The following is a 57,454-nucleotide window of genomic DNA, read 5'->3' as shown; positions in this document are numbered from 1 at the left end:
TGCATACAAGTACAATTTCTTCATCGAAAGCCGGAATTTGATCAAGCGTTGACACATTTACTGGTTCTGCTACAAATGCCCCGTCTAACTGGAACTTAAGAACTTTCTCTATTAATTGTGTACTTACTCCTGATACTAGAGAAATATCCACATTTTTGTGCTTATTATGATAGGAAGAAATGATTTCAGGAAAACCTATTACCGTTTCAACTAATCCAATACATAATGATCCAACAAGATTACGCTCATCTTGAAATGCTTTCTGTATTTCATCCATCAGCCGCATCATTTGTTCTCCATACGTTAAAAGTTTTCGACCTTCTACATTTAATGTCATTCCTCGTCTGTGACGATGAAACAATGGGTGTCCAATTTTTCGTTCAAGAGACCGAATACGTGCTGTTACATTTGGTTGGACATAGCCTAGCTTATCAGCGGCAAGGCTTACACTGCCGTATTCTGCTACAGCCATAAATATGCGTATATCTTCTACTTCCATAAACATTCTCCTTTCCACTTACATTCATTTAGGTATTAATAATAGTGATATCTACAATCATTTATCATTATTTTACAAGATATCAAGCTCTAGATAAAATAATGACATCCGAGTGCTACTGCAACTATTTAGTAGAAATTACGTAAAGTTCTTAAAATGAGGTGACTGAAAGGAGGAAATTTGATTGTTTTATTTACTATTGTTTCTTGCCATCATTTTGGAGGTAATCGCAGTATTTTTTCTTAATCTTACAAATGGATTCACAAACTTTGTTCCTACTGTTTTTGCCATACTATTTTATTGTTCTTCAATTGCTGCTTATATGCTACTCAACGCCAAAGGTGAAGTAGGAGTAGCAAGTGCTTTGTATGCTGGAGGAGCAACCGTACTTGTTGTGGTCACAGGTATTATCTTTTTTGATGAAACTATTTCCTTATCTAAAATTTTAGGTGTTTCTCTTATTATAATTGGTGCAGTTTCTCTTAACATTAAAGAGAGCTCTAAAGAAAGGATGACAGCGTAATGGGATACGTATTTTTAACGATTGGCTTAATTTTAGGCATTGGAGGGCAAATGTGCGTAAAACTATCCAAAGGCTTTAGACAAACTGTTCCCACAATAGGGGCATTTCTACTCTTCATTGCCTGTATTTATTTTATTTCTCTAACGACACACTATTTTGAAATAGGCGTCGTTTTTGCTATATGGGCAGGGCTGACGATTGTTAGTACAACGCTGTTAGGTATTTATATATTTAAGGAATCAAAAAACAAAAGAAAGATTATCTCGGTTACTCTTATTATTACAGGTGTTATTATACTAAAGGCTTTTTAACACCCAAAGATGTTTAAGCGAAGATCTCGTATTCTTATATTGGGCATTTACTATTCAACTAGTATTTAGTAAGGGCTTTCATATTTCCGAAATCCCGGAAGTACATATATTAAACTGATTTGTGTTAGACTGTTAAAAGCGTATGACTTTGAAAAAGAAAGGCCGGAAAAAACATGACACAAACGAATACAGCATTTCGTGATGCACTTACCAAATCACTGCGAGGTGAAAGAGGTCACCTTCCGACGATTAACGCAATAACTGATATTAATATGGAGCTTGCTTCACATAAACAAAAGGAATTACCTTATTCTATTTATCAATTAGTGAAGCATATGAGCTATTGGCAAGACTTTTTACTTGCTCTTGCTAAAGGAGAAAACCCTGAAAGACCAAAAAGTGTAAGTGAAAGCTGGCCTGAACACCCTGCTCCGGTTGATGAGGAAGAATGGAAAACGACAATCCAGCATTTTTGTGATGGAATTGACGAAGCTTGTCACTTAGCGAATACATTAGCCATAGAAGAACCTCTGGATACTTGGCCAAGTGAAACCCCAGGGGGATTACTGCGTAATATTGCTTCTCACAACAGCTATCATCTAGGTGAAATTGTCATTATGAGAAGATTAAACGGAGCATGGCCACCGCCAACGGGAGGCTTTCCTGCTTAATAAAAACCGATTGAAACACAATAATTGGCAGAAACAAAGCCCTAAAAATCGTCGATTAGACACTTTTAGGGCTTTGTTTTAGTTATGTGCTATTACCTTTTGTTTTATCTATAAATCAATTGATTACTGAATTCGATTTTCAGTACTCTAAAAATCTTTGTCTTCGTGCAATTAATTACCTATAAGAATAATATGTCAGACGAAGCAAGTCTTCCTCTGCATTTCTGACAATCGAAAAGTGTTCAACGTTGTAATGACCAAGTAAAGTTTCATTATAATGCTTTATGATTTGTTCAGCACTTAAACCATTACTGTCCGTTGTTGAATGTCCATCACCCACTAATGTCAAACCATCCCATTGATTGTAGCTGTTCTGACTGCAATATCTATACAGTGTTGTGTCTAAATTTATGAGAAATTTAATGAGCAACTTAACGAATGTTCTTTGCTCCTTGGTCTTTTAACTAGTTCCCCTTCACAGTTAGGACAAATATACATCGCACTTTCACTACATTTATCACAGAATGTACATTCATGTGTACAGATATAAGCAACAGAGCTATTATGGAGTTTCTTATTGCACTTTTCGCATGTATTTCTCATTTCTAAAGCCATTAAATCCCTCCTTTTGATATAATTAAATTGTATTGTATAAATTTCTATTTTCACATGTCTATTTTATTGTATTATTAATTAATAGCTTTAATATTGACGGAAAATTCATTATTTTAATTTATAATTTAAAGCGGGGTATGTTTTATGGATGAAATTGATCAAAATATATTACTATATCTACAAGAGAATGCTCGTTTGTCTTTTACACAGTTGGGAAAACTGGTTGGTTTATCTACCCCTGCTGTTAATGAAAGAGTAAAAAAACTTGAAGAAAAAAACATAATAAATGGATATAGAGCAATAATTAACCCTGAAAATTTCAACAAACCTGTAACTGCTTTTATTTTATATAGCAATACAAAATGTAAGCAATTCGTAGAATACTGTAAAGAACACCCTGAAGTTATTGAATGTCATCGTTTGGCAGGCCAATACAACTATCTAGTAAAAGTTTTAACTGATTCCGTTCAATCTCTTGAAACATTTATTGATGAATCTATGGCTTTTGGAGAGCCGTCTACATTGATTAAACTTTCCTCACCAGTTGTCTATAAAGCAATAAAATAGACTGATAATCTATCTCCATTATTCTTTTTTCATTTTGGTTACTTTCTGTCTTTCATTTCTTACTTAGGATAAATTTTAAATGGCTAATAAATGTTAATAAACCATAGATATATTACGTAATTCTCCCGCCTTTTTAACTGACCAGCTAGCAGGACTAGAAGTGCATAGAATTTACAATTGCAGTTACCATACTGTCTATTCTCGGCAGGTATTTTTCTATACATTCATATGTTATAATAGAGAAAGAACATAAATTTAAATTATATGGTCTCTTTGTACCCTGAGTTTCCTTATAATGGAAAGAGGTACTTTTATGAATATACTTGAAATAAAAAAAACGCTTAATACTCTTGTTCAATATGAGGATAGCACTATTACTCATATCATTCCTGAAGTACTGGAATTGTCGTATTGTAAAACATCTAAGATTTTTCAAATCACTACACTTACGGATCAAAAAACCTTAAATTATAACGATTATGATATAGATAACGCTTCTGAAGCTTTATACAAGATCTTAAACTGAAGAAAGCGATTCAATGATTCTTCTATCTTTTATTTAACAAACATGCGATTGCACAATATGTTATTTTAAACAAAAGAAACTCCTGACATATATACAGGAGTTTCTTTTGTTTTTCTAATATATACAAGGTACAAATTTAATTTTAAAAAACCACCTAAAGATTTATATGATATGTATCTTTAAAATTGTAAAAGTTGCTTTGGTTATTTTCATTTTACAGGTTATTTACTAGAAGTAATTCCTAAAAAATGAAGTGCATTTTTTACAGTAGCCATTGTCGGGGTAGAAGCTAAATTAATACCTAGCTGTACGGCAGAGCGAGATAATTCTGGTCTTAACCCTGTTAAGATACATTGCACTCCAAGTAGTGACATAACGCTATTAATTTTAAAAAGATGCTCCGTTACAATTGAATTCAATGTATAAATACCAGAAAAGTCTATAATTAAACAATTTATATTTTGTGTCTGCACTTTTACTGGAACAGCCATTAAAAGTTGGTTTGCTCTTTCCTCATCTATGGCTCCTACTAAGGGAAGTACAGCGATTCCCTCCAAAAGAGGAACAAGGGTTGTAGAGAGTTCATTTATTTGCTTTATTATTTCTTTTTGTCTTGTTTCACTCTCTTTTTTTACCGTAATATCTCTCACATAGGTTTGGATTACTTTTTTATCTCCCAGCAGCAAGGGATGACAATATAATTCAACATTAACAGTTGTGCCGTCCATTCTAAATATGGTTTCCTCAATGAGCTCTGCTGGACGTTCATAAGCAGATTGGATTCTTTTCCTTATTGCTGCTTTAGATGTTTCTTGAAATATATCTAAAGGACTGGCACCTATGATATCTTCCCTTTTTCCTCTAAAAAAATGTTCAGCTGCGTGGTTAACATATATAATCTTATGATTTGAATGAATAATGAGTGGATCTAACGCATATTCAATGACTTCCTGATAATCAATACCCGAAATGTTTTCATTCATAATTTTCACTCCTTAATATGAAGGTTAGACTACTATTTCAAATTTATCAAGGGTTCAATTGCTTGTTTAAAATCTTAAAAAATGATAATAAAGTTTCTTTTGAAGTTATAAATAAGAAATAGTAAGAAAATAGAAGATTAAAAGGTCGTCTGTCCTTTACAGAACAAAAATAAAAACAGCCCTTAAAAATGAATTCAAGGGCCCTCTCTGCATTTATTTAAATCCTACTTTCTTACGAGTTAAATCATGGTGTAAGGCTGTATCAGGAACTATAGGATTAGGATGATTTTTTTCACTTCATTTTTTCACTTCAAACGAGAATTCTTTTTGATGACGAAATATATTAATTCTTCTTTTAGATCATTTACAGAGTTTTGTCTTTTCCTCTTTTGCCCTTTACCCTATTCTCATTTGAATGAATCGTTTGATCTCTATTTCTTTTTCTTCTACTAAGAAAATAGATAATAAAACCTACTAAAACTAATAAAGTAATTAGAAGGATACTTGTAGGAAAGTATAACGTCCCTATATGGATACCAAAAAATTGAATCATTACCCTTTCACCTCCATATGAGAGTAGTAAACGACTCTAGTAATATACTTTTCGTTCAGTATCTTTCCGATTCATAAACCCTTCGTACAGAAGAACAAATATTATATATAAAGCAACATGCTAGTATGATTTACTAATACTTCTCGATCACTTAGTTTCTTCAAAAGTTATTGCAAAGGAAAACCATTACACATCTTTTTTTGCAATAATAATTATACGTTCTTGTTTCATTTCACCGACACATTGTTTAGCTTCTTCTTGGGTTAAACCTAACGAGGCCATTTTAGAATGAAGTTCATCTTCACGAGAAAATAACTTATTAACTGCAGATTCAAAAACTCCTTGTTCAGAACCTCGATATTCTTTTGTATTTGTTGTATTTGTTAAATATTCCGAGCGCTCTTTATTATAAGTCAATAAATAAATTTCACTTTTACTAAACCCGTTAGCAAAAAACTCTTCAATAAACTTATTTGCCTGACCACTATTTTCTGCTACTTTAATTTCCTTCACTATTTTCTCCTCCTCTATCCCCATAGAATATGTCGTTCTACTAATAGGTGTATCCTTCAGCAGCCAATTAAAACCAATTTATTCGGATATGGGATAAAAGACTATATAATATCATCTAAATATTGTATAAAACGGGGTAAATTATCTACTTCTAAGAGAATAAAATATAGACTTCTTTTCCTGTGTAGAAATATCAAAAGAGAACTTTTTATGTAACCTTAAAAAATTCCCCCTCTATTGTCAGAGGGGGAATTTTAGTTAACCTTTCGTTAAATCTAACGCTTTATCTGCCTTTTTTAAATCGTGATTTACTTGTTCTTCTACATCATAGGCGTGATACATTTCATTATCAATCATATATTGAGCAATCTTTTCATGAAGCTCGATGGCTTTATCTAATTGCTTTTTTAATACCTTTCGAACTTCGGGCGTCGCCGTTTCTGTAAGCGCTACCGCATATGTTCGTACACTATTCTTAGCTGATAATAATAAATCAGTCGCAATAGCAAGATCGTCTAACGTTTTAGTAAGAGTACTTTTAGTGGCCATTTTTCTACCCCTCCTATTTATTGAGCTTTCTTTAAGATTTTTTTCAATTCTTTAATCGCTTCAGTAGATGTTTGAACATCTTCTTCAAGAATCTTTTTTAATTCCTCATCGTCTACCAATTCCAACATCGCTGTTCCTTTTGTTACGCATGATGCTTTAAGCGTTAAGATTTCGTGAACTTCTAGCGTTTCGTGCATAGCTAGTCCCTTTGCCATGTTTGCATCCTCCTTGTCATTTTTTTAACTTGTGAATTATATTCCCAAATGATTTCCATTTAAACAAGTATTGATTATTTTTTAAAAATTTTAGAAAAAGAAACAGGAATATTAAAACTAACAAAAATAATCACCTGTTTTTGCAATTGACCTTCCATTGTATTGCAGAATAAATCCCTTTAGGTGTAATATGTAACCCTTCAATGAACCTTAAATTGTAAGTCTTTCTTGCTAGACCTTTTTAATCGTTTAAAATTGGGTAATATATTTTGTAAAAAGGTGTGATTCTATCAACTTTTTACGTATTACTATTAAGGCTGTTATTCTCTCTTTCATTGGTGTTGTATTCAGAGTAATTTACGGTAAAATAATTGGAGAAAAGGATGTTCAAATAGAAAGTCTTATCGGTCTTTTTATTGGTTTTTTTATTGGAATTTTCTTAATTTCCTGCTTTACTGATTATCGTAAAAGGAACAAAAATAATAAATAAAATAATCAGGTTCGTTTACGCAACAGTTCAATTAAAAAGTGCGTTAACCCGGCTTGGATTAACGCACTTGATCGTTACAAAACTCAATTTTCTATAGAATCTAAACATCCTTTTAAATGCTGAAATGAGGATCCATTTGGACGGAAAGAGTAAGGGTTCAGGGTGCGCATTACACTCAATTACCTTCTAGGCTGATGATTTTTCTGATGACTTATTGCCCGGTGCAAACCAACCCAATAGCGCGATACCAACTAAGACTCCATAGAAAATCAGGGTCCAAATGGTGCTATGAGGAAAATGGGGATCTAAGACACCAATATCTTTATGTGCAAAAGTAATAACAGCAAGTTTCACACCTACCCAGGCAACAATGGCGTATGCTGTCGTTTCTAGGGCAGGTCGCTTTTCAAGGAGTTTTACAAACCAGCTTGCTGCAAACTTGATTAAGATAAGGCCTGCAACTCCTCCAAGAACTACAACTGCAAACTGCCCTCCGTCCATCCCACCGATTTCTCCAAACTGTGAATCCGGAAGTCCAAGAGCTATAGCAACCGCAGCTAAAATAGAATCGATGGCAAAAGCTAGGTCAGCTAACGCAATTTTCCCAACTGTCGGCCAGAACCCCTTTCCAGCAGACTCCTTCTCATCATCATCATGAATATTCTCATTATGTTTCCCAAATCGCGCCTGAATGACATGCTTCAAACCTAAATACAGAAGATAAACTGCTCCTACGGCCTGTATCCACCAGACGTTGGCGATAAATGAAATGGCAAAAAGAGCTCCAAACCGAAAAATAAATGCCATAAGAATTCCGTAATTAATCGCTCTTTTTTTCTGATCCTCGGGTAAATGTTTAGCTATAACTGCTAGTACAAGAGCATTATCAGCTGATAATAATCCTTCTAATCCGATTAGAATCAGTAATGCCCACACGTATTCGAGCCAAATAGATTCCATCCATTTTTCTCCTTTCCAAAATGTAAGTTGTTATGCTAAAGGTTTTATTTACAATAGAATAACCATATATCCTAAAGGCAACCCTAAAAGATAGGATTTTCATTATTTTAACACTAACCTTCTATAAAATACTGCTTTAAATACAAATAAAAACCAAATTATTAAATTTTTACGTTTTTTATCATATAACTGCGTTTTTTTACATGATTAATGAAAACTTTGAACCAACATCTCTATAAGTTGGATGGTTAATAGGTAATGGCTATTATTTCAGGCTTGTTTTACAAAGTACTTGCGGCCAATGAAAAGAACGGCTAAAAAATATTGATCAATATTTTTTAGCCGTTCTTTATTTCTTCTTTGTACCATGCAATAAAAAAGGTCAATTAGGACCAATCCCTACCCAAAAAAGATTTACTAGAGCCTTGGCCGTTTTTTCAGGTCCTCCTAATTCAGCTATTAATTCTTTTTTATTCCGTATCATTGTGACCGTTGAAAATGTGTGCGCAAGCAAGCGAGGGCTTGTTGTAACAATTTCCCCGTTGTTTGCAGCTTGTTTGAATACGTTCTCCAATGCCTGATGTATCGCTTTCTCTGCCTCACGAATTTCATGAATATGATCTTCTGTAAGCGAAGAAGCCGCTTCTTGCAATAATGTTTCAAAATCAATATGCGGCCGCTTTAAATGATCCAATGTTACCTCATATAATCTGTGTTTTAACCCATTGGAATTTTGCAATAATTTCTCCGTCTGCTTTGTAATACGCTGGAACATGCTTGATACGGAAACTGTAAACAAAGTTGCCTTATTTTTAAAGTAGTAGTAAACGCTGGCCTTGGTCACATCGCTCGCTTCAGCCACTTGCTCCATTGAAACTTTTTCGTACCCGTATGCCATAAATAAATGAGCAGCTGTTTTCAAAATTTGCTCTCTCGTTATATTATTTTCAGTTGTTATTTTAGGTCTGCCAGGCTTTTTTTTCGGTGTCTGATTCGTATTCATAAGGGCCCTCCTTCTAGTTCAAGAAATTGGCACATTTAAACTAGTTGATTAATTAACCTTCTGGTATATATAATTATTGAAGGTTCTATATATATTGTAATAGAAACAAACAGATTTGGAAATGAGGGAGAATTAATGAAAGAATCACCTTTAGCAACATTCAGTCGATATATGACTGGGAAAGTGAGTCGATGGATTGTAATTGCCGTATGGATTTTGGCAACTGTAGTCCTCACGATTGCTTGGCCTGCTGTGAATAAGACGGAAGTAAACAATGCACCAAACTTAAGTGAGAATTCACCTTCCGTAGAAGCTGAAAATCTTATAAAGAAAGAATTCCCTAATTCATCAGGGGTTCCTGCCTTACTTACATGGCACAAAGAATCAGGTTTGAATAATGATGATCTAAAATCTATTCAGCAAATGGCGGCGGATTTAGAAAAGAAACCATTAGAAGCACAAACGTCTACTCCGCCTTTGCATAAATTACCGTTAGCAGCTCTGCAAAAGATGGTTTCGAAAGACGGAACAACTCTTGTACAGCCTATTTTCTTTGAAGAAAACGTTGAAACGGATGTACTAGAAAAAAACCTAGATACGATTAAAAAACAAGTAAAAGAGAATGTTTCATACGATTCTTTTGCGACGGATATCGATGAAAAAGATAAGCTAAGCACGCGCGTTACAGGACCTGTAGGAATTCAAGTAGATGCAACCAGCCTATTTGAAGGAGCAGACGTTTCCTTACTAATCGCGACAGTTTTATTAGTCTTAATTTTACTTCTTGTCATTTATCGTTCCCCAATTTTAGCGATTATTCCTTTGATCGGTGTAGGTTTTGCCTATGGGGTGCTGAGTCCATTTCTCGGTATTTTAGCAGATAAAGGATGGATTACGGTCGATTCACAGTCCATATCCATTATGACGGTCTTGTTATTTGGAGCCGGAACAGATTATTGTTTATTTTTAATTTCTCATTATCGCGATGAGCTTCGCAAAGTAAAAGATAAGAGACAAGCACTTATTAACGCTTTTAAAGGTGCTTCAGGTGCTATAGCCATGAGTGGCTTTACAGTTGTCATCTCTCTTCTAGCTTTAATCGTAGCAAAATACGGTGCTTACCACCGTTTTGCCATCCCGTTTAGCTTATCTATTCTGGTTATGGGATTAGCGAGTTTGACTCTTATTCCTGCCCTGCTTGCAGTTATGGGAAGAGGTTCTTTTTATCCTTTTGTCCCTCGCACTCCTGAAATGGAAGAGGAATTGGCGAAAAAGAAAGGAAAGCCGGTGCGTAACCGAAAAGCGAAAAACCGTTTCGGGAATTGGATTGGTAATGTGGTTACGACGAAACCATGGACAATCATTGTAGCTTGTCTAGTCTTTTTTGGAGCTTTATCCATTTACTCTAGTCAAATCAAGTACACGTATGATATATTGTCTTCTTTCCCTGAAGATATGCCTTCTCGTGAAGGGTTTGCGGTTATCTCTGACGCATACTCTCCTGGCGAACTGGCGCCAGCACAAGTAGTTATTGATACGGAAGGAAAATCAATAGATCTAGAAAAAGCATTAAAGAAAAATGATCTTATTAGTGCCGTTTCTGCACCTCAAAGCGGTAAAAGTAATAAGAATTTAAAAGTATATGACGTCACGTTTAATATAAATCCATATAGTATAGAAGCAATGGAAGCTATTCCAGACTTAAAAGATGCAGCAGAAAAGGCACTATCGCAGTCAGGAGTTTCCAAAGTGGAATCTAAAGTATGGATTGGCGGTCAAACAGCGACGCAATATGATACGATGACGGTTAGTGATAAAGACAACAGTATCATTGTCCCGCTAATCATTATTTTTATATCGCTGCTGCTATTGGCTTACTTACGTTCTATTGTAGCTATGCTTTACTTGGTTGGAACGGTCATCTTGTCTTACAGTGCAGCTTTAGGGTTAGGCTGGCTCATCATTCACAACATCATGGGGGCAGATGCTATTCAAGGAGCGATTCCTTTATACGCGTTTGTATTCTTAGTGGCGCTTGGTGAGGATTATAATATCTTTATGATCTCAAGCATCTGGCAGAAAAAGAAGCACATGCCGTTAAAGCAAGCCATTAGAGAAGGCGTAAGCGAAACAAGCGGTGTGATCACATCAGCTGGAATTATTTTAGCTGCTACCTTCGCGGTTCTAGCAACACTGCCGATTCAAGTTCTCGTTCAGTTCGGAATTATCACGGCTTTAGGCGTTCTGTTAGATACATTTATTGTGCGACCATTCCTTGTACCTGCGATTACGACGGTTTTAGGAAGGTTTGCTTTTTGGCCAGGTAAAGTTGAAATGGTACCAGAAAAAGAGCAGTAAATATATAATCTCCCATCATAAAAGCGTGGACTGCATTCAGCCCACGCTTTTAACTATCTTCATTTTAGTTCTCTTTTTAATACTTTACCGAGCTGGTTTTTAGGAAGTTTATCAATAAAATAAACTTGGGGAATTTTGTAGCTTGCTAGACAATCTCTACAATATTTTAAGATATCTTCTTTTGTTAAAGAAGAATGAGGATCTTTTACCACATACGCTCTAGGTTTTTCTCCATAAACTGGGTCTTCTACTCCTACTACAGCAGCTTCTATAACCGTATCTATTTGCTCAATTATTTCTTCTACCTGATCAGGATAGATATTATCACCGCCATATACGATAACATCTTTATAGCGTCCCATAATATATAAAAAGCCGTCTTGATCTACCTTTCCAGCGTCCCCCATATAGAACCAGCCATCTCTAAGGACTTTGTCAGTCGCCTCTTGATTATGCCAATAGCCTTTAAAACAATAGGGGCTTTTTATAATAATTTCTCCAACTTCTCCTGCTTTCACTTCTTGTCCTGACTCGGGATCAATAATTTTTACTTCTACACCAGAAAGAGGCTTGCCTGCTGATTCAATTTTTTCATTTCCCATATTTGGTGTCCATACACTGACTGTCCATGCTTCTGTACTTCCATAACCTTGTATCATGCTGATGTCTAATTTTTCATATTCCTTAATAAGATAAGCAGGAACTTTTGCCCCTCCGGCAATAGCAACCTTTAGTGAAGATTTCTTTGCCCCTTCATTTTTCACTGCTTCGAGCATTTGCATGTACATAGAGGGAAACCCTAACATCATAGTGATCTTATGAGTTTCAATCGTTTCCCAGATGATTTCCGGTGTAGGATCTGACAACAAAAATAACCCCATCCCGTTGGAAACAGATTTCAAAATATTATTAATAGAACTCATATGATAAAAAGGATGCGAGGCAAGAAAACGACCATCCTCTTCATAATCGATTCGTTGACTAGATGGTTGTATATAAGAATACACATGACCATGCTCAATCATACAGCTTTTGCGTTGCCAGTTGTTCCAGAAGTAAAAAGAAGCATAGCTATGTCATCTTGAGAGACCTGTATATTGGGATTTAATATAGGATACTCAGAAAAAATTTCATTATATTCTTCAACTGTCTCCACACTATTTTTTCTTCCTACTTGTAAAGTAACAACGCTATTTAATATTTCAGAATCAAAAGGAATAACCTCATGAAATTTTTGGTCATAGAAAATAATTTTAGGTTGTGCACTATCTAAAATATCGATAATTTCATACTTCGTAAGCTGCCAGCCAATAGGAACCGCTACGGCTCCGATTCTTAATGCAGCTAGCAGAATCGTAGGAAATGGATGATTGTTTTGACAGAGAATTGCAATTCGATCCCCTTTTTTAATGTTATGGCTTAACAGGTAATGAGCGAGTTGATTGACACGTTCATTATATTCTTTAAATGTATGGTAAGATGTACTCCAAATTAAAGCCTCTTTTTCAGCAGATTGTGTAGCCCTTTGCTCTAATAGTTCTCCAAGTGTGTACATAATAGCTCTCTCCTTTAATGATAATGACCAGTTTGAATCATATTTAAATGGTGCTTCATTCTAATTATTTTTAAATCCATAAACTACATTACCCATAATTAACGTTAACGAAAACGTTAATTATAGGCGTTTGAAAAATTCATATCTTTTTAGCATGTAAAAAAACGAGCTCTTCATAAACAAGAGCTCGTTTTTTACGTATGTTTTATCTATATATAAGTATTTAAAATCAGCAAAACACGCCTATCTGTTAAAGTGTGATTAACTTTTTTGTCCAAAGCCTTTTTTATTAACAGCATTTCATCTAAAAAGTCCCCCTATCTTTTTTTGCTCTCTTCCGTTTGCGGTTTTACTTTTATTCATAAGCTCCCTGCCACTTTCCATTTTATCCTTCTCTTGACCTGCTAATCACGAGCAAACTCAAGACAGACCTAAACCTAAACAGCACGTACATATTTTGAAGCAAATGACATATTAATAGCTCAAGAGACAGTGTTTACTAATAAAAGCTAGAGGAGATGAGAGTGGGAATGGATAAGTTGAATTCACAATCATCCGCTAATCATTCAAACCCGCAAGTATGGAATTTTGTTTCGGCTCCTAATTTACATCCCATGAAGGTTACCATTAATACTAATAAGCCTGGAACAGCTCCCGGCCTATTATTTGTTGCGCCCTATACGGTATATGGAGCAGCGATGATTGGGCAAACCGGGTCACTAATTATGGAACAGACGGGTAATCCAGTGTGGTTTAGACCGCTTGCTAGTAGGTATATCCAAAACACAGACTTTCGAGTACAAATGTACCGTGGAAACCCTGTTCTTACGATGTGGCAAGGAACAATTTCAGGAACTCAAACTGCAAACCCTAACCTTCCAGTAGGTGAACCTGAGCCTGGTGCTTATTTTCAAATTATCAATCAGCATTATGAGGGCATTAAAAAGTTATTTGCTAAAAAAGGGTTTACCTCTGATTTGCACGAGTTTACAATTACCGAACGGAATACGGCTTTGTTTACAGCGGTAAAACAAATACCCGCAGATTTATCTAAGTATGGAGGGCCATTACATGGGTATTTTAGTAATTACTCTATTCAAGAAGTAGACATTGAGACGGGAGAGCTTCTTTTCTTTTGGGATGTACTTAAACATATTAATCCATCTGATTCGATGGTACCTGCTTCATCCGCAACAAGCTCTAATAATATATGGGATTGTTACCACGTAAATTCAGTCGAAGAAGGTCCAAACAATACACTTTTAGTGAGCATGCGTAGTATGTGGGCTATTTATAATATTGACAAAGAAACGGGAAAGGTGATTTGGCAACTTGGTGGAAAGCAAAGTGATTTTAGGCTTGGACCGAACGCCAAATTTTCTTGGCAGCATGATGCACGCTACAGGTCCGAAAACAGGATAAGCTTGTTTGACAATGCATGCTGTGCTTCTCCTGATTCTCCACCTCAAGGGCAAGCGCGTGGTTTAATTCTTCACTTAGACTATAAACACAAGGTTGCAAATGTAGATCGAACATATTATCATGCTCCCGCTTTATATGTTCCAAGTCAAGGAAATGCGCAAAAGCTTTCCAATGGAAATCAACTCATTGGGTGGGGACAAGAACCATACCTTTCAGAGTTTAGAAACGCTGGAAATTCAACGAGAAATCCTTCATTTAATTTGTTATACGATATGCAATATCCAAATCAAAACCTTTCATATCGAGCATTTAAAAATAAATGGGTAGGTTTACCCCTTTACCCGCCTAGCATAGCGGTAGATTTACTGCGAGACAGTGAAGCTACCGTTTACGCATCCTGGAATGGCTCAACGGAAACGGTCGCTTGGCAGGTACTGGCGGGGCCAACAGCTTTTAAGTTATCAGTAGTAGCATTTAGTACTCCTCGGACTGGATTTGAAACAGATATCCATGTCCAGGCAGTTGGCCCCTATTTTCAAGTAAAAGCATTAGACTCCTGCGGGAACGTGATTGGTACATCACCGACTGCTTACGTTAAAATAAGAAGAAATAGACGAAAGTGAGCATTAATAATCCTCTATTAGATTTTTAAAAATGTTCTTATAGTGCCCCCCTACTCAGAAGGTTTGAGGGGGCATTCACCTTTTACGGAATCAAATAGAAATTATGTGAGCTAGGGATTTTTTTTAAAAAACCCCTACTCTATTAATCTAAAAGGTAAAATTTTTGGTATATGATATTATAACGAATGGTATAAAGAGAAAGACCTGAAGGAATGCTTGATACAGTTGAGTATGAGAGCTTTTTCTCTCGAATTACTTAACTTTTAAAACAATATCTTCTGATTGGTCATTCCATTTAACAGTTAAAATCAAATGTTTAGATTTCATTATACCTTCACTAGCCTCCAGCTTTACTTTCTCTTTAAATTTTCCTTCTTTATCTAATCTTGCATCTCTTACTGCAACTCCATTTTCATTATTTGAAGTGTCTAAATTAATCTTAAAATCCCCTACCGATTCTATCTTATCACCTAGATAATTCAAATTAATTTGAGCTGTTTCTTTACTACTTTCAACGGGATATAACGTAATAGTAGCTGACCAGCTTTGAGTTTCACCTGAAAACTCTAAAGGATCCTCAGCTTTACTTTGACATCCAACTAATGAAACAAAAAAGAAAAGACTAAACAAAGCAATATAAAACTTTCTCATGCTCTTCCTCCATGTAAACACCATAATGTCATTTTTACTACTATATATTTTATTAAAATATATATCTTTAGTTAACATGGCGTAGAATATTATCTAGCAAAGAACATATGTAAGATCTTTTTTAAAAACTGTTCGTAGGTTTTGAAAGCTGCGCTAAATGCGGAACGTTTCTTTTCACTTTCCATTATAATTTTATCCCCTTTTATCTTAAGCGGGTATATTACATACAAGTTTATACAAAATGAATTGTCGTTAATTTAAATAATGAAAGGTTTCCCAGAAATAATTTTGAGAGATTAGTAAAAAAAATTAACCTGTAAAAAAGCTTACAACACCTATCAGCACAAAAGATATGAGAATTGCAGATAAAATGAGCAGAAGTGTAAAGATAGGTTTATACTTTGCTCTGTTTTCTTGATTACTTATCTTATTATGTAAATCATCTAATTTTCTTTCAATTTCATCCAGACGTTTTTCAGTGTTAATATCCATCACCTCCTACCCTTTATACGAATTACTTCTATAAAAGTTTCCTAATTACTGTATTTTAAAGAATATATATGTAAAAGTATTTTTATTTTGTATTTATAGTTAGTTATCGAAATCCCCTTTTCACATAGTAAACTTTCATTTTTTTAAAATTTTCATCTAAATCAAAAGTGAAACGGACTTACTTGTTTAATAATAAACGAAATAATAAATGAAATCGCAATTATTACGGCAAGTTGCTTTGTGGTTTTATAAAAGACTCCACATAAAACAGCGTACATAATGAATTCTTCCATATAACTTACATGGATATAAAATACTCCAACCGCTAAAGAAAGACTTAGCAATAACCCCATAGGCAACGCTGGTAATATCCAAGCTAGACGTAAATTATTTTTAGCCATCCATACAATAGCTGCTAGAAACGGCGACGCTAGTGCGATACTTCCCCACAGTAAAAAATAACTAGTTGGAAAAAATCCAAATAGAAAAGCGGAATATATAATAGCCTGTTAGCATTCCTATAAAGAACATGAATGTATTAAGAGCCCCACTAGTTTTGGTTTTACTATACGCGGCTATAAGGGTAGCAATCAGGACCCAAATACCGGCCCTAGAACACAAATCCCCAAAATACGGCAGAATATTCATCCACCAGCTTCCATTAACACCTGCAACAGTATCTAAATATTTGGCTACTATCCCCAAAGCTGTACCGAAGACTAAATAGATAATAGAAAATGCAAGTTTATTTGTAGACTTAACTACTCCAATAGTAAACTCCCCCTAACCAAAGCAACTCTATTAAATTGTTTTAACTCTTTCGTCCAAAAGCTTTTGTAGCAATCTTTTTGTCATCTAGAAAATTCTCTATCTTTTTCTGTTCCCTTCCATTTACACCTTCATTTCTATTCATAAGTGACTCAATTTCTGTTTCAGAAAAATCTCCTTCGCTCATATGCTCAACCATGTCATCGATGGCTTGATCCAGTTCATCCAAAATTTGATTGGACCCCATAATAAAGCGGCTAATTCTCTCTGACTCTTTTTTATATCCTTCTGGTAGAGTATTGTGCGAGATATATGTGGAAAAATTACGATCATTTTCTTTGACCACATCGTTTAGTTGTTCAAGTTTTTTCGCTTCAGCTTTAGGTAGCTGTTGATCAGAATCCATCATTTCTTCAAATTGATCACTGATATTGGATAAATCCTCGTTAGTATTTAAGTAAGTCTTTATACTTTCTTTCATTTCCTTTTCATCAATTACAGCATTATTTTTCGATGAACTAAATATAGAAGTTGGTAATACAATTTCTTCACCAACTTCTTTTGTACTTTCCCGATAAGAACAAGCACCTAATAAAAAAATCATCATTGAGCTAAAATAAAGTTTCTTCAATTCAAACGCTCCCTTTACCAATGTGTTAATTCCATTAATTCACATAGAAAATTTTAGCATTAAAATTCCCCTTGGGACTATACCTCTAGAGGCGTATATTGCAAAACTACCCTCATCTAATTGAATATAGCAAAAAATGTTAAGAACAACGATTTGTTTGCTGTTATAGTGAACGTAAGGTAGGTGAATGTAAATGAATTATGTAACTTGTATACAGAGAACGCTAGATTACATTGAGGAGAATTTGGAGACACAAATTACTTTAGAAAAGTTAGCAGAAATTGCTTGCTTTTCTCCTTTTCATTATCACCGTGTCTTCCAAGCCATGGTTGGAGAATCGGTGATGGATTATGTGAGGAAACGAAGACTTACACGCGCAGCAGAACGCTTATTTTTCACAGATGAAAAAGTCATTGATATCGCACTTGATGTTGGTTTTCAATATCAAGAATCATTTAACAGAGCGTTCAAAAAATTTTATGATGTTTCACCGAAGCAATACCGTAACGCAAGGAGAATATCTGGACCTCTGCGGGGAAAAGCCTACCTAACTACCACACTTTTGTCAGGAGGAAATAAGATGGAACCAAAACTAGTCACTAAATCTGCTTTTTATGTCATTGGATATGAGCTAAAAACGAAGAACGAGGGTGGCCAGAATAACAAAGACATTCCTGAATTTTGGCAACAGTACATGCAAAATGGATTAGGCTCTAAAATCCCCAATCCCCTAAACGAAAACGCAGAGCTTGGTATTTGCACTGATTTTAATCCTGAAACGGGTGAGTTTGTTTATATAATTGGCATGGAAGTAAAGGAAGGCACTCCAGCTCCTGAAGGAACAGTTTACAGAAGCTTCCCTGAACTAGAATATGCCGTGTTCACTACTCCAAAATCAAATGAAGAATCTTTTACTTCTTCCATTCAGTCCACATGGAACTATGTTTTTACAGAATGGTTTCCAGAATCAGGTTATGAGCACTACGGATCAATGGAGTTTGAACTGTATGATAAAAGATGTTATGGTTCAGAAAATAAAGAGATTGACATCTACATTCCTGTGAAAAAACAGACTGTTAAGGCATAAAAGAGAACTCCCATTTGTTTAAGAGAAAAGTAGTGTAGAAATTCATTTATAATACTGAAGATATTCCTATACAAGAGCCCAATCTCTAAGCAATTAAACTTAAGAGAGGGCTTTTTGTTCTTTTGCATTGGGAATTTTGGAATCAATCAATATGAATATTCCCTTCATTTTTAATTATCGTAATGTACGATACCGGCCATAAAAACATCAGATATACAGAGAAATGTAAGATGCTTTTCTCTCCAATTCCTTCACTCTTAAAACAATGTCTTCTCATCTGTCACTGGATATAAAGTAATACCAGCTAACCCGCTTTGATTTTCATCTAAAAACTCTAAAGAATCCTCAGCTTTATTTTGACGTTCAACTAATGCGACAAAATAGAAAACAAAGTTAGATACATTTCCTATCATTTTATTTTATATATCTTCCTCACGCGCATATTTTTTACATTTTATAGGAATGATAACGTTACTCGTTGTATAACAAATATTCACTCATATAAAAGGTGGTAAAACGTGCGACAAAGATATCTTTTGAAAAGCTCTAATAAAGAAAAGACAACGGATTGTTCAGCAACTCCCTTATATGATGATATAAATAAAAATATAGAGAGACTATTAAACGAATTAGGAAATAGCTCTGATGTATCGTTTCGAATGGTTGAGTCTCCGTATCAAAAAACGTTAAAAGCAGCCGTTATTCACCTTGACGGATTAGCAGATGAAAATATTATAAATGAAAATATCATGACTCCTCTTATTCAGTGGCTTAAGGAAAGTAATCAAGTAGTAACCGTCAAAGAGATAGAAGCACAAATACCCCAGATGTTAACTGTATCTCAATTGACTATAAAAGAGAATTGGCATGAATTTATGTCAGCCGTTTTAACTGGTGATACGGTCATCCTACTGAATGGAAGTTCTAAAATTTTCATTGGCAATACAAAAAAACTTCAGTCCCGCGCAGTAACAGAACCAACCAGCCAAACTGTTGTTAGAGGACCTAAAGATAGTTTTACAGAGAATTTAAGGACTAATACCTCCTTGATAAGAGCTAGAATTCAGGATTCTAATTTACGCTTAGACAGCATGAAAGTTGGAAGCGTAACTCAAACAGATATAGGGATCATGTATATTAAAGGGAATGCAGATGAACGTATTCTAAAGGAAATCAAAGAACGTTTAAAAGAGATTAAGGTAGATGGGGTCCTCGAGTCGAACTATATTGAGGAATTTATCCGGGATGATAGGACGACTATTTTTCCACTTCTATTAAATACGGAACGACCTGATGCCGTTGTAGGAAATTTATTAGAAGGTCGAATTGCTATTATTGTACAAGGAACACCTTTTGTATTAATTGCGCCTGCTATTTTTTCTCAATTTTTTCAGTCTCCCGAAGATTATTATCAAAATTATTATATTGCTTCCTTTTTAAGGATGCTAAGATTTGGTTCTTTTTTTCTTTCTATGTATGCGTCTGCTATCTATTTAGCATTGATTACGCATCATCAGGGACTTATTCCAAACACATTAATGGTCAGTTTAATGGCGCAAAGAGAAAGAGTTCCTTTTCCAGCAATTGTAGAAATGGTAGTGATGGAACTAGCTTTTGAGATGTTGCGAGAAGCAGGAATCCGAATGCCTAGAGCAATCGGACCAGCAGTCTCCATTGTAGGAGCGCTGATTTTAGGACAAGCAGCTGTAGAAGCAGGTTTTGTATCGGCGGCTGTTGTGATCATTGTTGCTATTTCTGCCATCAGCAATTTCACACTGCCATCTACTAGCATTGTCAATGCGGCCCGTGGTTTTCGGTTTATCTTGATTCTAATTTCAGCATTTATTGGCTTATATGGAATTTTGCTTATGACCTTATGTATATGGCTTCATATAAGTAGTCTAAGATCTTTCGGTATCCCCTACTTTTCACCTTTTGCTCCCTTTGATTTTAAAAAGCAAAAGGATACTTTAGTTCGATTCTCTTTACCATCTCTGTTGAAAAAACATCAAAATAAATAGACTTCGTATAAAGATAAATGAGGATAGAAAATGAAAACTTATCTTTCGCTTTTATGGATCGCTGCCATTTGTTTATGCGTTTCAGGATGTTCGAATTACCGAGAATTAAACCAAATAGGAGTTATTATAGGATTGGGAATTGATAAGAATGAAAATTTGGAACAACCTTATAAAGTAACCTATCAGGTCATTAACCCAAGTGGTTTGTCACAAGGCAGTTCGTCGGGAGGACAAGGTCTTCCTGTCATTAACTATACAGTAACGGCCAAAACGTTAGTGGAAGCATTAAAAAAAGCCTCTGTCGTCATCCCAAGAGAACATATTACTTCTCATCTTTCGCTTATCGTTGTAGGTGAAAAGTTAGCAAGAAATGGTCTTAGCTTATTATTTGATGCCTTGGATCGAGGCAAGCAAGCTCGTACAAGTATTCCAGTTTTTATTGCACGTGATGGAACTGCTGAGAAATTACTTGGTGTAATTGAACCTTTCGAGGTTACTCCAGTCAAAAGTATCCTAAGTACAACCCAGAACAATCAAAAAATGTACGGAATAGTTAGTAATATACAAGCATATGAAGTTATTTCTATGCTTTTGAGTGAGGGAAAAGATCTATCTCTTCCTGGAATCACCATTAACAAACCATCTCAGAAGTCAGAAGAAGCAGGCAATTTAGAGAATACCAGCCCAAGTGCTATGCAGGTAAAAGGATTAGCTATGTTTAGAAAAGGGAAATTAGTTCGATGGCTGGATGGCGATGAGGCTCGATCTGTTCAACTTGTTACGTCTAAAGTGAAGAGCACGGCCCTTGTTTTCCCTTGTAATATAAATGCGAATATCACAGTTACGACGACCGGAATAAAAAGTAAAATAAAGACAAAAATCCGCCATGGACAACCTTTTATTCATACAGATTTGAATGTGATGGGAGAAATTACGGAAACATCTTGCCAGAAAGATTTAAGCAACCCTAAGGTATTAAAAGAGTTGGAAAAAGAAGTCCAAAATGAACTGCAAAAGGAAATTACAAAAACTATTAGCATGGCACAAAAAGAAAAGGCAGATATTTTTGGCTTTGGTGATAGCTTATCTCGAACCAACCCTAGTTATTGGCGTCAGCATAAACAGAATTGGGAGAATCTATTTTCAAGTGCGAAGGTATCGATGAATGTGAACGTCAGTATTGTAAATACCGGAATGCGTACAAATCCTTATGAGGTAAATTAGATGAGGAGCTGAAAAAGCGTTGACTAAAATAAAAATCGATGGGTTTCAATTATTTTGTATGATGTTTATCTTTATATTAGGCAGTACGTTACTTTTAGATATAGGAAAGGCTTCTAGGCAAGATGCATGGGTAGTCCCCCTTTTGGCTACTTTTTTTGGATGTTTACTGTATTTAGTCTATATCTCCTTATATAAGAGATACCCTAATATGCCTTTGACTGGCTACCTCATTAAAATCTGGGGTAAATACGTAGGCGGTGCTATCAGCTTTTGCTATATTATCTATTTTGTTTATATTGCTTCAAGAGTACTACGTGATTTTGAAGAATTACTAATTAGTTCTTCTTACTATGTTACATCGATTATTACGCTGGGGATATGTATGACCTTTGTGTTGATTTATAGTATTCACTTAGGAATAGAAGCATTCGCACGAGTTACATGCTTATGTTTTGTTGTTATTTTACTGACTCTTTTTATATTAAATGTTTTGTATGTAGTAGGAGGCTATATCAAGGTGGAAAACCTTCAACCCGTATTAGCAAATGGATGGGGAAACATAGGGAAAGAGTTAGTCCCTCTTGGTATTACTGTTCCTTTCGGGGAATTGATTACCTTCACTATGATTCTTCCTTATTTGAATAAAAAAAGTCAGGCTGCAACAATTGGGTTATCCGCCATTATAACAGGAGGAATTGTCTTAACCATTAATTCGATTATTCTTTTGTGTGTACTCGGACCAGAGACTGTTTTAAGATCCTCTTTCCCGGCTCTTACAGCTGTGAGTTACATTAACATAGCTAGTTTTATTCAAAGGTTGGATACCTTTATTCTTATTCTCATGGTCATTTTAGGTTTTGTTAAAATAACCATCTATTTCTTTTGTGCAGTGATTGGCGCGGCTGATTTGTTTCGAATGAAATCTTCTGTTACAAACATTTATTTAATTGGCGGTGTTATTTTTTTCTCCTCACTGATGATTGCTCCTAGTTACCAAGCTCATATAAATGAAGGACTCAAAATTGTTCCTTATTTATTGCACCTTCCTTTTCATATAGCAATTCCCATCCTATTGCTGATTACAGCATATATAAAACAAAAAATAAAGCCTGCCCTTTCATGACAAGGGAGGCTATTGTTTTTTTAAAACAGGAAAAATGCTAACAGTAAGGAAGATCAAAGCAAATAAAATAACCAAAAAATAATCTTCTCCACGGGCAATTACAAAATATTGTTTTAGGTTATAAAACGATTGAAACATATAGTTTCCCTGAAAAACGTCGATGAATGCAATAAGAACATAAGCCCCCAGCAAAATGCATAAGGATGGAATTATTTTAGCCATTATATCAGCCTCACCTTTTTCTTTTAAATTGCGGTAAATAATATAAAAATATACAAGGCATCCATGAGATTCAATAATATTTATTAAATGATGAAAAATAATTGATTTTCTGCAAAGCAATTTGTTATAAAAATTTAACGCAACAAGAATTGTGGACATTGAACTATTAAGTTTAGCTGAATTAGAGGACTCGGAACCTGTTGACATAAAATCAGTTGACCTTGTCTCTCTCAGTACAGCCCTTGTAACTCAGTTCATACAAATTTATGACCGACCTATTATCCTGCATAAAAATTCCCACTCCATTTTCATCAAGGAAGATGAATTGAAGCCGAAACAAGTAAGCATTATCTTTTTAGATAATGCCATAAAGTATAGTACCGATGTAATTGAGGTCTTTTTGGAAAGTGATCAGTATAAGGGAATTCTCCGAATAAAAGATTATTGCATTGGCATACCAAAAGAAGAACTATCTCATGTTTTTGAAAGGTTTTATCGAGTAGACAAAGCCCGCAAACGGGATTCAGGAGGAAGTGGACTCGGATTAGCTATTGCTAAAAATATTGTGAACCTCCATAAAGGAGAAATTGATATACAAAGCAAAGAACATGCTGGAACAGAGATTAAAGTTACTTTTCCCCTTACGAACTGAGTAAGTCGCTTTTATATAAATTAGCTCATGTACCACTAGTGATGCAGCAACTATCAATATTTAATTTCTAAAAATGCTATCTATTGGATGCATCTAAAACGTAATCCCGAGTTTTTCATGAGAAAAAACACCTCCAAGTGATTGCTCGTTACTCCATACCGGGTTATCAGCTTGAAGGTGTTTTTTTATTTATATAAAATCAGAGCTTGTCCAAATTATTAGCAACTACGTTTTCTTAATCTGCGAACGCTGATACCTTCTAAACTAGTCGTATTTCTATTACCTGAATTATCTTCCCATACCAAAAATCCGCCTTCTGCTCGAATAAACGTACCATTTCCATCAAGCTGTCTTCCAGCAGAAAAAACTTGAATTTTATCTCCTCTTTGGAAATTATCTACTATAGAGCGAGATTGAGATGTACGACGATCTCCACTACTATATCGTTTGCAAAATCTCCTTTGAAACACAGGAGCCTCCTCTAACAGCGATCGTTTTGGTTACTGCAATTTAAAAACAGAATGAATCCCTTTCATCTCGTAACGTGACCTAGGTTCAGTGAGTATAAAATACATATATGATTAAAGTGTTTGATAGATATAATTTAAAAAGTTATATCTTTTAGACACAAAAAAAGAACCCTCTATAAAAAGAGGATTCAAACAGGGTAAGTAAGAAAAAGAAATATACATGCATGTTCCTGGGGGGCACTACGCTTGTATAATCAACTTATACCCGCTACTCACTGATTCAAACAGTTAAAAACATTTCAAATAAAAATTAATCGCTAATCTATTAAATACAATCTCTGAATATATTCAATAGCTTTATCTTTGTACTCTACCTGTTCTCTAATATTAATAATTCGCATAACAAGTGCTCCTCTACCAAGAATAACAACCATCATTTACATAAAGGGTGTTATAAACATGCTTTTTAATAAAAGTGTGTTGCTTCTTCCATTAAAACGTATCCTTAAACCCATTCTTTCCTATGTTCACGAATAAATTTAATGTCATTTTGATAATGTTCAAGATGCCCTTCGTCTATCATTTTTTGGAACGCCCTGTCGCCTTCACTGGCTTTTCTTATAATTGTTTTACATAACCCCGCTAATCGCAGCAATACCACTTCCAAATAACCTTCTTGTAATTCTTCGCCGTAAGATTCAAAAATAATTTCACTCTTTGTTTTCTATGTTGAGCATGCTGCAATGAATTATAATAAATCTTCTCACCTGTTTCAGAAAGATAAAATCTACTTAAGGGGACGCACGTATAGAGAGTATAAGCAATGTCCCAAATTCTTGGCCCGGGCCCAGCAACATCAAAATCAATGATGCCTACTGGTCTTTCGTGCTTGAAAATGATGTTGTATATGGCAAAATCATTATGACATAGTATCTCAAATGGTTTAGGAGTGTTATCTATTGATTTCCAGCTATAATCGAATGAAAAATCACTCACTGAATCATGATAAAGACGGAGCATTTTCCCTATTTCTATTAAAACATCATCAGACCACATATATTTCTTCAAAGGATAATTACCAGCTTCACCTTCAATAAATGATAAGACCTCTCTTCCTTTTTCATCAATGCCTAAAAATTTTGGCGTATAACTAAAACCTTTGTTCTCTAAATGCTTTAATAGCTTATGAAATTTATGGCTATCTGATTTTAGTTCTCGTCGTACAGTTTCTCCCGAGCGATAAACGTTAGAGACATTCCCTCCTGTTAGCACTTCTTCGTCCTCAAAGCTTGACATATAAACATTCCCCCTGAATATATCCTATTTGTCGTCAATAAGTGAAAATGATAAAGCATTCGTCATAAATGAAATACCTGATTTTACTACTGATTCAGAAAAGCCCGTACTTTTTCTTTTATAGCCCATCAACAATCCTTTGGGACTGACTAATAAAGTGGAGAAAATCGGTTATCGTCATGTTACGTTACATTATAAAAAAAGAATCTTCATTCGAAGATCCTTTTAACTGCTTGTTTCATACAAAAATCCGCTAAAAAGTGGAAGACCGCTACTATGTTAAATCAACCAAAGCCTCCATCTGAGTGAATAATTTGTCCGGTAATCCATTCTGATTCTTCACTTGCTAAAAAAATAACTAATTTTGCGGCATCCCGTGGCTCACCAAGTCGACCCATCGGGAACTTTGGCCGTAGCTCTTCTTTTAACTCACTGCTCATCCAGCCAGTGTTAGTTGGTCCAGGATCTACAGCATTAACAGTAATCTTAAGAGGTGCTAATTCAATAGCAACTGATTTAGTAAACGTAGAAACAGCACCTTTTGTTGCAACATAGGCCAAATTCCCAGGCTCAGGTGACTTATCTTGACCTGAAACCATATTAATAATTCGACCGCCATGCTTACCTTCGATTAGACGTGCAAACTCAACAGTCAAAAGACACGTCCCTCTAACATTCACGTTATAATGAGCATCAAGCATATCAGCATCTATAGAACGAAAATCTACGTCCACGGAATGTGTTGCATTATTTACAAGGATTGATGGAGAACCTAGTTTGTTTTGAACTTCACCAAGCAGCTTTCTTGGTGCATCGGGTTGCGATAAATCCAATTCCATTGATTCACACCGCACTCCCAGACTGCAAATCTCTTCTATAAGATGTTTCGACCAGTTAGAATCATCTTCATTAAAATAAGTCATCGAACGATCATACTTTGACCAGTGAGTGAAAAAGATATCTGCCCCTTCTCTAGCTAGCTCCCGACATATTTCAGTACCGATACCCTGCACTCGGCTAGCACCAGTAACAATGGCAATCTTATTCATTAATCGTTTCATAAAGCATCTCCTCATGGAAATGCTGAACAAAGTACTATTAGAGATGTATACTTACTAGTAGCACATGCTTTCAGCAATCCTATCTATGTATTTTATAAAGTCGTACTGCATAAAAATCTGATTAAAGTTTAAAAGGTATTACAATGTCTATATTCGGCACTCATAGACAAAAAATGAGATGCCTTCTCCGTAGCCATCTTTTACTTCATGAACAGTGAGATTGTTAAACCCATTAGAATTAAGGATACTTTCAAATTCTTCTGAGCCATAAAGTCGAAGAGGAAAATCCATTATCTCCACCTTTTTTGTCTTATTTCCTTGAAGTAGCTCATATCTTATCTTAGTATTCAAAGAGCTTGTTCTTTTATCGTAGCAGCTTTTTTTGTAAACGACGATGATTTCCTTATCAAAAGAAACTCTATCCGTTTCAGTCCAACCTACTAGTTCTTCAATTTCGCTTTTTTTCTTCATAATCGTTAAAAGTATTTTCCCGTCTTCTTTTAAAACTGCTCTTATATTTTGAAGACTCTTAACAGCAATATCATCAGCTAACAGTGAAAAAGAGCCAAAAGGTATCATAATAAGATCATACTTTTTACTACTTTTAAAACTTTCGACATCTTGATACCATACATTCGGTTTAATACTTAGTGTTTCAGCTTTTTCTATACACGTTTTAAGCATTTCTTTAGAAATATCAAACCCTTCAATCTTAATTCCGTTTTGCATAAATGGAATAAGCATTCTACCGCTCCCGCACATCGGTTCTAATACTTTCATATTTTGGTCTTTTACAAAAGAAAGATAAAACTCCAGCTCTTTTCTATTTGCAAAAGATTTATCACTCTCGTACACCCTTGTGCAGAGCTGTCCATAGTAATCATTCATTCTTATTTCACCTCACATAAGTATTTTTCCATACATGCATTCAACTTTCCTGCCTTATCAACATGTTACAGACAGCAAAAACTGAATCCCCCTAGTCTTCAACAAGTTTGGACTTACATTTTCAAGAACGTTATATTTTACTTTTTAGTAAAAAGGTAAAGAGATAGGTAGAATAATCGATTTCCTAAATAAAATTCCAAAAGGAAATATCCCTATGTTAGAGAACTGAATAAAGGACTGCTTTTCATTTCTCTAACACTTAAAAGGAGGTACACGAATGAATGAAGAGATAATAAAAATTGATAACGTTGAGATTTGTACAGAAAGTTTTGGAAACCCCAAGAATCCTGCTGTACTTTTAATAATGGGAGCAATGTCTTCGTTAGATTGGTGGGATGAAGACTTCTGTCTTCGCCTCGCTGAACATGAGAGATTTGTTATTCGTTACGACCATCGTGATTTAGGGCGATCTACCACTTATCCACCCGGTACGTCTAACTATACAATAACGGATATGGCTGACGATGCAATTGGTGTTTTAGATGCTTACTCTATAGACAAAGCTCATATTGTTGGAATGTCTTTGGGCGGGATGATAGGACAAATCCTTGCTCTTAGATATCAGGATCGCATAGACTCCCTTACTTTAATTGCATCAAGCGTATTTGGAACGGAGGCGGAAAAATTGCCCCCCATGGATCAGCGGATACTTGATTACCACACGAAGAGCGCTTCCATAGACTGGTCAAATCAAGAGGAGACTGTTCCCTACCTTGCAGGTGGATGGAAAATTTTAAGTGGAACAAAACCTTATGAAGAGAAAAGAATGTATAAGCTAGCAAAAAGAGAAGCTGCCCGCGCCAAACAGCTGCCGAGTAGATTTAACCATGCTTTGCTTCAAGGAGGAGGCCAATATTATGACAGATCGAGTGAAATTACTATACCTACGCTGATTATTCATGGAACAGAAGATCCAGCGCTGCCATACGCACATGGACTTGCTCTTGCAAAAGCTATTTCTCATGCTAAATTAATAGCTCTTGAGGGTACAGGACATGAAGTCCATAGTGAGGACTGGGAACAAATTATCCAATCAATTATAGAGATTAGTTCCTAAAAGTAAAACATGAGATATGAAGACTTCAAAGCGCTTTTTCAAGAAAGCTTTGGGGTCTTTTCATGTTTCAAAGTTCCTTCCTTCTACTTACAGTAGACAAAACGTTTCCTATAGAAAAGGGTGTTTTGTACAAAAGTATCTACACCTTTTCAAAACATCGCATTTACGATACACTGATATTCCGTACAATATCCACATAAGGGTATTTAAGTAATAAAATGGAGGTTTTATGAAATATTTTAAGGTACTTTTTTGTTTAATCTTATTAATCCTTGTAGGCATAACCGGCTGTTCTTCAAAAGAAGAAGTCACAAGCATTAACACTGTTGATGTAAAAGAGCTTAAAGACCACAGTGGAACTTATGTTGGAGATAATTCTAACGTGGTAGCTATCGTAAGGGCATTGCCCGGAGGAGAAACATTTAAAGAAATTGATTTACATAATAAAACACCAAAAATAATGTATGGTACTAAAGAGGGCTCTTTATCAAAAGATGAAATATTAAAATATTGGCTCGACGGTAAGGATACACTAGAGAAAAACTTTCTTTATAATGCTATTTATTTAACGATATTAATACCTAATGCTGAAGGGTACAGTTTTAAAATAGATGATCAGAAATTCTCAGTATCTAGACAAGAAATGAAACAATTCATTTCTAAAAACATTCAAACTTTACCAGATAGCAATGAGTTATTTGATAAAGAAAAAGCACAGCAATTTATAGATAATAATAAAGAGAAGATTAACAAAGCAGTTAAATCGGCAACTATTCGAGAACAATTTTTTAAGAATGTTTCTATTGTAAAAGAATAAGAACAAATAAAGAGCCTTAAATAAGGCTCTTTATTTGTTTTCTATTTGCCTTTGTGCTTGGCTTTTGCCTTTTGTTTCTTTATGGAATACTTTTGTTCCTTCAGCTCTTCACGATATCGTTTAGCTTTCTTTTTTCTACTTTTTTTCTTTTCTTCGTAAGCTTGCTTCATGGCTTCTTGAGCTTTAGTCGAAATACCAACTTTATTTCTTTCTTTTGCTACTTGGCGCTGTAAACGTTTTGGATTTATCTTTTTATTTGGTTTTATTTTTACATCAATACCTGCATGAGCTGATTGATTAATCACCTCTAGCAATCTGTTATAAATAAAGTCCAATATTTCTGTATCTTTTGGTTCTGTTCCAAATACATAACGAAATGCTTTTAACTTACCGCCTTCTACAACTTCAATAATTCCTACCCAAAACTGACCATCGTGGTAAATCGTTAGTGACATAACGATTCCCTCCTCTAAACATACTATGAAATGATGGACATCCCGAGGAGGGGAAGGTTACTGACATTAATACATATCAATGCATCCGGACTACCAACCGAATTGTGTTTTTACATCTCACATACAAATTTTAACATGAAAATATTTATTATAACTACCTTCTTTTATTTTTCACCAAAATTCATTGCCAAAAATAAAAAGCTCGCCATAATAAATATTGGGATTACTGCAAAAGAGATTAAACTAAAATATTTCATCAGCCCTTTTTCTTGTTTTCCAAAAGCTATTATTCCACATGAGAATCCTATCAAGTAAACAATGACATATACATACAAAATGTTAGGGCTATGTATGTGTGTAAAATATTGTCCAACGCCAACAACCATTCCAAGCAAACATAACCACAGTGAATATTGACTAAAACGTTTTTTCAATTTGGTCCTCCACGAACTAGATCTATGTTCATATGGCACCATTTAATTATCAGCTACCATAATGTGCTTAATCACCAGTTGGAAAAAGCTTGGGTGAATCACTCCAAACTCTTTTTTCTATAAAGAAAGAAACCTATTACCGCTCCCAGTATAGCCATAACTACACTAAAACGAATTAGATGAATAATAAAATCAATAAGGTTTAAATAGGTGGTTTCTGTTACACCATCACCGACTGATTCAACTTCTTTATATGGAATCACAAAGAAACCTAATGATCCTCCTAAAATAAGGCCATAGAAAAAACCTTTTTCTATAAATTTCAACAAGAAACTCTTCTCCTTTCAAGGATGCCTATTTTATGAATTTTATTACATATAATCTATATATTAACACAAATTAAAAGAGAGACTAACGTATATAGTCTCCCTTTCTATAAAAGTTTAATAGTTTTTAAACTTTCTATTTGCTTAAACAATCTTTCAAATTATATGAGCTTATTTTATGTACCCTTCATAAATCTTTGGTCAATATGATGTGCTTAGAGATTCTTACTTTCAATCCCCTTATAATTTAACCCAAAGGTATTACAAGCTAATTGAATAAAAGATTGCAAAGGAAGAGACATGAATTTATCTTTATGCCAAAACATTTGTGTGTAAAGAGGTGTATCAACTTTAGTACACACTAATTCTTTTAATATACCTTTCTCAACCTCAGCTTTTACTACTACTTCGGGCAATATGGCAATACCTAAATCTAACATTACACACTGCTTAATAGCTTCCACGCTTGCAAATTCAAATTTAGTTGATGTACAAATACCCGCCTCGCGAAACAAGTTTTCCAATACTACTCGGTATGAACACCCCGACTCAGTATACAAAAGAGTCTCATTTTCAAGCTCTTCTAAGTAGATATCCGTTTTATCAGCTAAAGGATGCTGAGGAGAAGCTATAATTTTTAAGTCTTCTGCAACAAGACATTGTGTATGTAGATTTGCATCATGATGCTGGATAGGCTCCATTGTAAAGGCGATATCAAGAGTACCGTCTAGTAGCTGCGCTCTTGTTTGTGCTTGAGAGTAAATGGGCTTAAAGATCATTTTAACCTTTGGAAATTGATCCTTGAACTCTTTTAATATTGAAGGCAATCTATATGTGCACTGGCTTTCAGAAGATCCAATGATAAGCGTACCCGCGGGCTCCTCCACTCCACTTACAGCGTTTTTTGCTTCCTTAGTCAATTGAATCATTTTATCAGCGTATCTTTTAAATTCTCGACCTGCCTCTGTTAAAATTAAGCGCTTTCCGAGACGTTCAAATAAAGGCGTTTCAAGTTCATTTTCAAGAGCTTTTATTTGAGCGGTAACGCTTGATTGAGCAAAGTTCAAAATTTTAGCTGTATATGTAAAATTTAAATTTTCTGCAGCTGTTTTAAATGTAATCAGTTGTTTTATTTCGATTTTCCTCACCTCTTTATAATCGGATATTTCGATTGATTCAATCGTAATGTTCATCTGTAACGATTGCTAATTTCATTATAAAATATGGTAAATCAAACCACAACATACTAAATATAAAGAGATAAGGGGAAATCATAATGTCTATAAAAAAAGAGAATACAAAGGAATCAATCGTTCTAATGCAAAAAAATACAAGTGACAAAAACTTCAAATACTATTGGAATGAAATTATTCGAGCGCTTATCGTAACCAAATAAGTAAGGCTAATCGATTTTATTTTTGGGATAAGTAAATCCACATACAAGCGTATAAATATAAAAACAATAGCTCGCTAACGCTGACGATATACAGAGTTAGCGAGCTATTAACCTATTTAAACTTATAATTATGTTTATTGGCTTGAATCTAACCTAAACTTTGCAATATCCTTGTCATCTTGGGAGATAATGAGTGTACCCTTTAACGCATTAGCTTGTAGCTTTTTTAGTTTTTCTTCAGTTGGCAAAAGAGGTAATTCATTATTTTTTTCCTTTGCTCCTAAGGTATAACTAAGAGTAAATTTACTTGTTCCTTTAGATGGAATTTCTCCTATACTCATACCAATACCTAACTTATTGTTATCCATATTATAAATATTTGAACCAATTGATTCCTTTACAGCTGATACTAACTCCTTATCTGGTTCTATGCGAATGTTTGTTTTAGCAAAATCAGAGAGAGCCATAATATTATTAGACGTATTTTCCATCGTAAATGTATAGCGTAACTCCGTTGGAACGATACGTTTACTTTTATTCTCTTTATCAGGTACTATCATTTCCCCAACGATTTTTTTATCATCTGTTAACGTTACCTCTGCTTGCTGTAATTTTAAGTACTCAACATTGTTTACATATTCCGTTTTTGAACAAGCGGAAATGATAAACATCAAACAAATAACAAACAAACCAAGATAGAACTTTTTCATATTTCTCCTCTAAACATTTTTTATCCCACAACAATAAACATATGTTATCATATTTTCTATATTTTGTATTTCGCAATTGTCATATGAGCTATTATTAAACGTAAAAACACCAAGGCGCTTTATGCTTTCTTGGTGTCTTTTATTAGTTTTTAAGCGTTTAGTTAAAAAATTAGATTTGGAGAAGGAAGTTAATTTGGAAATGAATGTTGAAGATGAACGTAATGGAGCTTATTATACATTTTTTGTAGGAGGAAAAGATGATACAAAATTTATTTGTTTTTGTATCTAGTAATTTTCTTCTACAAAACGTATCGCTTTGTTTAATTCTGAAGTTCTTAAAACCACTTCTTTATCATTAAAAATAATAAAAAAAGGGCTGCTCTCTACCTTTAAGTCTGGATATTGATTCTTTACTTCTTCCAACGAAGAAAAATATCGAACTTGTTTTAAACCCATTATTTCCTCTGGATGATCGATGTCTTCTCCTACTGCCAAAATAGAATATTCTTCTCCATCTGACAATAACTCCTTAGGTGGAGAATCCGCATATTGTTTCTCCCAAGTTAAACTTGAACATGCTGCACTTAGAATAGCCAAAGATAGAATAAAAGGTAAGTATAACCACTTTTTCATAACACAGCCCCTTCTTTATTCGAAATATATTTCAAAAGAAAAATGATGCAACATCTTTATTTACCATAATGGATTTTATAGACACTTTAGCACCTTTATTGACGAGAATACAAAAACCACGCAGGCATCTCCGTGTTTTCAATTAGCAGCACTTGTTTATGCTTAGGATCACCTTTAATAGCATAAATAAAATCACCATTTTGTGTTTTACTAAAGGCTCTAAAATATTTCTAGTAGTCAACTTAAATAATACTCACCTTTTTTGGGCTACCTTTTTCATTAACTGACTTTTATGATCTTTATCTTTAACTATAATATAATCCTCTGTTCCTTTTACTGAATAGATTTCTGAACCAACTATAAAATAGTTTGATTGATTATTACCTTCGGGCATCGTAGTTGCTTTAGTTTTCTTTTCTATGGTTCCTATTTGGTCTCCTATTTCTTGTGTTTGGTCTAATTTATCTTCTGTTCCGTTATATTCCTTGTTTTCAACTACAACAATGATAGCAGAAGAACTTTCTGTATTCGTTCCTGTACTTTCTTGATTACATGCAGTTAGAACGGTTAAATAAACTACTGACAGAAAACTAAGTGTTCTCTTCATAATAGCCTCCGCAAATCATTTTCCTTATCCTTTAATTAAAATTGACATTAGGCGATATACAAAGTTCAGTGACGTATTATAATGAACAATCCTAAAAGTCCTATTAAACAAACTTTCCAGGCTCCTCCACATAAAAATCCAAATAACCGCAGCTTGAACAAACGTAAGGTATTAACTCACTGTAATTGTGATTGTTATTCAATACGCTGGTTGGTGTTCTATTTACACCCACAGTTCCAGGTGATGATTGAATACGGGCTTTGGTTAGAGCTGAATCACATTTAGAGCACTTTTTGCTGTACATACATATCTCTCCCTCTATTCCATAACATCATTTCTATTTTCTACAGTACATGCTTGTTAGCTTTAAAATTGAAAATTAGCCATATAACTTGAATAATCAATGGGAAAATAAATGCAATCAATAAAACAATAAATGCCAACAATTTTAGCTGGGGTGTTTGAGTAACACCCGCTCCATCAACTTCTCTTGTCCAGACAATAACTGTCCCTGCAACGAAAAGGATGATCCACATCATATTAGCTATCCACCAAGAAATCCATCGGCTTTTCACATCATCACTCCTTCCATTTTTAAGCAGGATCTTTCTTTTTTAATTCCCAGATAAGAGCAATTGGAAATATTATAGTTTCAAAGCCAAACAACATAATAATAAGCCCAATTCCTTTAGCGAGCTGCTTTTCATCCTTAGGTGTAAATATCTTTCCATATCCAGCGATAAAATTAGTACTACCTTTTTTTCATACACGTTTCCCAATATAAATGATTAAACAGCTTACTAGACTTATAAATAATAATTTCAACACCAGACATTACACCTTCTTTACATACTTAAATTTAACATATGTAGTACATTTTACCATAATCATTAAACAAATATTATGTATTAAAGGTGGACTCACAAAATACAACACTGTAAAATATATACATACTAATTTTGGAGGTTTTTGTTTGTTAAACTTATACTTAGAGCTGGGTGAGTAAGCTTCCTTAATAAATGTGTGCATAAAGGAAGCCCCATTTATGGAGTATAAAAAGCGGTAATTTAGCAAGTTGATAGGAGACTCTAAATGGATATCTTAATTAAACAAGAACTCACTGAAGAATATAATAAAACTGAAAAAGTTGTGAAAAGCGCCTTTTCAAATGAAGAATACAGCGATAAGAAAGAACATTTACTTGTGAAACGAATTAGGAAGTCAGATGAATTTATTCCTGAACTTTCACTAGTCGCATTAAATCAGAATGCAGCAGATATTATAGGCCATATTCTTCTATCTAAAATAACAATTATAAATGGTGATAACGCTACCGTTTCTTTAGCACTTGCTCCAGTTTCAGTTGCGCCTCAGTATCAAAAACAAGGAGCTGGGAGCCAACTAATACATGCTGCGTTAAAACGCGCAAAAGAGCTTGGTTATCATTCAGTAATTGTTTTAGGGCACAAAGATTACTATCCTAAGTTTGGATTTAAACCAGCTAGCTCATGGAATATATATGCTCCATTTGACGTCCCTGAAGAATTTTTTATGGCCATAGAGTTAACAGAAGGATCGCTAAAAAATGTGCAAGGTGTTGTACATTACTCAAAAGCTTTTTCAGAGTAAGCACTAACTGATTAATTAGATTTTACGTAAAGGCTGCCTGGAAAATAATTTTATAGTATTTTCTATAGGCAGCCGCTTTTTTTATTTACCTGATATTATTAAAGCGGTGGGTTTTCCACACCTAAATGAACCCAATCTTCTTTTGGAGGTCCATAAACTCCAGCAGGTTTTAGGCCTGCTTGACGCATAAGAATGGTAATCTGACCTCGGTGATGAACAATATGCTTGATTAGTCCCATTAAGATTGTGGCATTTGATTGGGTTCTTCCGAACGCTTCTTGCGTATGTTCTAAAAATTCATCTGTCCATTGCTGTTCGATAATTTTAGCAGCATGAGAACTTACATTTTTAAAGGTTATAGCGATTTCCTGTGCTGAAGATGGAACGCTTGCTGTACTTTCAATTCTGTCTATGCTTAATCCAAACTCAGTTAGGTAATCTGGAATATTTGTTGTAAAATGCCAAGCAATTCTCCCTAACGTACGCCCTTCAGGATACACTTGTTGTTTCAACGAATCATCCGTCAAGCTATCTAAAACTTTTTGAGTTAGCATGGCTTCGTTGTTCCATTCTTTGATAAAATCTGAAATGGTATTATACATATAAAAGACCTCCTAATATAAATCTAATCTAAATCAATAACTAAATAATATCATAGAAGAAAAATAAGTTGGCTTATTTACTATAGGAAGGAGACTTTATGTTATTTAAAGCTACCGCTCAAAAAACTGTTGTTTTTTCTTTATTACTTTTAAACACTTTATTACTCATTCAAGCAGTTCAACATAAAGAACTTGCCTTTTTACACCTTTTGGCTATCCTTTGTTTGTTTCTTTCCCTTTTTCTACGATATGAATTTCAGATAGACAGAGATACTTTAACCTATAGAACATATATAGCATGGTTTAAAGTATATACAAAAACAGTTAAACCAATGGACATTAAACGAATTGTGTTTAAACGGTTAAGTTGGAAAACAAAATTGGCAGTAGTAGAAGTAGAAAACGGGTGGAATATGCGAATAACATTATTTAATCCATCAAATGTTTTTAAAGAGTTAGAAACATTCGCACATGAATATGATGTAGATATTCACAAAAAGGCAGATTATTAAATCCTAGAGAAAACGTCTTGAATGTCACCTCGTTTTGGATACATTAAACTCCACGCAAGTTAGACCGTATAATCAGCCGTTATTTATTTCTAATTGAACTGCTTTTGGACCTCTCTACTGCTACAAAGTATTAATAAAGAGGTCCTTTCCTAAATACCTCCAAGTTAAACACTTTCTCCTCCTTCCCCAAATCAACCTCAAGCCCTACATAAAAATAGGCTTCAAGGTCATTCTTTTTAACATTATTTGGATGTACGATTCCTATATAACGCTTTTTAAGAGGTGATGATTCTGTATATATCAAAAAAGGTTGGCATTTTAAGCTGGTTTGCTACTTGCTTGTATTTTTTAGTTGAACCTTTCTTTATTTCGACTTCAACTGCTCCCTACAGTTTTTTAAATCACGCAATGAGTGATCTTGGCGTAACTTCTTGTGGAACCTACACCTATTCAATTGCACCTCATGACATTTGCTCTCCTCACCATTTCTGGATGAACGTATTGTTTATTATAAACGGATTAACACTTTCGATTGGTGTTCTGTACATTTCACAAACACTAAAGAAAACAAAAATAACCCAGCTAGCAACAGCTTTTATTCTTATATTAGCTTTAGGTAACATTGTTTCAGGCTTTATACCGGCTGATATAAATTTATTTTGGCATTCAATATTCGCTCAACTTGGCATGATCACTGTTTTAGCTGGTCTTTGGATATATGCATCCTCTTTAACCAGGGGCAAGTATTGGACTTATGGCTGCTTAGTCTCCTTACTAGTCATCCTTATACTCATTATGCTTGTATTTTTTGTTCCTATGCCTACCGGCCTGTTGCAAAGATTATTCTATTTAGTAATCTTTATATGGGGCACCGTGCTTTCCTTTATGTTAAACAAGTAATCTATTATCATTCCGTTTCATATGAGCTTACAAGATTACGTTAAACTACTCGTAATTTTAAACAGCAAAAAGCCCATAGAGGCATCCCCTATGGACTTTTTATACGATTTTGTTAGATAAATTCTCTTAATAATTCTTTAGATTTCTTTCCGCTAAAACCAAAATAATTACCAATAAGCTTGACGTATTCTGTGTAGGTAACTTTTCTATTTAAAGCAGTTTCCCACCATCTCTGTGGATTATAATAGCGACTTCCACTAGAACAATAGGTTAATTGTATTTGGGTATCCTTAAATTCTTTATTAAAGTTTTTTTCTACCCTTTTCATATGGTAGTTTGAAGAAACAACGATAGCGGATTGAAAATGATCGTTCATCATTAACTCTTTTGTAAATTTAGCATTTTCCGTAGTGCTTGTAGCGTGATTTTCTAATATAATTGAATCCTCAGGTATCCCAGAGTCTTTGGCTTGATGATAAAAATTATTCTCTTGACCGTTCGAAAGAATTAAATGAGAAGCATATCCTTTTTTATATAATTCAATTCCTTTCTCCAGTCGATCATCATCACCGCTTAACACAATAATCACGTCAGATTTTACAGGCTTTTCGTTTACGACAAGCTCTTTCCCGGCAAACAGAAAAAAAATCATCCCTAATCCCAGCATGAATATGCTGATCTTTACTCTTCTACCTTTAATTTTTTGCATATAGACCCTCATCTAAAAAGTTCACTTCATATCGTATCATAAAGCTCAATATTCATAAAAATAAAAAGGTAATATTCTTTTTGATTAACTGTATATTTCTCTTATTCATAAATTTGGATCTATAAAAATAACTGGTTAATGGAATCATCTTGGTTTGCAGCTAGTTTAGGAACGGCTCCAATAGGAACCCACTAATACGAAAAAATTAATCCTGCATCTTCCCCTTCAGAATTAACCTTATGTTCCCACAGTTCTGAGGTTTCTTCTTTAACTTCTAAATGAAAAACATGTCGTTCATGATACTGGCTTTTACTTTCATGATGATAAACATATGTTCTTAATTTGTTCACGGATGAAAACTTCATTAACCCCGACTCTTCTTTAACCTCTCTATACAATGCTTCTTCAATTGTTTCGCCTTCTTCTACAGTACCTGCTGGAACTTGAACTCCTGCTTCTGGATAATCTCTGTGCTTGTAAACTAATAACTCTGTATGATGATTATTAACTCTAGTTATGTAAGCCAAAACTTTTGTTATAATCGTTTTATCCTGCACATTCGCTTCCTCCTATTATTATTACGCATATTTTATTACATCTATAAATCTATTTTAATTGCAAAAATAATTAGTCTCAGTCTTGTCATAATAAGCTGCTCTTACGGAAGGTTAACTGGTATGGGAATTGGAATGGGTAGTTTTGCTATTCTGATAGGACCTATAATCATCATATCAGTAAGTAAAATAATAGGAAAAGGCAAGAATCAAATTGATTCTTGCCTTTTCTGGTTTTATTTTCTTTCAAGAGAAGGTTCTGATACATTTTCGTATTCTGTAATTTTATCAATGCGATTTTCATGACGGCCCCCAACAAATTGTGTTGTTAACCAAGTCTTCACAATTTCGCGGGCTAAACCTGGCCCAATTACTCGTTCCCCCATGGCTAAAATGTTCGTATCGTTGTGTTCACGCGTCATTTTAGCTGAAAAAACATCATGAACAAGTGCGCAACGAATTCCTTTTACTTTGTTCGCGGCAATACTCATGCCAATTCCCGTACCGCAGATTAAAATTCCAAAATCCGCTTCTCCATTTGCTACTCGTTGGGCAACTGGAATCGCATAGTCCGGATAATCGACTGAACTGCTGCATTCACAGCCTAGATCTTCATATATTATGGACATTTCATCTAATAGATTTATAATCTCTCTACGAATGTTTATCCCACCATGATCTGAAGCAATTATGACTTTCATAAGATTACTCTCCTTGTTCAGCTATAGTCTTAATTAAAATTCTAATGATTTTTGGAGTCTCTTTTTACCAATACGTTATTTCCTAGAACAATCTTCAGAACACTTCCCGTACCACGTTTTAACCCCTTCAGAGTTGTCTACATTCTCAATAACTTTCCCACATACTTGACAAACGATAGTTCCCTGTTTTACATTAACCTGCTTATTCATTTCTATTTCCTCCTTTTTATTAGAAAAATTCGTTTGTATTCAAATACATTTCTTTAGAGACAAACTCGTTTTATCTCTACTTTGATAAATCATTGTATGTTAGAAAAGATATTCTTAAGCCAGAATGGTAGCCAGTAAGCTGTATTTATCATCATTACTAGATAGCTTTGAATGAACTTTTTCAATATCTACATTAATTAAGTCATTTTCTTTGATTCCTACAGCTCTACCAGAATACCCTTTGAGTAATAATTCTGCTGCTGTGATCCCCATTTTACTTGCTAATATGCGATCAAATGCGGACGGCTGTCCTCCTCTTTGAATAAAACCCAGTATACTTGTCCTGACGCTAATATCTAATCGATCCTCGACATATTTTTGCAGGTCTTGAATATCGTACATTTTTTCAGTAATCAGGATTAGGTTATCTTTTTTGCCGCTTTTCATTTTCTCGTTCAGTTTGGAACATATCTCTTCAAAACTTAATTTTTTCTCAGGTGTGGAGATGATTTCCCCGGCGCCTGCTAAAGCAGAGTACAGGGCTAAATCTCCGCAATATCTTCCCATAACTTCTACAATGGTAGTCTTTTCATGAGATAAATCTGTATCCTTAATTTTACCGAGGCATTCTAATATCGTATTTAATGTAGTATCAAATCCAATTGAATAATCTGTATAAGATAAATCATTATCAATCGTTGCGGGAATAGCAATGACATTTACACCTAATTCATGTAATTTTTGAGCGCCTTTAAAAGATCCTTCACCACCGATTACTACTAAATGATTAATTCCATAATCTTTTAATATACTTAAAGCTTTCATTCTGCCCGACTCTTTCATAAATTCTGCGCAGCGGGAGGTTTTTAAAAATGTCCCTCCTTTATCCGCAATGTAATCTACATCCGTAGAGGTTAATCTATGAAGTTTACCTTCTATTAAACCTTGGTAACCACCCTCGATTCCCATTACCTCTATGTTATGATAGTTAGCTGTTTTTACTACTGCTCTAATAGCAGCATTCATTCCTGGAGCGTCTCCGCCACTTGTTAAAACTCCTAGCTTTATCATTGCTAAACACCTTCTCATTAATTTAGAAAGGTGACCGACACATATTAAAGACCTTTTTGTCGGTCACTCTCAGTAGCACAATTTTTCTTTCAAACAAGAATCAACTAGTTTTTTCTAATCGATCGACTGTGTTTTTTTTAATAGCTCTTCCTGATTGTTTTAATAAAAAAGCTACGATAAAGGACGCTACGAACATGCTAATACCTAGAAATGTCATACTAGCATTAAAAGATCCTGTTAGATCTTTAATATATCCCACGATGTACGGTCCGAAGAAACCGCCTAGATTCCCAATACTATTAATAAGGGCAATGGCACCTGCAGCAGCAGCTTCCGTTAAGAAAGACGGTGGAATTGCCCAAAACGGAGAATATGCTCCGAACGCTCCACAAAGACTGATCGTTAAGAATACAAATGATAAAACAATGTTCATATTTGCAACGTAGCTACTGATAATCAATGCCACGCCACTTGTTACTAAGCAAGCAACGACGTGAAAGCGTCTTTCATTTTTCTTGTCAGAGTGGTTACTAACCAACATCATGGTTACCATTGCACAAACATACATTAATCCTAAAATCCACCCCATAGCATGCGTGCTAAGAGAAGTCGTTTTAGATAAACCTTCTGAAATTGTCGGTAAAAACATGACGATGCCGTAGTAGCCAACCATCCAGAAAAAGTATCCTAAAGATAAGGTTAATACGTCACGGTCTTTTAAGGCCTGAGCGAATGTATAGTGTTTGGCTTCCTGCTTTTCTAACTTCTCTTTTGTTGTAACGTCGATTAACCATTTCTTCTCCTCGTTAGTCAGCCATTTTACATCCTCCAGCTTATCGTCAAGATAGAAGAAACATATCACACCTAAGATTAAAGCTGGAATCGCTTCCAAAATGAAAAGCCATTGCCATCCAGCCATGTTTAACCAGTCAATACCTAATAAATAAGTAGAAAGAGGAGATCCTATTGCATTAGCACCAGGGATTGCAATCATAAATCCAGCAATTGCTTTTGCGTGATGTTTTGTTTGATAAAAACCACTTAGATAAAAGACCATACAAGGATAAAAGCTAGCTTCAGCAATTCCTAAAAGAAATCTTGCTGTATAAAACTGCCATGGTGTTTGGATAAAAGCCATTAAAATAGCAATTACTGCCCATGTAATCATGATTCTACTAATCCATCTTCTAGCTCCGACTTTCGTCATCATAGCACTTCCAGGTACTTCTAAAAGGAAATAGCCAAGGAAGAAAATCCCTGCCCCTAATCCAAAAACAGCATTAGAAAAACCTAAATCTTCATTCATTTGTAATGCAGCAAACCCAATATTTACTCGATCAAGTATCGATATGGTAAAACATAAAAATAGAAATGGAATGAGCCTTAACGTTACTTTTTTAGTAGTTGAACGTTCTAAGTTAATTGGATCCAAAATAATTCCTCCCTGGGTTACCATCCTTCTATTCTTCATACTCTTCGGTCTTTGACCTGAGTGTTTGCTCTAGGCTAATTGACAGAAAGAATTAAAAGTTTACATAAAAGATGATTGATCTATTTCTAAGTCTGAGTAAATCTAGTCCCTACTTCTGTAATCCCTTTCATATGGAAATATAAAAAATGAAAAAGCGAAGTATCCCCCTGTATTATTTATCATTTAAAAAAGTAAGAACTATTAGAAAATATCATACACCAAAACCTTACTAGCGATATGAAAACACTATAAATCTACTTTCTACTTTCTATCCTAATAATCCAAAACATTTGTACTCCACATTAGCGGTAAAAAACGCTTACATTTCCAAACCCTTCTCTTAATCTCTCTAAAAAAATATCGAGCTGTAAAGAATAATGAATTTTAAGATTTACATTACCTCCGTTTTATAGATTTAGCTACTTGTATACTAAGTTACCTTATATAAACAGTGTACTTACATACCTATTAATTGTCAATATAATTATTAGATTAAATATTTTCTTAATTTTCTTAAAAACAAAAGGAATATACAGTTTGCTTGGAAAGAAAACACTGAATCTTACTCATTTTATGCTGTCTTTTCAACAGCAAAAAGACAGCTACACTTTAGCTGCCTTTTACCTCTATATTTGGTATTATTCTAATAAAAAATTAGTTGGAATTAAGCTTTCCAATAACGATCATATAAATTTTGCATGTGAAAACTCATAATTCTCACAGCTTCTTCTTCGTTATGCTGTTCAATTGCATTAATAAGTAATTTATGCTCATTAAAATTAACTTCCCGGTAGTCAGGTCTAGTGACGGTTCGATCTCTTATAAACTTCCACATTTCCTGCTGTTTCATCGCATTGCTAATAGCTGCCATAATACTAATAAATAAATCATTATGAGAAGCCTTTGCTATACCATTATGTAGGGCTTCATCTGTTTCTGGCACATACACGCCTGCGTTCGTTTCTTCCTCCATCTTATCAATTGTTGCACGCAGGTCCTTAATATCTTCTTCTGTAGCTCTCAAAGCTGCAAAACGTACAATAAGAGGCTCTATGTTCATTCTTGCTTCTACAATGTCTTCAGGGGAGGTAGAGTCCGTTAAAAGTGTTGATTGAGAATTTTCAGCTTCTTTTTGAAACTCTTTAACATATACACCTTCTCCTTGACGAGAATAGATAAAACCGTTCAATTCTAGGGCGCTAAGGGCTTGTCTAACAGGCACGCGGCTTACACCAAATTGTTCACACAGCTCCCTTTCAGCAGGGAGTTTATCTCCTACTTGGAACGCGCCAGATTGAATTTCAGAAAGAATTTGATTATAAATTTGAATATATAATTTATTATTGGAAACTGGATTAAAACTAATGGAAATCACTTCTCTCTATAATTATTAACTCATTTTATTCATAATTAAGTAGACATAATTATTATATACTGTTCTATTTTTAGGGGCAACAAGCCCAGCATCTTCTAGCAAAAAAATCCTTATTTATGTAGTCAGTTTCTCATTTTACTAATGATTTTATCAATAAACAGCTATACAGGCATACCATCATGGCATGCCTGTATAACGAACCTGAATATTAATCCATATGTGAGCCACCGTTTATATCAATTTCTTCTCCTGTAATATAGGAAGCTTCTTCTGAAGCTAAAAAGGCAATTGTAGCCGCGATTTCTTTCACTTCACCTGGTCTACCCATAGGAATACTATCAATCACAGACTTTGCATCTTCTTCAGGAAGTGACTTCCAAATTTCTGTATTAACGAGTCCAGGAGCTACACAGTTAACCGTAATGCCATCTAAGGCTACCTCGCGCGCTAAGTTCTTTGAAAAACCTAGTACTGCTGCCTTAGATGCCGAATAGTGAGGTCCCCCAAACACTCCTCCACCTCTTTTAGCCGAAACAGAAGACAAGCTTATAATTCGACCATACTTTTGACCTTTCATTGTTTCTAATACTGCTTGCGTACATAGAAATAACCCAAACATATTGACGTTAAACACTTTTGTAATGTCTTCAAGCGTCATATCTTGAACGGTAACCTTTTGAGAAATACCTGCATTATTAATTAAAATATCAATTCTGCCGAATTCTTCAAGTGTTTTTCTAACCATCGCCTCGCAAGAATCTTTACTTGTTACATTTAACTCTATTCCTAGGGCTTTGCCACCAGCTTCTTTTATTTCATTTACGGTATCCTGTACGCCATCAAAATTGATATCTGCTATAACAACAGCCGCTCCTTGCTCTGCAAGTGTCAGGGCGATTGTACGTCCAATCCCTTTTTTGGAACCGCTACCAGTAATAATTGCTACTCTCTCTTTTAAATCAAACATATTATATTTCCCCTATCTTGTTAGCTTTATCTATTTAATATAGTTATTCTTAAATCAGTTCTTTGGCTGTTTTGATAATATTTTCTACAGTAATTCCATTTAACTCTAATAGTTTTTCATAAGGTGCAGATTGTCCAAATTGATCCTGTACACCAATTCTTCGAACTGTACCTTTTCCTTCTTCCGCAACTACTTCACATACGGCACTGCCAAGGCCATTTAGAATATTGTGATCTTCAACCGTAATGATTTTTCCAATATTTAAGCAGTCAACCACTGCTTCCCGATCTAAAGGCTTAATCGTATGCATGTCTAGTAATTTCACAGATATGCCTTGTTTCTCTAATTCTTTCGTTGCTTCTAAAGCGAGTCGTACTGTATCACCGTTGGCAATAATAGCGATATCGCTTCCATTTTTAATTTTTTTCGCTTTTCCGATTGTAAACTCTTCATTTTCATCGTAAATCATTGGAACCGTATCACGAGTAAAACGAAGATATACAGGTCCGTACACTTTAGCAGCTTGTTCTACTAGCTTTCTAGTAGAATAATAGTCAGCTCCCATAATGACGGTCATATTTGGAACCGATCTTAATACACCCATATCTTCTATAGCTTGATGGCTTCCGCCATCATTAGCTGGCGTTAAACCGCCGTGTGAACAAGCAATCTTTACATTTAAGTTAGGATAGCAGACTTCTTGTCTAATTTGTTCAAGCATTCTTAACGAACCAAAAACCGCGTAAGTGCTTACAAAAGGAATTTTACCAGTCGTAGCAAGTCCAGCCGCTAACCCGGCTGCATTTTGCTCTGCAATTCCTACATTAATATGCTGGTCGGGTAATTGTTTGATAAAGTTTACTGTTTTACACGACTTTGCAATATCGACATCAATGACATAAATATTTTTATTTTCTTTCCCTAATTTTACGATTTCATCTCCAAAGGCTTCTCTTGTAGCTTTTTTTACTGTAAGATCTTTTTCTAGTATGCTCATTATCTTAACCCTCCTGCTACTTCTTCCATTGCTTGATGATATTGTTCTTCATTTGGAGCAACCCCGTGCCAATCAGCCACATCCTCCATGAACGAAACTCCTTTACCTTTTACCGTGTCACAGATGATACATTTTGGTCTTCCATTCTTCGCTACTCTTACTTCATCCAATGTTTCTACAATCTCTTCCATGGAATGTCCATTAATTCGCTTTGTTTCAAAACCAAACGCATCAAATTTTTTCTCTAAATCTTGTAATGGCATAATTTCATCACAAAATCCATCGATTTGAAGTCTGTTATTATCTACAAATACAATTAAATTATCTAATTGGTACTTAACTGCTGTTTGAGCAGCTTCCCAAATTTGTCCTTCTTGACATTCTCCGTCTCCTACTAAAGAAAAAACCCTATAGTCTTTAAAATCTCGTTTCCCTGCGATTGCCATACCTACGCCACACGAAAGCCCTTGTCCTAGTGAGCCTGTTGAAATATCAATACCTTTACACTTTTTCATATCTGGATGCCCTTGAAACGGAGAACCGTATTCTCTTAACGTGTATATCGTTTCATAGGGAACGAATCCTCGTAAAGCTAAAGCAGAATATTGAATGGGACAAACATGACCTTTAGAAAGGACAAATCTATCGCGATCTTCCCAGTTAGGATTGTGCGGATCAACATTCATTTCTTTGAAATAAAGCGCTGCCATAATATCAGCTGCAGAAAGTGAACCTCCTGGATGGCCAGACTGTGCTCCATAAATCATTGTAAGTGCTGTTTTTCTTAATTGAATGGCTTTTTCTTTTAATTCTTCAATACTAATTTCTTTCATTTTAGTCACCTCATTAATTTATGACTTGCTGTTTTCTAAATGATATATCCATTAACATATAATTTAGTATACTTAGGTAACTTGTATACTAAGTAGCTTTGTGACTTAAGTTTACATCTGAAATGCGAATTCGTCAATAACAAGATTGAATTATTAGAATTTTTTTATTTAAAACAAGTCATTTTGTAAATTCGCATGTTGTTTTCTCTAAGGTTTTTAAGCAAAAAAAGTACTGCTCCTATTTTAGAAGCAGTACTTTTTTATTGATTGATTAGTAAATTGTGTATATAAACAAAAGCTTTATCAAAAAACAACTATGCTTTTGCACTAGAATTATTGCTGCTTATTACATCTTGGCTACTAGATTTAATGCTTCTAGCTACTAGTATACCTACTATCCCCGATATCCCTAAAATAATGAAGATGTAGTTATAACTTGTAACGAGCGCAATAAGCGTGGACGAAATAATACTTCCGAAATAACGAAACGTTGAATAAATACCAGAGGCTGTACCAGACTGTTCTTTGCTTACGGAGTCCAACGAGGCAACCTGCATGCTTGTTAAACCTATTCCGGTCGAAAAACCTCCAACAATTAAAGCCACTATAAGAAAAAGAATAGATCTAATGTTCTCTAAAGATAAAAAAAGAATATTAGAGACAATAATCATAGCAAAAGAAAACCCAATCACTTGTTTAGAACTAAACTTATTGTTTAATAATCCACCTATCCAGCCGCTTAAAGACATTGAAATCGAAAAAATTGACAAAACAAGCCCTGTTTGCGCTGTAGATAAATGAAATTGAGCCTTCATTAACAGAGGCATAATTAATAAAATCACATACATAACAAAGTTGCTAAGCATAATAGATAAATTAGCGCTTGTAAAGGTGGCATTTTTGAATAAAGAAAAATTAATAATCGGGTTTTCTGCTGAATTTTCTCTTTTGATAAACAAGATTGTAGATAAAATAAATATTATTCCCATTATTAAAGCCTTGGTAAATTCCATACCGTGTGTCAGCAAGATCAATAAAGAAATGCTAATTGCTAAATAAATGGAACCTTGAATATCTAAAGTACTTGTTTGCTTTTTAACATTAAATTTAGGAATCATAACTATTCCGCTGATTAAAGCTAAGAAAAGAAAAGGAACGTTGACCCAGAATATAGCTTCCAAATTGAAGTTCTCAAGCAGGACAGACCCTAATAAAGGTCCAATTGCAGCACCCAAACCCATCCCCATTCCAAATATACCTAAGACTTTAGAGAGCCGTTCTTTTGGTACCACATATCTAATGATTGCTATAGTGTTTGGAGTAAGTAAAGCTCCTCCTACTGCCTGCAGTGATCGAAAGATAATAAGGGAAATGAGATTAGTTGAAAATATACAGCCTAAAGACGCTATCAGAAAGAACACCACGCCCCATAAATAGATATTTCTGTTTCCGTACAAATCTCCTAGTTTTCCAGCGATAGGCTGAGTAACAGCCATTACAATTAAATAAATAGTTACTACCCAAGAAATACTTGCAAGTGGTTCGTTAAAATGAGCTGATATGGTCGATAGAGCAACGGCAATCATTGTCGAATTTATTGGTACAAGAAATGTCCCAATTAGTAATGAAATAATCAAGATAAGCTCTTTATGTTTGCCCAAACATTATTGCCTCCTTTTAGTGGAGAGAAATTCCTTTTATAAACGTTTTTATACTGCTTTTTATCATATCTTGATAATCTGCATGTAAGGCTTTGTCTCCAAAATTTAGTTTATACATAAAATATCCCCAATACGTACTTAGGAAAATCTCCGCTTGTGTACAGCAATCTAATTCTTTGATATATCCTTTCCTTTGCATTTCTTCAAAGTAGTCTTTTAGTATTTCTTTCGTATCATTAATTTTTTTCAAAATTTCTTCGTGCGCCTGTGAGAAAATTAAAGGATCTTTTAAAGCAATTGAAATCATGTCTCGGTTATTATCAAAGTCTTTTAGTAACAGGTAACCGAAATTCGTCAAATCTTTTTCAAGCTCCCATTCAATTGATTTATCAAAAATTTCAAGCGAAAAGCTTGTTGTTTTGACAATATCTTGAATAATGCCTTCTTTATTGCCAAAGTGGCGAAAAACAGTTAATTCATTAACGCCAGCTTGTTCTGCAATTTCTCTAGTGGTAGTACCTTTGTAGCCTTTTTCTTTAAGCAGTTCTATTGTAGCTTTTGTTATCTTCTTTTTTGTGTCATCTTTTTTCATGTTAATCATCCTTTATGCTTCCTGAATGTAAGTATTTACTTTCCATTAGGCAGTATATAAAGGAAAAAGAGCTGTTGTCAAATGGAAGCGAAGAGAACTATTTATTCATTTAAAAGCGTGACAATTCCATTCGTACCATCCACCATAACCATATCACCATCCTTTAGCTTATCCGTACTTATTTTCGTACCAACCACTGCAGGAATTTCATATTCACGTGCAATTATTGCCGAATGAGAAAGAATACCTCCAGCGTCAGTAATAACAGCCCCCGCAGTCTGAAATAAAGTAGTCCAAAGTGGAGTAGTGGTCTTACATACCAAAACATCACCTTTTTCCAGCTTGAAAAATTCCTTCGTATTTGAAATGACCTTTACTTTTCCGGTATAGGTTCCTGAAGAAGAGGCTAACCCTTTAATAGAATGTTCGCTGTTAGCGTTGCTTTCCTCAATAGCACCCATATATTTTTCAGCTTCTTTCAGGTGAGCTGGCTCAGGCACGCCAAAGTATCTAGGCAAATTAGATGTTTGCTCATGTTCTGCGTGTTCTTTTTTACGCTTCTCAACTAATTCTGTCACGTCTACTGGATTTTCTAAAAGAGACTCTAGCTCATCAAGATATAAAAAGAAAATATCATCTTTCACTAGAAAAACATGATGATTAACTAGTAAATCACCTAGCTTGAGTAGGAATAAACGAGCTTTTGCGTCCAACATTGCATCGATATAAAAATGATGGTCATCTCTTATAACGGATGCATCTAGCGCCCACTGATAATATTTTTTAAACTCTTCTTTGTGTTTGCTATCCGCTATCTGTTCCAGGAATTCATTATAGTTCTGTTCACGTTTTTTGACTGTTTGTTGGAAGTTTTCATCAAAGTTGTAACCGTCATTAACATACCCTTGAATAATCGATAATGCGTGAAGAGGATTCTCTAACCACGTTTCTCCTACAAAATCGTGACTTACAACGCTTCGATATCCATACTGTTTTAAGAAAGCACCTAATTCAGCTATAAAGCTTTTTGCTGCTTTACTTTCCTCTAGTTTCTTTAATAAAGTTTCTGTGGATTCTTCTTCAAAGATCTTAGCAAGCTCCGCATCACCTTTAACTGTTAAAGCAAGTCTAGAAAGCTGCTGATCCGTTTCCAACGATTTGTTCATTTTCCCGGTCAATAGCTCATAAACATCATGTCCGGATTTTTTATTTGTAAGGTTTTTATAGTATTCTTCAACCTTAGTATTTAAAGACATTTGAGGCATAACAATGTCAAAATGCAAGTCATATGCCGTTTTATAAAAATCAGTCAAACTTTGAAGAATCTCTTTTCCTCTCTGAAGATTGAGATTTTCCTCGGTAAAGCTATCTAACTTGTTATAGTAAGGCAGGAATTGTTCTTTAATCATTCGATTCATTCGTTTTGTTAGGATTGGATAAATACTTTCCATCAATTCTTTATTTGCTTGGAATCTTTTATTGGAATCTCCTTTAAAAGGCTCCGTTTTTGTATAGATATGTCCTTTATAAAGTTTTAAATTAAGTCTATTAAACATAAACTTTAACTTTTTAAAGCTAGCAGCTGTGCCTTCCGAAAATGCTGGAATAATAAATGAAGCATACAAAGGACTAACAGCATGAGAAAAACTTGTGTCATTTAAAATCCAAAACTCTTCCATATTCTCGAAACTTAAAGATATATCTTTTTGGAAAGGAGTTAATTCTTTAGTTTCTGTTAATGTGGTAATCGCTCTTGCCTGTAATAGATATACTTGATTGTCTTGAATACCAAACTCTATGTCTACGGGATGTTGGTAAAGAGCTTCTACTTCTTTTGTTATTTCGGCCAATTCAATGATTTTCTCGTCTGTTAAACAAAACCTTTGCTGCTCATCTTCCGTTGTTTCGATTTCTTCAACGCCTTCATCAAGTGGAATTATTTTTACTTCCTTTAGCCCTTTTTCTTTCTCTATCTCAAAGGTTTGTTTATTAATCAGGTAAACATCAGGTGTTACTAAACCTGATACGATTGCTTCTCCTAGTCCATAGCTGGCATTAATCATCATTTCTTTTGTATTATGAGTAACGGGATTTTGACTAAATATGACTCCCGATACTTCGGACTCAATTAATCCTTGAACAACAACTGCCATTGAAATTTCATCAAAATCAGCATACATATTTTGAGTATATTGTTCGACTCTTTCAGTAAAAAATGAGGCCCAGCACGCTTTCACTTTACTCAAAAAATCCTCGATACTTTTCACATTAAGATAGGTTTCATACTGGCCAGCAAACGATGCACCTTCTAAATCTTCAGCACTGGATGATGATCGCACGGCTACTGATGTATAAGAGTTTTTTAGATTTCGAAATGCCTTTATAAGATCCGATTCAATTTCAATAGGAATTTCCCCTTGCAAAATTCTCTCGTGGATATTATCCGTTTGACGATTAATCCCATTCCATTCAATATATCGCTTTAAAGCTTCTGGTTGAATAACAAACCCATCTGGAATCGGTAAATTTTCTTTTTTCATTTTTATAAGGTTTAAAGCTTTTGCTCCAACTTTTTCGTTCGCCTCGTCCACCTTTTGAAAACTTAAACTATACATTAAAGATATTCATCCTCCTACAAACTAGTTTTAAAATGTAAGTAACTACTTACTTTATATTTATTTTAATTCTTTTAAATTTTTATGGTCAATAAAAAGTGGTAAAACATTTAAAAAATACATATTTAGTTGTGCTTTATTTTAATTTCACTTAAATAATATTCCTCTTTTTTATTACATTTTTTAACTATTATTAGTCTTTTTTATTATAAAGTCTAAATAGTTAATCAATTAAAAGGTTAATAAAAGAAATGCAAAAAACCCCACCTAAATTAAGGTGGAGATTTCCTTTTTTATAGTTGGGTTAACTATTATCTCTGAGTGCTTACAAGCTTCCACTGGCTGAGTGTCAATTTTATCTTATATTCTCTAATATATAACTGAGCGCTATCAGATTTACGAATCATATGCGAAGTCATAATCAAAAATCTCCTTTCTCATAGAGTTATTTTTAATATAAAACTATTTTGGAAATCTTAACCTAAGCATAGCTCAGTATTGTAAACCATTTATTAATGACAAGAAAAGATTATGTAAACATTGGAGAGTTGTAGGGGAACCACTCATTAGTTATGTTTCAACTTCAATAGATTGAGATTTCTATATGTATGAGTTCATTGACGAAGCAGAAACTGCAGTGAAGATTCAAAATAAAGTGGATTCCAATAATGTAAGGTAAATTAAAAGGATAGGCCTTTAAAGCCCTATCCTTTTACATAGCATATAAAAAAATTTATTTTCTTAATAAAATTGAGACATTAACCATCTATAACGGTTACGTACAAAGATCAGTCCATTAGATTGACAAGCTACTATTTATGTTAGATACCATCCTTTTTAACTCCTTCAAATCATTTATTACCACATCAGCCTGTGCAAGCTCAGCTTCTTGAGCAAAATCAAAATTACACCCCACTGCCATTAAACCATTATCCTTTGCAGCATTGATATCAGATAGGCGATCTCCTACTACTGCAGCATGTTTGATATCATATTTCTTTATAATTGTTTTGACTAACTCTCCTTTATCGAGGGTTTGGATTTGTTGAATACTAAATGTTTCTGTCACCCAATTATTCAAATCGTAATGGTCTACAATTGCTTCTAAATATTCTTTTAAACCGTTACTTGCTATGTAAATGGAACAGTTATTTTCTTTTAAATAGCTAAAGACCTCTTTTACATTGGGATATAAAGCACCTTTCCCTTTTCTTATATTCTCCACTAAGCTTTTTAAAAAATAGTCATCCGTATACTTTCTTATTTCATCTGATTGATTAGGTAATAAAGCCTCCCATACTTTTGGTAAAGGTACACCCATAATCTCACGATACTTATCTATAGGAGTACTAGCGTCCCATTGATTGATTGTACGCAAATGGTTAAAGGTATCATCAAGTGATAATTCTAAAATCTTATCTGTTTGAAACAGCGTTCCGTCCATATCAAAAATCAGTGATTGCAACATTATGTATCTCCCTCTTTCGACAGTATTAAATATGTATTTATATATAATACCATAAAAAGGAAAATATGCAGTTATTAAAAACCATAATGAATATTCTCAGCACAAAAAAGCACCTACTCATTTATAGGTGCTCTTTTTAACTTTGCATACTTTTTTTGAAATACTAAATGCAACGGTCGCTGCTATAGTAGCACTTAAAAATGGGTAACTAAAAGAAAAAATACTGACCGTTGAGCTACTCAAATGCTGTGAAGTCTCAGGTACATATGTAAGTGTAAGAAATAGCCCAGAAACAATTTGAAAAGCAAACAGTAACACTATAAAACTACCAATAAAGACTGCATAATTTTTCAAAATGACTCCTTCAGTACTTTTAATTTATAAACCTCATATTATTTTAAAAATAGGGACACAACGATAAAGCCTATAATCAGTACAGTAATAAGTATACCTAGCCCCTTCCATCCTAAGCTGCCTGCTAAACCAGGTAGGTTTCCAGCTTCATTTCTGTTAAATGCATCGTTCATATTCCCTGTGGGGTTTCTCTTGACCTCTTCGTGTTTTAATCTCTCTCTTCTTCTTTCAGGTGTTTCTTTATCTTCGCTCATCGTCACACCACCATTTTTGAAATATTATAACATATTATGGTTAAAATATAAATTAATGGGTTTTTGTCAGTTCCCTTTTCTTACACTAACTGTACACATTTCTTTTTTTAATAAGTATGGAACACTGCTTTGTAATGAAGAAGTATACAACGCTAGTTAATATAATTACTATTACAAACACCTGCATCAAAGAGATCCTCTTTATGTAAGGGGATCTCTTTAATAACCTTATACTAGATACACATTCTTCAAGTTTTTTTGTGTACGCTTATTTATGTAAAACATCTTCTTTTGTGATTACTTTTTCATAAATTAGTGGTTTAGTTCCTGCTTCTGGCAAAAGATAAATAAAGACAGTAAACGTAAGTTGAAGGATTGAAACTACAGCCAAAAATAGAAAAAGACGTTCCCTGTCCTTAAACCATATTACTAAACATAAAACTAGAGATATTAATGACAAAAATAAAAAAAGAAAAAAGCTATATGAATAAGAAACACCATAATGATAAGAAATATCTAAAAAGAAAAATACTATATAGAGAAGTATAAAAGCTGACGGTACTACTTTAGTAAACGTACTCAATAGGAAAAAAACCTTTCTGTTTATTTGTTTTAGATTTATAGCTCAAACATACTCAATTTACATAAATGAGTACATATTAAAAGCTGCAGCAAAAATAAGTATTACTCATCTTAATTATTTATTTTTTGAACCAAAATGCCTCCAACTTTGTCCTTGTCATCTAAAGAAAACTCAATGTTGAGCTTATGATTTCTAATCTATTAACTATTTTTCTTTTGCATATACAAGTCAATCCAATAGAAAACACTAGCTGCAAAGTAATACATGGCGATTATAGCTAACGTCTCATAGACAGATTCCGCAGCGCTATTTTTCACAAAAGAAAAAACAGTACGCACTACAAAGAAAACGATAGGATAGACTATAAATAAAGAATTAAATTTACGATTCATAACAACATAATGTTCCTTTATTTGGATATTTATGATTATTATAACATATAATTTTCTTTTTTATTTCTTTACTACATATTCTTTAGGTTTTTCATTTACATAATTATTAAAGGTACAACATCAAAAGAAATTCTTATTAGTAGGTCTTCTTTTGATTATCCGTTGTTTTCGATTTCTTATCTAAGATGAATTTTAAATGGCTACTAAAGATGAATAAACCGCAGATGACCATCAACCAGCGCGTACCCCCTTGATGTATAGGATCAAAAAGGTTTAATAAAACAATTCCTAATCCTGATAACATAGCTAGATAACGTAAGACCAAGTATAATCCCCCATTTCGGTATTTTACATCTATACGGTATTATTAAAACAATTAGTAGCCCTATAAACAAAGGAGCGATTACATGAAATTTAATAAGTTAATACCAGAACTTTCCGTAAAAGATATTTATAAATCAAAAGAATTTTATTTAGAGATACTTGGATTTGAGCTTGCATATGAACGTCCAGAAGACCAATTTGCATTTATTTCACTAAATGGAGCACAAATGATGATTGAACAATGTAATGGTCACTGGGAAACTGGTGAACTTGAATACCCATATGGGCGAGGGATTAATTTTCAAATTGAAGTAGAAAATATAGAGGTTATTTTACAAAACTTAAAGAAACATAATATTTCACTTTTTAGAGACGCTATGATGAATAACTATAGTGGCTTCACTCAAAAAGAATTTATAGTTCAAGATCCAGATGGCTACTTGCTAAGATTTTCTCAGGGTTATTCAATAAAATAATAAAACTATTTTTAATTTACGTTCATGATTTTATCCCCCGTTCCAAGAGTGAAGAGGATCTCTTAAACAAAAGACGCCTCTTCATTTCTTAATTCATAGCTTCGCACCACACCATGGGCAAAATGAAATTCCAATGATAGATGAACCACCATCATGGATAATTAAACCGTATTCCTTATTTGTTTTATCAAATAAGATAAGATTATCTGGACAATCAAACGGATCACTATGAATATCACACGTAAAGTTCGCATGATAATTCATGTAATCGCAGCAATGCTTTTTCATTCGTTTTCTCCTTAACTATATGGTCACTATTACTTTTCTTGGTAAACTGAACAGTGTTCATCGGAAATACGATAATTTTCCTTACCGGTTGGGGCCGCTACCTCAACTAATTTATGTCCTAGCCGATCCCATACCGCTACTGTATGCAAAGATACCCATTTCAGATCTCCTCTAGCAAGACGAAAAGAATAGTACCAGTTTTCAGTCCTTACTAATAAACTTCTATAAGAAAGTTCCTTTTTCTTTAAATTTTTGATTTCTAGAATAAAATCTAACATATTTTCTTCCTTAGGCACTTGAATAATTCGCGCTATAAATGTTCCATTAGGATTTTTTTTCGTTTTATAAACTTTTTCCCTTTCTATTTCTAACTCTGGCCGCCCCCTCATATTCCTTCCCCCTGTGTATTAACAAATAATCTTAGTGCTAAGTAGAAATCTATAATTGGTTCAGTAATTCTTTTAACTTTTCTTCAATATCATCTTCTAAATGATTTTTTGACAAATCATACAAAGTGCCTGTCCCTTTAAAATACCCACTAAAGTAATACCACAACTGGATGTAATGAACGTGTGCATCTTCTTCATCTGTAAACCCATCAAAGTTTATTGCCACTTGGGAACGATATTCTTTTTCTAAACACTGCTCCGAACTTAGATTTGGTAGTTGGTCGCCATCAATATCCCGACACATCCATATTTTTAAGTTCTGCTTATCCTCACGTTCAAATTTATTTCTATATTTGTGCTGAAGACTTTTGCAGTATGCCTCTCCTACTTCTTCCAACTTTACTATATCTCTTTTTAAATTCTCATTTATTTCACTCTCAGGGACTAAAATATATTTGTCATCTGTTTCCTGATCCTGTTTATCCATAAATAGCTTTTTTAATTTATTAAACAAGCTTTTCCCACCTATCTAAAAAAATAATACAAGCATGTTAAATTCGACTAAAGAAATCTTATTTCCTTCTCTGAGCTCTAGTCGTCATAACTAATATGATATCAGCTACTTCCTTACAAGTAGATTCTTTTACTGGAGTGCTGATTTTCTGACATACTTGTAATTCAATATTTTTTACAGCGAACACATGTGTTAAAGTGTAAAGTAGTGAAGCGAAAGGAGTAAAAACAACATGGCTCAACGAATCGTCAATATGTTTTTATCTGTCTTAGCTGCTTATGGAACGTTAATTTTAACCAAAAACATGAGCATTGCAGATAATATCTTTGTGACACAGATTGTTCGTCTGATCATTTGTGTTGTAGCTGTTATCATTGTGACAGGAATTACTACATACATTTTCAGAAATAAACCTTCTAATAAATAAAAGGGCCGCTATTTAGATAGCTGCCCTTTTTATTTTCCTTAATTCCTATTTTATTTCATCCTAAAGAAAATAGGGATGTCTCAAACAATCATGAGACATTCCTATTAAGGTCATACATACTTTTACGCGTTTAAAGCACGCACAAATTCTTTTGCGAGGCTGATAGTAGACTGTGGATTTTGTCCTGTTAAAAGCTTTCCGTCTACTTCAATATGATCGCTCCAATTATCTTTTGCAATAAACTCAGCGCCTAGCTCACGAAGCTTTGTTTCAAGAAGAAACGGCATGTATTTATCTAAGGTTGTATCTTTCTCTTCTGAATCAGTAAACGCTGTAATACGTTTACCCTTTACAATCGGCTCACCGTTTTTAAGCTTTCCTCCTACAAGAGCTGCCGGTCCATGGCATACTGCCGCAATCAGCTTGTCGTCTTCAGCAAATTCTGTTAACAAACGGTGTAAGTGCGTATCCTCTGGAAAGTCAAACATTGTTCCGTGCCCTCCAGGTACAAACATGCCTGCAAAGTCTTGTGAACTTACTTCAGCTAATGATTTTGTATTCTCTAAAAG

64 protein-coding genes and 3 pseudogenes (2 of these 67 only partly in view) are annotated in these 57,454 nt (G+C 34.3%); 19 read left to right on the top strand and 48 right to left on the bottom strand.

Annotated features, from left to right (window positions below):
* On the bottom strand, nt 1-499 hold the 5' portion of the coding sequence (locus LJC66_RS08875; protein WP_230932347.1) for a LysR family transcriptional regulator. 389 nt of this gene lie to the left of the window's left edge; only the first 499 of its 888 coding nucleotides appear in the window; it begins with the start codon at nt 497-499; its stop codon lies beyond the left edge, outside the window.
* Nucleotides 500-683: 184 nt separating this feature from the next.
* Between LJC66_RS08875 and LJC66_RS08870 the strand changes: the two genes are divergently transcribed.
* From LJC66_RS08870 to LJC66_RS08860, 3 genes are all read left to right on the top strand, one after another.
* Complete coding sequence (locus tag LJC66_RS08870) at nt 684-1,022, top strand: DMT family transporter (RefSeq protein ID WP_028410021.1); 339 nt, start codon at nt 684-686, stop codon at nt 1,020-1,022.
* A complete protein-coding gene (locus tag LJC66_RS08865; protein ID WP_230932346.1) occupies nt 1,022-1,333 on the top strand; it encodes a DMT family transporter in 312 nt (103 codons plus the stop codon). The genes LJC66_RS08870 and LJC66_RS08865 overlap by 1 nt, the downstream gene beginning before the upstream one ends.
* Before the next feature lie 173 nt (nt 1,334-1,506).
* Nucleotides 1,507-2,004, top strand: coding sequence for a DinB family protein (locus LJC66_RS08860; protein WP_195694922.1), 498 nt, complete (start codon nt 1,507-1,509; stop codon nt 2,002-2,004).
* Between the two features lie 175 nt (nt 2,005-2,179).
* Here LJC66_RS08860 and LJC66_RS08855 read toward each other — a convergent pair.
* Together LJC66_RS08855 and LJC66_RS08850 are read right to left on the bottom strand one after the other, a co-directional pair.
* A pseudogene (locus tag LJC66_RS08855) lies at nt 2,180-2,406 on the bottom strand (cysteine hydrolase); the annotation flags it as partial.
* A gap of 6 nt (nt 2,407-2,412) precedes the next feature.
* Nucleotides 2,413-2,619 (bottom strand): DUF1272 domain-containing protein, encoded by a 207-nt coding sequence (locus LJC66_RS08850; RefSeq protein WP_230932345.1) that lies wholly within the window; start codon nt 2,617-2,619, stop codon nt 2,413-2,415.
* Between the two features lie 144 nt (nt 2,620-2,763).
* Here LJC66_RS08850 and LJC66_RS08845 point away from each other — a divergent pair, with 144 nt between their 5' ends.
* Nucleotides 2,764-3,186, top strand: coding sequence for an Lrp/AsnC family transcriptional regulator (locus LJC66_RS08845; protein WP_230932344.1), 423 nt, complete (start codon nt 2,764-2,766; stop codon nt 3,184-3,186).
* A gap of 313 nt (nt 3,187-3,499) precedes the next feature.
* On the top strand, nt 3,500-3,712 hold the full coding sequence (locus LJC66_RS08840; protein ID WP_230932343.1) for a hypothetical protein: 213 nt from the start codon (nt 3,500-3,502) through the stop codon (nt 3,710-3,712).
* A gap of 221 nt (nt 3,713-3,933) precedes the next feature.
* Here LJC66_RS08840 and LJC66_RS08835 read toward each other — a convergent pair whose 3' ends face one another.
* The 6 genes from LJC66_RS08835 to LJC66_RS08810 all read right to left on the bottom strand — a co-directional run bounded on the left by LJC66_RS08835 (nt 3,934) and on the right by LJC66_RS08810 (nt 8,978).
* Complete coding sequence (locus tag LJC66_RS08835; protein WP_230932342.1) at nt 3,934-4,695, bottom strand: PAS domain S-box protein; 762 nt, start codon at nt 4,693-4,695, stop codon at nt 3,934-3,936.
* A gap of 739 nt (nt 4,696-5,434) precedes the next feature.
* Nucleotides 5,435-5,761, bottom strand: coding sequence for a YflT domain-containing protein (locus LJC66_RS08830; RefSeq protein WP_230932341.1), 327 nt, complete (start codon nt 5,759-5,761; stop codon nt 5,435-5,437).
* Between the two features lie 258 nt (nt 5,762-6,019).
* Entirely contained in the window at nt 6,020-6,310 is a 291-nt protein-coding gene (locus LJC66_RS08825) for a spore coat protein (protein ID WP_230932340.1), read from the bottom strand.
* A 17-nt stretch (nt 6,311-6,327) separates the two neighbouring features.
* Complete coding sequence (locus LJC66_RS08820) at nt 6,328-6,525, bottom strand: spore coat protein (protein WP_230932339.1); 198 nt, start codon at nt 6,523-6,525, stop codon at nt 6,328-6,330.
* A gap of 676 nt (nt 6,526-7,201) precedes the next feature.
* Entirely contained in the window at nt 7,202-7,975 is a 774-nt protein-coding gene (locus LJC66_RS08815) for a TerC family protein (RefSeq protein WP_016766363.1), read from the bottom strand.
* A gap of 382 nt (nt 7,976-8,357) precedes the next feature.
* Complete coding sequence (locus LJC66_RS08810; RefSeq protein ID WP_230932338.1) at nt 8,358-8,978, bottom strand: TetR/AcrR family transcriptional regulator; 621 nt, start codon at nt 8,976-8,978, stop codon at nt 8,358-8,360.
* A 135-nt stretch (nt 8,979-9,113) separates the two neighbouring features.
* Here LJC66_RS08810 and LJC66_RS08805 point away from each other — a divergent pair, with 135 nt between their 5' ends.
* Nucleotides 9,114-11,336, top strand: a complete 2,223-nt coding sequence (locus LJC66_RS08805; RefSeq protein ID WP_230932337.1) for an MMPL family transporter — start codon at nt 9,114-9,116, stop codon at nt 11,334-11,336.
* A 59-nt stretch (nt 11,337-11,395) separates the two neighbouring features.
* Here LJC66_RS08805 and LJC66_RS08800 read toward each other — a convergent pair.
* Nucleotides 11,396-12,891 (bottom strand): annotated as a pseudogene (locus LJC66_RS08800) (class I adenylate-forming enzyme family protein).
* A gap of 530 nt (nt 12,892-13,421) precedes the next feature.
* Here LJC66_RS08800 and LJC66_RS08795 point away from each other — a divergent pair.
* The gene (locus LJC66_RS08795; RefSeq protein WP_230932336.1) at nt 13,422-14,936 is read left to right on the top strand and encodes an arylsulfotransferase family protein; all 1,515 of its coding nucleotides are present in this window, start codon (nt 13,422-13,424) and stop codon (nt 14,934-14,936) included.
* A gap of 252 nt (nt 14,937-15,188) precedes the next feature.
* Here the strand turns inward: LJC66_RS08795 and LJC66_RS08790 are convergent, their stop codons facing one another.
* From LJC66_RS08790 to LJC66_RS08780, 3 genes are all read right to left on the bottom strand, one after another.
* Nucleotides 15,189-15,587, bottom strand: a complete 399-nt coding sequence (locus tag LJC66_RS08790; protein ID WP_195694912.1) for a hypothetical protein — start codon at nt 15,585-15,587, stop codon at nt 15,189-15,191.
* A 309-nt stretch (nt 15,588-15,896) separates the two neighbouring features.
* On the bottom strand, nt 15,897-16,079 hold the full coding sequence (locus LJC66_RS08785) for a hypothetical protein (protein ID WP_230932335.1): 183 nt from the start codon (nt 16,077-16,079) through the stop codon (nt 15,897-15,899).
* 811 nt (nt 16,080-16,890) lie between these two features.
* On the bottom strand, nt 16,891-17,478 hold the full coding sequence (locus LJC66_RS08780; RefSeq protein WP_230932334.1) for an NDxxF motif lipoprotein: 588 nt from the start codon (nt 17,476-17,478) through the stop codon (nt 16,891-16,893).
* 193 nt (nt 17,479-17,671) lie between these two features.
* On the opposite strand from LJC66_RS08780, the gene LJC66_RS08775 reads away from it, so the two are divergent.
* The gene (locus LJC66_RS08775) at nt 17,672-18,565 is read left to right on the top strand and encodes an AraC family transcriptional regulator (RefSeq protein WP_195694818.1); all 894 of its coding nucleotides are present in this window, start codon (nt 17,672-17,674) and stop codon (nt 18,563-18,565) included.
* 257 nt (nt 18,566-18,822) lie between these two features.
* On the opposite strand, the gene LJC66_RS08770 is transcribed toward LJC66_RS08775, so the two are convergent.
* The gene (locus tag LJC66_RS08770; RefSeq protein ID WP_195694819.1) at nt 18,823-18,978 is read right to left on the bottom strand and encodes a hypothetical protein; all 156 of its coding nucleotides are present in this window, start codon (nt 18,976-18,978) and stop codon (nt 18,823-18,825) included.
* A gap of 105 nt (nt 18,979-19,083) precedes the next feature.
* On the opposite strand from LJC66_RS08770, the gene LJC66_RS08765 reads away from it, so the two are divergent.
* From LJC66_RS08765 to LJC66_RS08755, 3 genes are read left to right on the top strand one after another with little or no spacing between them, the layout of a single operon-like run.
* Nucleotides 19,084-20,586, top strand: coding sequence for a spore germination protein (locus LJC66_RS08765; RefSeq protein ID WP_195694820.1), 1,503 nt, complete (start codon nt 19,084-19,086; stop codon nt 20,584-20,586).
* Between the two features lie 30 nt (nt 20,587-20,616).
* Complete coding sequence (locus LJC66_RS08760) at nt 20,617-21,810, top strand: Ger(x)C family spore germination protein (RefSeq protein ID WP_195694821.1); 1,194 nt, start codon at nt 20,617-20,619, stop codon at nt 21,808-21,810.
* Nucleotides 21,811-21,829: 19 nt separating this feature from the next.
* Nucleotides 21,830-22,933: a GerAB/ArcD/ProY family transporter gene (locus LJC66_RS08755; protein ID WP_230932333.1), complete on the top strand. Its 1,104-nt coding sequence runs from the start codon at nt 21,830-21,832 to the stop codon at nt 22,931-22,933.
* A gap of 9 nt (nt 22,934-22,942) precedes the next feature.
* Here LJC66_RS08755 and LJC66_RS28090 read toward each other — a convergent pair whose 3' ends face one another.
* A complete protein-coding gene (locus LJC66_RS28090; protein WP_483879673.1) occupies nt 22,943-23,155 on the bottom strand; it encodes a YczF family membrane protein in 213 nt (70 codons plus the stop codon).
* A gap of 325 nt (nt 23,156-23,480) precedes the next feature.
* On the opposite strand from LJC66_RS28090, the gene LJC66_RS08750 reads away from it, so the two are divergent.
* Complete coding sequence (locus LJC66_RS08750; protein WP_230932332.1) at nt 23,481-23,807, top strand: sensor histidine kinase; 327 nt, start codon at nt 23,481-23,483, stop codon at nt 23,805-23,807.
* Between the two features lie 218 nt (nt 23,808-24,025).
* Here the strand turns inward: LJC66_RS08750 and LJC66_RS08745 are convergent, their stop codons facing one another.
* From LJC66_RS08745 to LJC66_RS08730, 4 genes and pseudogenes are all read right to left on the bottom strand, one after another.
* The gene (locus LJC66_RS08745) at nt 24,026-24,277 is read right to left on the bottom strand and encodes a hypothetical protein (RefSeq protein WP_230932331.1); all 252 of its coding nucleotides are present in this window, start codon (nt 24,275-24,277) and stop codon (nt 24,026-24,028) included.
* A 505-nt stretch (nt 24,278-24,782) separates the two neighbouring features.
* A pseudogene (locus LJC66_RS08740) lies at nt 24,783-25,573 on the bottom strand (phosphotransferase).
* A 284-nt stretch (nt 25,574-25,857) separates the two neighbouring features.
* Nucleotides 25,858-26,634 carry an SDR family oxidoreductase gene (locus LJC66_RS08735; protein ID WP_230932330.1) on the bottom strand — a complete coding sequence of 259 codons (777 nt, stop codon included), beginning with the start codon at nt 26,632-26,634 and terminating at the stop codon, nt 25,858-25,860.
* A gap of 147 nt (nt 26,635-26,781) precedes the next feature.
* Entirely contained in the window at nt 26,782-27,522 is a 741-nt protein-coding gene (locus tag LJC66_RS08730; RefSeq protein ID WP_230932329.1) for a class I SAM-dependent methyltransferase, read from the bottom strand.
* 277 nt (nt 27,523-27,799) lie between these two features.
* Between LJC66_RS08730 and mle the strand changes: the two genes are divergently transcribed.
* On the top strand, nt 27,800-28,639 hold the full coding sequence (gene mle / locus LJC66_RS08725; protein ID WP_230932328.1) for an alpha/beta fold macrolide esterase: 840 nt from the start codon (nt 27,800-27,802) through the stop codon (nt 28,637-28,639).
* 229 nt (nt 28,640-28,868) lie between these two features.
* Nucleotides 28,869-29,456 (top strand): DUF4825 domain-containing protein, encoded by a 588-nt coding sequence (locus LJC66_RS08720; protein ID WP_230932327.1) that lies wholly within the window; start codon nt 28,869-28,871, stop codon nt 29,454-29,456.
* A gap of 41 nt (nt 29,457-29,497) precedes the next feature.
* On the opposite strand, the gene LJC66_RS08715 is transcribed toward LJC66_RS08720, so the two are convergent.
* From LJC66_RS08715 to LJC66_RS08680, 8 genes are all read right to left on the bottom strand, one after another.
* A complete protein-coding gene (locus tag LJC66_RS08715; RefSeq protein WP_195694828.1) occupies nt 29,498-29,911 on the bottom strand; it encodes a YjdF family protein in 414 nt (137 codons plus the stop codon).
* Nucleotides 29,912-30,075: 164 nt separating this feature from the next.
* Nucleotides 30,076-30,345 (bottom strand): hypothetical protein, encoded by a 270-nt coding sequence (locus tag LJC66_RS08710; protein ID WP_195694829.1) that lies wholly within the window; start codon nt 30,343-30,345, stop codon nt 30,076-30,078.
* Between the two features lie 98 nt (nt 30,346-30,443).
* Nucleotides 30,444-30,674: a hypothetical protein gene (locus LJC66_RS08705; protein WP_195694830.1), complete on the bottom strand. Its 231-nt coding sequence runs from the start codon at nt 30,672-30,674 to the stop codon at nt 30,444-30,446.
* 212 nt (nt 30,675-30,886) lie between these two features.
* On the bottom strand, nt 30,887-31,810 hold the full coding sequence (locus LJC66_RS08700; protein ID WP_230932809.1) for a LysR family transcriptional regulator: 924 nt from the start codon (nt 31,808-31,810) through the stop codon (nt 30,887-30,889).
* A gap of 391 nt (nt 31,811-32,201) precedes the next feature.
* Nucleotides 32,202-32,777 (bottom strand): hypothetical protein, encoded by a 576-nt coding sequence (locus tag LJC66_RS08695; RefSeq protein ID WP_050689062.1) that lies wholly within the window; start codon nt 32,775-32,777, stop codon nt 32,202-32,204.
* A 285-nt stretch (nt 32,778-33,062) separates the two neighbouring features.
* On the bottom strand, nt 33,063-33,410 hold the full coding sequence (locus tag LJC66_RS08690; RefSeq protein ID WP_230932326.1) for an outer membrane protein assembly factor BamD: 348 nt from the start codon (nt 33,408-33,410) through the stop codon (nt 33,063-33,065).
* Between the two features lie 253 nt (nt 33,411-33,663).
* Nucleotides 33,664-34,017: a hypothetical protein gene (locus LJC66_RS08685; protein ID WP_195694832.1), complete on the bottom strand. Its 354-nt coding sequence runs from the start codon at nt 34,015-34,017 to the stop codon at nt 33,664-33,666.
* 344 nt (nt 34,018-34,361) lie between these two features.
* The gene (locus LJC66_RS08680) at nt 34,362-34,592 is read right to left on the bottom strand and encodes a DUF3923 family protein (RefSeq protein WP_230932325.1); all 231 of its coding nucleotides are present in this window, start codon (nt 34,590-34,592) and stop codon (nt 34,362-34,364) included.
* A gap of 517 nt (nt 34,593-35,109) precedes the next feature.
* Between LJC66_RS08680 and LJC66_RS08675 the strand changes: the two genes are divergently transcribed.
* Nucleotides 35,110-35,646 carry a GNAT family N-acetyltransferase gene (locus tag LJC66_RS08675; protein WP_230932324.1) on the top strand — a complete coding sequence of 179 codons (537 nt, stop codon included), beginning with the start codon at nt 35,110-35,112 and terminating at the stop codon, nt 35,644-35,646.
* A 98-nt stretch (nt 35,647-35,744) separates the two neighbouring features.
* On the opposite strand, the gene LJC66_RS08670 is transcribed toward LJC66_RS08675, so the two are convergent.
* A complete protein-coding gene (locus tag LJC66_RS08670) occupies nt 35,745-36,248 on the bottom strand; it encodes a DinB family protein (RefSeq protein ID WP_195694835.1) in 504 nt (167 codons plus the stop codon).
* Nucleotides 36,249-36,346: 98 nt separating this feature from the next.
* On the opposite strand from LJC66_RS08670, the gene LJC66_RS08665 reads away from it, so the two are divergent.
* Together LJC66_RS08665 and LJC66_RS08660 are read left to right on the top strand one after the other, a co-directional pair.
* Nucleotides 36,347-36,760: a diguanylate cyclase gene (locus LJC66_RS08665; RefSeq protein WP_195694836.1), complete on the top strand. Its 414-nt coding sequence runs from the start codon at nt 36,347-36,349 to the stop codon at nt 36,758-36,760.
* 285 nt (nt 36,761-37,045) lie between these two features.
* A complete protein-coding gene (locus tag LJC66_RS08660; RefSeq protein ID WP_230932323.1) occupies nt 37,046-37,660 on the top strand; it encodes a DUF998 domain-containing protein in 615 nt (204 codons plus the stop codon).
* Nucleotides 37,661-37,772: 112 nt separating this feature from the next.
* Here LJC66_RS08660 and LJC66_RS08655 read toward each other — a convergent pair whose 3' ends face one another.
* The 16 genes from LJC66_RS08655 to LJC66_RS08580 all read right to left on the bottom strand — a co-directional run bounded on the left by LJC66_RS08655 (nt 37,773) and on the right by LJC66_RS08580 (nt 54,792).
* Nucleotides 37,773-38,369, bottom strand: coding sequence for a YdcF family protein (locus LJC66_RS08655; protein ID WP_230932322.1), 597 nt, complete (start codon nt 38,367-38,369; stop codon nt 37,773-37,775).
* 191 nt (nt 38,370-38,560) lie between these two features.
* On the bottom strand, nt 38,561-38,926 hold the full coding sequence (locus LJC66_RS08650; RefSeq protein ID WP_230932321.1) for an NUDIX hydrolase: 366 nt from the start codon (nt 38,924-38,926) through the stop codon (nt 38,561-38,563).
* Nucleotides 38,927-39,159: 233 nt separating this feature from the next.
* On the bottom strand, nt 39,160-39,624 hold the full coding sequence (rpiB, locus tag LJC66_RS08645; protein WP_195694839.1) for a ribose 5-phosphate isomerase B: 465 nt from the start codon (nt 39,622-39,624) through the stop codon (nt 39,160-39,162).
* A gap of 75 nt (nt 39,625-39,699) precedes the next feature.
* Nucleotides 39,700-39,834 (bottom strand): GapA-binding peptide SR1P, encoded by a 135-nt coding sequence (locus tag LJC66_RS08640; RefSeq protein WP_107917869.1) that lies wholly within the window; start codon nt 39,832-39,834, stop codon nt 39,700-39,702.
* A gap of 114 nt (nt 39,835-39,948) precedes the next feature.
* Nucleotides 39,949-40,905, bottom strand: coding sequence for a 6-phosphofructokinase (gene pfkA / locus LJC66_RS08635; protein ID WP_195694840.1), 957 nt, complete (start codon nt 40,903-40,905; stop codon nt 39,949-39,951).
* Between the two features lie 100 nt (nt 40,906-41,005).
* Nucleotides 41,006-42,337, bottom strand: coding sequence for an MFS transporter (locus LJC66_RS08630; protein ID WP_171777462.1), 1,332 nt, complete (start codon nt 42,335-42,337; stop codon nt 41,006-41,008).
* Between the two features lie 703 nt (nt 42,338-43,040).
* Nucleotides 43,041-43,751: a FadR/GntR family transcriptional regulator gene (locus tag LJC66_RS08625; RefSeq protein ID WP_195694841.1), complete on the bottom strand. Its 711-nt coding sequence runs from the start codon at nt 43,749-43,751 to the stop codon at nt 43,041-43,043.
* Nucleotides 43,752-43,959: 208 nt separating this feature from the next.
* Nucleotides 43,960-44,718, bottom strand: a complete 759-nt coding sequence (locus LJC66_RS08620) for an SDR family NAD(P)-dependent oxidoreductase (RefSeq protein ID WP_195694842.1) — start codon at nt 44,716-44,718, stop codon at nt 43,960-43,962.
* Nucleotides 44,719-44,767: 49 nt separating this feature from the next.
* Nucleotides 44,768-45,715 (bottom strand): transketolase family protein, encoded by a 948-nt coding sequence (locus LJC66_RS08615; protein WP_071275826.1) that lies wholly within the window; start codon nt 45,713-45,715, stop codon nt 44,768-44,770.
* On the bottom strand, nt 45,715-46,566 hold the full coding sequence (locus LJC66_RS08610; protein WP_051463703.1) for a transketolase: 852 nt from the start codon (nt 46,564-46,566) through the stop codon (nt 45,715-45,717). The genes LJC66_RS08615 and LJC66_RS08610 overlap by 1 nt, the downstream gene beginning before the upstream one ends.
* Before the next feature lie 296 nt (nt 46,567-46,862).
* Complete coding sequence (locus LJC66_RS08605) at nt 46,863-48,209, bottom strand: MFS transporter (RefSeq protein WP_230932320.1); 1,347 nt, start codon at nt 48,207-48,209, stop codon at nt 46,863-46,865.
* 16 nt (nt 48,210-48,225) lie between these two features.
* Nucleotides 48,226-48,801 (bottom strand): TetR/AcrR family transcriptional regulator, encoded by a 576-nt coding sequence (locus LJC66_RS08600; RefSeq protein ID WP_230932319.1) that lies wholly within the window; start codon nt 48,799-48,801, stop codon nt 48,226-48,228.
* Between the two features lie 101 nt (nt 48,802-48,902).
* The gene (locus LJC66_RS08595; RefSeq protein ID WP_230932318.1) at nt 48,903-51,416 is read right to left on the bottom strand and encodes a PEP/pyruvate-binding domain-containing protein; all 2,514 of its coding nucleotides are present in this window, start codon (nt 51,414-51,416) and stop codon (nt 48,903-48,905) included.
* Nucleotides 51,417-52,212: 796 nt separating this feature from the next.
* Nucleotides 52,213-52,884, bottom strand: a complete 672-nt coding sequence (locus LJC66_RS08590) for an HAD family hydrolase (RefSeq protein ID WP_230932317.1) — start codon at nt 52,882-52,884, stop codon at nt 52,213-52,215.
* A gap of 392 nt (nt 52,885-53,276) precedes the next feature.
* Nucleotides 53,277-53,492: a DUF6366 family protein gene (locus LJC66_RS08585; RefSeq protein WP_050689076.1), complete on the bottom strand. Its 216-nt coding sequence runs from the start codon at nt 53,490-53,492 to the stop codon at nt 53,277-53,279.
* A gap of 1,111 nt (nt 53,493-54,603) precedes the next feature.
* Nucleotides 54,604-54,792, bottom strand: coding sequence for a hypothetical protein (locus tag LJC66_RS08580; RefSeq protein WP_230932316.1), 189 nt, complete (start codon nt 54,790-54,792; stop codon nt 54,604-54,606).
* 82 nt (nt 54,793-54,874) lie between these two features.
* Here LJC66_RS08580 and LJC66_RS08575 point away from each other — a divergent pair, with 82 nt between their 5' ends.
* A complete protein-coding gene (locus LJC66_RS08575; RefSeq protein ID WP_230932315.1) occupies nt 54,875-55,267 on the top strand; it encodes a bleomycin resistance protein in 393 nt (130 codons plus the stop codon).
* 93 nt (nt 55,268-55,360) lie between these two features.
* On the opposite strand, the gene LJC66_RS08570 is transcribed toward LJC66_RS08575, so the two are convergent.
* From LJC66_RS08570 to LJC66_RS08560, 3 genes are read right to left on the bottom strand one after another with little or no spacing between them, the layout of a single operon-like run.
* Complete coding sequence (locus tag LJC66_RS08570) at nt 55,361-55,555, bottom strand: DUF6980 family protein (protein WP_025601776.1); 195 nt, start codon at nt 55,553-55,555, stop codon at nt 55,361-55,363.
* A 29-nt stretch (nt 55,556-55,584) separates the two neighbouring features.
* Nucleotides 55,585-55,944 (bottom strand): hypothetical protein, encoded by a 360-nt coding sequence (locus tag LJC66_RS08565; RefSeq protein WP_230932314.1) that lies wholly within the window; start codon nt 55,942-55,944, stop codon nt 55,585-55,587.
* Between the two features lie 49 nt (nt 55,945-55,993).
* Entirely contained in the window at nt 55,994-56,458 is a 465-nt protein-coding gene (locus tag LJC66_RS08560) for a hypothetical protein (RefSeq protein WP_230932313.1), read from the bottom strand.
* Nucleotides 56,459-56,690: 232 nt separating this feature from the next.
* Here LJC66_RS08560 and LJC66_RS08555 point away from each other — a divergent pair, with 232 nt between their 5' ends.
* Nucleotides 56,691-56,885 carry a hypothetical protein gene (locus LJC66_RS08555; RefSeq protein WP_025749210.1) on the top strand — a complete coding sequence of 65 codons (195 nt, stop codon included), beginning with the start codon at nt 56,691-56,693 and terminating at the stop codon, nt 56,883-56,885.
* A 122-nt stretch (nt 56,886-57,007) separates the two neighbouring features.
* On the opposite strand, the gene LJC66_RS08550 is transcribed toward LJC66_RS08555, so the two are convergent.
* Nucleotides 57,008-57,454, bottom strand: the 3' portion of a protein-coding gene (locus LJC66_RS08550) for a type 1 glutamine amidotransferase domain-containing protein (protein WP_230932312.1). The gene runs 222 nt beyond the window's last position; only the last 447 of its 669 coding nucleotides appear in the window; its start codon lies off the right edge, out of view; the stop codon is at nt 57,008-57,010.

Source organism: Priestia sp. TSO9 (genome assembly GCF_021029645.1).
Taxonomy (GTDB): domain Bacteria; phylum Bacillota; class Bacilli; order Bacillales; family Bacillaceae_H; genus Priestia; species Priestia megaterium_E.
The sequence above is the reverse complement of the archived record's forward strand: the minus strand, read 5'-3'. Positions and strand labels throughout refer to the sequence as shown.

What these genes read in the sequence shown, in the direction of transcription:
- LJC66_RS08865 (WP_230932346.1), top strand. Translation starts at nt 1,022, where the DNA reads ATGGGATACGTATTTTTAACGATTGGCTTAATTTTAGGCATTGGAGGG.
- LJC66_RS08735 (WP_230932330.1), bottom strand. Translation starts at nt 26,634, where the DNA reads ATGAAACGATTAATGAATAAGATTGCCATTGTTACTGGTGCTAGCCGA.
- LJC66_RS08820 (WP_230932339.1), bottom strand. Translation starts at nt 6,525, where the DNA reads ATGGCAAAGGGACTAGCTATGCACGAAACGCTAGAAGTTCACGAAATC.
- LJC66_RS08785 (WP_230932335.1), bottom strand. Translation starts at nt 16,079, where the DNA reads ATGGATATTAACACTGAAAAACGTCTGGATGAAATTGAAAGAAAATTA.
- LJC66_RS08790 (WP_195694912.1), bottom strand. Translation starts at nt 15,587, where the DNA reads ATGAGAAAGTTTTATATTGCTTTGTTTAGTCTTTTCTTTTTTGTTTCA.
- LJC66_RS08695 (WP_050689062.1), bottom strand. Translation starts at nt 32,777, where the DNA reads ATGAAAAAGTTCTATCTTGGTTTGTTTGTTATTTGTTTGATGTTTATC.
- LJC66_RS08565 (WP_230932314.1), bottom strand. Translation starts at nt 55,944, where the DNA reads ATGAGGGGGCGGCCAGAGTTAGAAATAGAAAGGGAAAAAGTTTATAAA.
- LJC66_RS08665 (WP_195694836.1), top strand. Translation starts at nt 36,347, where the DNA reads ATGTTATTTAAAGCTACCGCTCAAAAAACTGTTGTTTTTTCTTTATTA.
- LJC66_RS08805 (WP_230932337.1), top strand. Translation starts at nt 9,114, where the DNA reads ATGAAAGAATCACCTTTAGCAACATTCAGTCGATATATGACTGGGAAA.
- LJC66_RS08685 (WP_195694832.1), bottom strand. Translation starts at nt 34,017, where the DNA reads ATGAAGAGAACACTTAGTTTTCTGTCAGTAGTTTATTTAACCGTTCTA.
- LJC66_RS08840 (WP_230932343.1), top strand. Translation starts at nt 3,500, where the DNA reads ATGAATATACTTGAAATAAAAAAAACGCTTAATACTCTTGTTCAATAT.
- LJC66_RS08760 (WP_195694821.1), top strand. Translation starts at nt 20,617, where the DNA reads ATGAAAACTTATCTTTCGCTTTTATGGATCGCTGCCATTTGTTTATGC.
- LJC66_RS08730 (WP_230932329.1), bottom strand. Translation starts at nt 27,522, where the DNA reads ATGAATGATTACTATGGACAGCTCTGCACAAGGGTGTACGAGAGTGAT.
- LJC66_RS08655 (WP_230932322.1), bottom strand. Translation starts at nt 38,369, where the DNA reads ATGCAAAAAATTAAAGGTAGAAGAGTAAAGATCAGCATATTCATGCTG.
- LJC66_RS08570 (WP_025601776.1), bottom strand. Translation starts at nt 55,555, where the DNA reads ATGAAAAAGCATTGCTGCGATTACATGAATTATCATGCGAACTTTACG.
- rpiB (WP_195694839.1), bottom strand. Translation starts at nt 39,624, where the DNA reads ATGAAAGTCATAATTGCTTCAGATCATGGTGGGATAAACATTCGTAGA.
- LJC66_RS08715 (WP_195694828.1), bottom strand. Translation starts at nt 29,911, where the DNA reads ATGTCACTAACGATTTACCACGATGGTCAGTTTTGGGTAGGAATTATT.
- LJC66_RS08675 (WP_230932324.1), top strand. Translation starts at nt 35,110, where the DNA reads ATGGATATCTTAATTAAACAAGAACTCACTGAAGAATATAATAAAACT.
- pfkA (WP_195694840.1), bottom strand. Translation starts at nt 40,905, where the DNA reads ATGATAAAGCTAGGAGTTTTAACAAGTGGCGGAGACGCTCCAGGAATG.
- LJC66_RS08810 (WP_230932338.1), bottom strand. Translation starts at nt 8,978, where the DNA reads ATGAATACGAATCAGACACCGAAAAAAAAGCCTGGCAGACCTAAAATA.
- LJC66_RS08770 (WP_195694819.1), bottom strand. Translation starts at nt 18,978, where the DNA reads ATGATAGGAAATGTATCTAACTTTGTTTTCTATTTTGTCGCATTAGTT.
- LJC66_RS08845 (WP_230932344.1), top strand. Translation starts at nt 2,764, where the DNA reads ATGGATGAAATTGATCAAAATATATTACTATATCTACAAGAGAATGCT.
- LJC66_RS08600 (WP_230932319.1), bottom strand. Translation starts at nt 48,801, where the DNA reads ATGAAAAAAGATGACACAAAAAAGAAGATAACAAAAGCTACAATAGAA.
- LJC66_RS08795 (WP_230932336.1), top strand. Translation starts at nt 13,422, where the DNA reads ATGGATAAGTTGAATTCACAATCATCCGCTAATCATTCAAACCCGCAA.
- LJC66_RS08595 (WP_230932318.1), bottom strand. Translation starts at nt 51,416, where the DNA reads ATGTATAGTTTAAGTTTTCAAAAGGTGGACGAGGCGAACGAAAAAGTT.
- LJC66_RS08720 (WP_230932327.1), top strand. Translation starts at nt 28,869, where the DNA reads ATGAAATATTTTAAGGTACTTTTTTGTTTAATCTTATTAATCCTTGTA.
- LJC66_RS08850 (WP_230932345.1), bottom strand. Translation starts at nt 2,619, where the DNA reads ATGGCTTTAGAAATGAGAAATACATGCGAAAAGTGCAATAAGAAACTC.
- LJC66_RS08640 (WP_107917869.1), bottom strand. Translation starts at nt 39,834, where the DNA reads ATGAATAAGCAGGTTAATGTAAAACAGGGAACTATCGTTTGTCAAGTA.
- LJC66_RS08775 (WP_195694818.1), top strand. Translation starts at nt 17,672, where the DNA reads ATGAATTATGTAACTTGTATACAGAGAACGCTAGATTACATTGAGGAG.
- LJC66_RS08615 (WP_071275826.1), bottom strand. Translation starts at nt 45,715, where the DNA reads ATGAGCATACTAGAAAAAGATCTTACAGTAAAAAAAGCTACAAGAGAA.
- LJC66_RS08670 (WP_195694835.1), bottom strand. Translation starts at nt 36,248, where the DNA reads ATGTATAATACCATTTCAGATTTTATCAAAGAATGGAACAACGAAGCC.
- LJC66_RS08860 (WP_195694922.1), top strand. Translation starts at nt 1,507, where the DNA reads ATGACACAAACGAATACAGCATTTCGTGATGCACTTACCAAATCACTG.
- LJC66_RS08585 (WP_050689076.1), bottom strand. Translation starts at nt 53,492, where the DNA reads ATGAGCGAAGATAAAGAAACACCTGAAAGAAGAAGAGAGAGATTAAAA.
- LJC66_RS08620 (WP_195694842.1), bottom strand. Translation starts at nt 44,718, where the DNA reads ATGTTTGATTTAAAAGAGAGAGTAGCAATTATTACTGGTAGCGGTTCC.
- LJC66_RS08825 (WP_230932340.1), bottom strand. Translation starts at nt 6,310, where the DNA reads ATGGCCACTAAAAGTACTCTTACTAAAACGTTAGACGATCTTGCTATT.
- LJC66_RS08555 (WP_025749210.1), top strand. Translation starts at nt 56,691, where the DNA reads ATGGCTCAACGAATCGTCAATATGTTTTTATCTGTCTTAGCTGCTTAT.
- LJC66_RS08575 (WP_230932315.1), top strand. Translation starts at nt 54,875, where the DNA reads ATGAAATTTAATAAGTTAATACCAGAACTTTCCGTAAAAGATATTTAT.
- mle (WP_230932328.1), top strand. Translation starts at nt 27,800, where the DNA reads ATGAATGAAGAGATAATAAAAATTGATAACGTTGAGATTTGTACAGAA.
- LJC66_RS08590 (WP_230932317.1), bottom strand. Translation starts at nt 52,884, where the DNA reads ATGTTGCAATCACTGATTTTTGATATGGACGGAACGCTGTTTCAAACA.
- LJC66_RS28090 (WP_483879673.1), bottom strand. Translation starts at nt 23,155, where the DNA reads ATGGCTAAAATAATTCCATCCTTATGCATTTTGCTGGGGGCTTATGTT.
- LJC66_RS08815 (WP_016766363.1), bottom strand. Translation starts at nt 7,975, where the DNA reads ATGGAATCTATTTGGCTCGAATACGTGTGGGCATTACTGATTCTAATC.
- LJC66_RS08660 (WP_230932323.1), top strand. Translation starts at nt 37,046, where the DNA reads ATGATTCTGTATATATCAAAAAAGGTTGGCATTTTAAGCTGGTTTGCT.
- LJC66_RS08690 (WP_230932326.1), bottom strand. Translation starts at nt 33,410, where the DNA reads ATGAAAAAGTGGTTATACTTACCTTTTATTCTATCTTTGGCTATTCTA.
- LJC66_RS08835 (WP_230932342.1), bottom strand. Translation starts at nt 4,695, where the DNA reads ATGAATGAAAACATTTCGGGTATTGATTATCAGGAAGTCATTGAATAT.